The following is a 57,671-nucleotide window of genomic DNA, read 5'->3' on the forward strand; positions in this document are numbered from 1 at the left end:
AAAAATAAAAAAAAGGTGTTGACATATGAAGGAAAAAGTAGTAATATTATTTTTGTCGCTGGACGAGACAGCAGATATGCGGGTGTAGTTCAATGGTAGAACTCCAGCCTTCCAAGCTGATCACGTGGGTTCGATTCCCATCACCCGCTTGGATAAGAAAGGATGTATTCATAGGAATATATCCTTTTTTTGTTTCGTGGGAAATTGTGTTCCTATAAAAAATAAAATGAGAAGAGGAGGTACTAATGGAAGAAGAAAAACGTCAGTTTGCGGTACTGATCGATGCGGATAATATCAGTCCCAAATATGCACCTATTATATTTGATGAGCTGGATGCCTATGGATTTGCATCGTGCAGGAGAATTTATGGGAACTGGTCAAAATCAAATGGATGGAAAGAAGAGCTTCTCCTGGAATATTCGATTATTCCGGTACAGCAGTTTTCTTATACATCCGGAAAAAATGCCACAGATATGGCAATGGTCATTGACGCCATGGATCTTTTGTATGGAAATAAGGTAGATGGATTCTGCCTGGTTACAAGTGACAGTGATTTTACCCGGCTGGCGATGAGACTCAGAGAAGAACAAAAATATGTGATTGGTATGGGAGAGTCCAAGACGCCGGTAGCCTTGACAAGAGCTTGTAATAAATTTATCCATCTTAACCTGATTTATGAACAGGATAAGACAGAAGAGGAAGATAAAGAAGAAGTATTAGAAACAGAAGAAATTGATAATGTAACATCGATTGAAGAAATCTCTCAGACAATCTCATCATTGATCAACGAGAACGGAAATGAGCCAGTAGATCTGGCGATGATCGGGAATCGTCTGAATGAGAAGTTTTCAGACTTTGATGTAAGAAATTACGGTTATACAAAGCTGAGTGTCTTTATTGATGAGGAGATGGACAATTTCATCTTATACCAGGAGGATACCAATTGTTATGTAGCATTTAAGGAACTGCCGTCCAGGGAAGTTATAGAAAAAGAAGTCGTAGATTTTGTAAAAAAGAACGGAGGTTCGCTGGATAATCTTTCGGCGATCACACTGGAACTGCAGAACCGCCATGGAGGATTTCATCCGAAAGATTATGGATACAGCAGAATGTCCAGATTTTTAAGGAATATAGGATGTCTTTCCGTAAATGGCAATACCGTAAAATTAAAAGGAAAAAAGAACGGTAAAAAATAGAAAAAGTGAGGCAGATTTCTTTGCCTCACTTTTTTATATATTATACGTGTTCAATATTGGTATATTCAGAAATTTCATGGTTAGTGGTTTTCAAGTCGTTTATGTTTAAATCATGGATATTGCTGTGTCCGGTAATTCTTCCGAACATTTCCAGCTCTGCTTTGCAGGCATTCAGATAATTGGCGAGACGTTTTGCGGCCTGATCTTCCTGCAGACGTTTTCGAAGTTTTGGATCCTGGGTAGCAGCTCCCACCGGGCAGGATCCCGTATTACAGATCCGGTACTGCTGACAGGCGGCAGCGACCAAAGCTGCAGATGCGACAGCTACGGCATCTGCGCCCATAGCCAGGGCCTTGGCAAAATCTCCTGGAAGGCGGAGACCGCCTGTGATTACCAGATCCATCTGGCTGTTATGCTCATCCAGATATTTTCTGGCTCTGTAAAGAGCAAATATAGTTGGAATGGAGGTATTATCTTTCAGACTGCGGGGACTGGCTCCGGTAGCGCCTCCTCGTCCATCGATGGTGACAAAATCGGCATCAGCATATGTAATCCATTCCAGATCTTGTTCGATATGTCCTGCGGCAATCTTTACTCCGATCGGACGACCATCGGAAGCTTCTTTCAGCCAGTCAACCATTCGTTTTAAATCCTGTCTTGTTTCAATATTTGGAAATTTAGACGGACTTATAATGTCCTGCCCCATAGGTTTTTTTCGAATCCTGGAGATTTCTTCCGTTACTTTATCTCCGGGAAGATGTCCGCCCATTCCCGGTTTGGTACCCTGTCCTATTTTTATTTCGATGGCGTCAGAATTTTTCAGATTTTCTTCTGTAACACTGTAAAGATTTGGCACATATTCAAAAATATATTTATAGGCAGCCTGTCGTTCGGATGGAAGGATACCGCCTTCTCCGCTGCACATTGCGGTCTTTGTCATGGCACTTCCCCTGGCAAGCGCGGTTTTCATTTCTTTGGATAAAGCACCAAAAGACATATGGGAAACGTAGATCGGATGGTAGATAGTCATTGGCTTTTTCGCTTTTTTTCCAATGACAGTTGTTGTATCGACAGGATCGCCTTCGTTAAGAGGAGCAGGGTTCAGCTGCGCCCCCATGATCAGAATATCATCCCAGGATATGACAGGTTTTAATGTGCCCATGGCATCTATGATTGACTTTCCGGTCAGTGCCATGTGATGGATGACGTCCATCTGAGGAAATTCAGCGCTTTCGGATTTTGCGAATTCCTCCGGATAGGCCAGAGGATTGGAAGAGGAAGGAGGTGCTGGGGAATCAGTTTCCTCTATTTCCTGAAATACGCTTTTTTTTGCGCCGCATGTAGGGCAGACATAAGAATCATCCAAAGATGAAAAAGGAAGATCTTCGGTAGATTCATTATAGATATATCCGCAGACGCTGCATTTAAATTTTGCCATAATTGATACCTCCGTTTCGTTATTTTCAGTTTTTTTCATTATACCACATATCACAAAGTTTCTAAAGAAAGATATTGACAACTATCCTTGTCATATCATATAATAATGACAAGAAAAGTTGTCAATTTGACAAGAATCATTATCAAACTGAGAGGTGATGAAATGCCGTTGTATAATCGTTTGAAAGAATACAGGGCAAAGATTGGAGTGAATCAGCAGCAGATGGGAAAGATGGCGGGGGTGTCACGCCAGACAATCAGTCAGATTGAGAGAGGCGATTATTCACCTTCTGTAACATTGGCTCTGAAAATTGCAAAAGTATTTGATGCCAGAGTAGAGGATATTTTTTGGTATGAGGAGGAAGATGAAAATGAATGAAAGAAAAGGTGAAATTCGAAGAGAAAACCGGAAAGCTTTGAAGAAGTTTACTCTGGTCATCGTAGCAGCAGGTATCGTTGGAGGATTTGCAGGATTTTTTGGAACCGCATTGAGTGAACAGATTAAGGCCAGTTCAGAAATCTGGACAGAAATCACAGGAAATATTCTATTTTATTTGTTTCCAATTGTGTTCTTGGTTCTGCACATTGCTTCTTTTGGGATTTACAGCAAGTATAAAAAGATCAAAGATATGTGGGATGGAGAAGATGAGGACAGTGCCAATCAGATCGAAGAGAAGATCAGTTATGCAATATGGGCAGAGTATATTGCTACGGCTTTGGGATTCCTGTATTTTGCTCTGATGCTTGGAGGAGAAGTATTTGACTCTTTTGGATTATGGAAAGGAATTTCAGTTTTTCTTATTTTTGTGATCAACGTGGTGCTGGTTACTATTATGCAGCAAAAATGTGTGGATCTGGAAAAGGAAATGAATCCAGAGAAAGAAGGAAGTGTATATGATACAAAATTCAGCGAAAAGTGGCTGGAGAGCTGTGATGAAGCAGAAAAGATGATGATATACCGCTCTGCGTGGGCTTCCTACAGAGTGATGGGAACTGCCTATGTGGTGGCATGGATCGTTACGTTTCTGGCAAATGAATTTTTTGATACCGGTTTATTTGCCTGCTGTATCGTTGTTTTATTATGGATCATTCAGACCAGTGTATACTGTTACAAATCAATCCAGATTTCGAAATAGATAAATCCTCTTTTGCAGATGCGTTAATTTTTGATATAATATGCCCAGGAACAGAGACTGAGTTTTTGTTCCTGGGCATTTCGTATGAGAAAGGAAAGTTATTTTATGATATTTGAAACGCATGCCCATTACGATGATGGGAAATTTGATCAGGATAGAGAAGAACTTCTTGGGGCTATGAAGGAACATGGAATCGGGACTATTGTGAATGTGGGATCCGATATGGAAAGTTCCAGATGGACAGCAGAAGCAGTCGGCCGGTATCCGATGATGTATGGAGCGGTTGGAGTGCATCCAAGTGAAACAGAAGGGATGACAACAGAAGATATAAAAGAACTGAAAGAACTGAGTCAGGGTGATAAGATTGTGGCAGTCGGAGAAATCGGGCTGGATTATTACTGGAAAGAACCAGACCGCAGGATTCAGAAAAAATGGTTCGAGGCACAGATGGAACTTGCAAAAGATGTGAAACTTCCGATGATCATACACAGCAGAGAAGCGGCAAAAGATACCTATGATATGATGAAAGCATCCCATGCAGAAGAGACCGGAGGTGTGATACACTGTTATTCCTATTCCAGGGAGATGGCAAAGAATTTTCTGGATATGGGATTTTATATTGGCGTTGGAGGCGTTGTTACATTTAAGAACGGCAGGACGCTGAAAGAAACAGTGGCTTATGTGCCTCTGGACCGGATTGTACTTGAAACAGATTGTCCATATCTGGCGCCGGAACCTAACAGAGGAAAGAGAAATTCTTCTTTCAATCTTATTTATGTTGCCCGGGCGATTGCAGAGATCAAAGGCATTTCTGTGGAGGAAGTCACTGCGGCAACGGAAGAAAACGCGAAAAAGATGTATCGGATGGAAGGAAAATAGATGGAAAAATTAAGCAACCCACAAAAGACAATTGAGGTTATACAGAAGTATCAGTTTGATTTTCAGAAAAAATTCGGACAGAATTTCCTGATTGACGGGAGAGTCCTGGAAAAGATTATGGATGCTGCGGACATAACAAAAGAAGATTTTGTCCTGGAGATCGGACCGGGGATTGGAACCATGACGCAGTATCTGGCAGAAAGAGCAAGAGAAGTACTGGCGGTGGAAATTGACAAAAATCTGATTCCAATCCTGGCAGAAACTTTGTCAGAATATGAAAATGTAGATATATTGAATGCGGATATTCTGAAGACTGACTTAAACAAAATTGCCGAAGAAAAGAATGGAGGACATCCGATCAAAGTAGTGGCTAATCTGCCGTACTACATTACAACCCCTATTATTATGGGATTGTTTGAAAGTCATGTTCCAGTGGAAAATGTGACCGTTATGGTGCAGAAAGAGGTGGCCGACCGTATGCAGGCAGGTCCGGGAACCAAAGATTACGGTGCTCTTTCTCTGGCAGTGCAGTATTATGCCGAGCCTTATATTGCAGCGAATGTTCCTCCGAACTGTTTTATGCCTCGTCCAAAAGTCGGATCTGCGGTGATCCGTCTGACAAAACATAAAACACCTCCGGTGCAGGTAAAAAATGAAAAATTATTATTTCAGCTGATCCGTGCGTCATTTAATCAGCGGCGGAAAACACTGCAGAATGGAATCAAAAATTTCAGCGGTCTTAACTTCTCCAAAGAGGAGGTTGCGGAAGCACTGGAACAGATGGGAGTGTCCCCAACCATCCGCGGAGAAGCATTGACTTTGGAACAGTTTGCGCAGCTGAGCAACTTGTTAGACGGGTAGAATAAAATAACCAAAATTTCCGGTTTTGTGAGGCTGCCGGGGAACTGTGATAAATTCCTGAAAACCAAACAATTTGGAAATAAATGATTTTTCATTATCAAATATTCCGGGAACTCCCAGATATCGATGCTTTTTTTCTTTATTCCAGGCCAGAAGCAGATGTCCGTAGTTTCCGTAGTTCAGCAGAAGAAATCCATTGGTCTGCAGGTGATCCGGGAGATCAGGGATCAATGGAAGATCTTCCAGCTGGATCTTAATGCAAGGAGACATGCCGTAAGAAGGAGGAAGGGGCAGTGAGGGATACTCCTTCCAGTCAAAGGAAGACTCAACATTTTCCTGATCCTGTTCTTTGGCGTCCTGTTCCAGCTGAAGGGCTTCAATATATTCCGCAAGACTGGACTGAGGCGCTTCTGACTGCTTTGATTCTTCTCGTTGCTCAGGCTCCGGGGATCTTTCAGAAGGTTCCTCGGATTCTTCGGAAAGTTCTTCTTCTGGGATCAGTACTTTTTTCTGTGTATCATCCGGAGATTTGTTTTCTTCTGACGATTCGGATGGAAATGATGCAGAAGGCTGATCCGTTTGTTCCTGCCCGGAAGCCTGATCGAGAGGAAGAAAGCTGCGGATGGTGATCGGATGTTCGTTCCACTCAGAACCAAAAAAATGATCGTTGGAATGATAGATCAGAAATCCTTCGATCTGATTCAGATCCATGGTCAGAGGATATGTGTTTTTAAATTCAACGATCGTATCGGTTCTTTTGACCGTATCAATCAGAGTTCCTTCCATGGTGCCATGATGGAACCGATAAAAATAAATTTTGTATTCTAAAGGCTGATCATTTGTTTTTACATGGAAATACAGACGAAGCTGGTTCTGACGCTTTTCAATTTTTGCAAAACCAACATTGGGTCCTTTGATACCGCGGCTGTATTCGTAAAGATATGATACAATTCTTTGATAGTCAGACAATGCAGTACTCTCTTTTTGATTTATCTTATGAGGGGAAAAAAGAAAATATGACGGGAGAAAAAAGATGGGAAGGAGAATCTATTGACACAACAGGAAAAATATATGAAAGAAGCTGTCAGACAGGCCAAAAAGGCAGCTGCCATTGGAGATGTTCCAATTGGATGTGTTATTGTATTTGAAGATAAGATTATTGCCAGAGCCTATAATCAGAGAAACAAGCGAAAGACGACGCTGGCGCATGCTGAACTGCTGGCAATTCAGAAAGCCAGCAGAAAACTGGGCGACTGGAGGCTGGAAGGGTGCACGATGTATATCACACTGGAACCGTGTCAGATGTGCGCGGGAGCTATTGTGCAGGCCAGGATTCCCAAAGTAGTGATTGGAGCAATGAACCCAAAAGCAGGATGTGCGGGATCCGTTTTGAATATTCTCCAGACAGAAGGATTTAATCATCAGACAGAGATTGAGACGGGAATTCTTGGAGAAGAATGCAGTGAAATGATGTCAGAATTTTTCAGAGAACTTCGAAAGAAGAAAAAGAAGGCAAAGGCAGCCGAAAAGGAGGAAAGAAATAAAATCTCCGGTTGACCTGAAGAAAACTATTTAGTATAATAAACGGTGCATCCGATGGATGCGCAGATAATCAAGTCATAAAGCTTCCGTGCAGCCGGGGAGGTAGCGGCACCCTTTTTCTGCAATCCGCTATAGCAGAGGTCATGGTTTGTTTCGGGTTTTCTTCTGTAGAGCTGCCCTTTATAAGTGGCGTTGATATCTGGGTCTCACGCAATAGGAATCTGTGAACCGTGTCAGGTCGGGAACGAAGCAGCACTAAGCAGAACCTTCTATGTGCCGTGAGGGTGCCTGGGTTGAGTTAACTGTAGAGGTAACGTCTGTGGAAGGAGACACAACGCAGACCGCACGGATTTTTTTATTTTATGGATGGAATTGAACGACGCAGATAAGCGTGATAAAATAATATTAATGCGAAATCAACGACAAGGAGGAACAATGGATGAAAGAATTAGAGTTACCTGATGTAAAAGATGTGTTGGTTGAGTATCGGCAGATGCAGCTGCTTTATCGTTCTGCGTTGAAAGAAATTGGTACAAAACTTGAGATTCTGAATGATGAATTCAAGTTTGTCCATAAGTATAATCCGATTGAACATATCGAATCCAGACTGAAAAGTGAAGAAAGCATCATGCGCAAACTGCTCCGGAAAGGAGTGGATGTGACAGTAGAGAACATTCAGAAGTACATTGATGATATTGCAGGAGTTCGTGTCATCTGTTCATTTACTCCGGACATTTACCGTATTGTTGATATGATATCTTCTCAGGATGATATTGAAGTACTGAAAGCAAAAGATTATATGATCAATCCAAAACCAAACGGATACCGCAGTTACCACCTGATCGTCAAAGTTCCGATCTTTTTATCTGACAAGGTAATTCCGACCAAAGTGGAAATTCAGATCAGAACAGTAGCGATGGATTTCTGGGCTTCTCTGGAGCATAAAATTTATTATAAGTATGAGGGAAATGCGCCGGAGTATATTCGTACAGAATTAAAAGAATGCGCAGATATGATCGCGTTTCTTGACAGCAAGATGCTGGCAATCAATGAAGAAGTCAGAAGCATCAGACAGGAAGACAGCAGACAGTAGAAACATTTTTCTGTGCTCCATCATATTATATTATCAATAGAGTGAAGGAGTATAGGAATGGCTGTGAGAGAAGGTTTAGGGGATCTGCCGGTTTTTGATCACAGTATTCTGCCGGGACGTCAGAATGTCATGCAGGAAGAAATAGAAGAAGATGATTACCAGTATATCACCAAGATGTATCCTGCAGTCGCCAGAGAAATCCTGGAACTGATCGAGGATTCCTGTGACCGGCTGGAATATGAAGGCAGTATGATGTTTGATCAGTATATGGACCGGACCAGTGTTCTGGGCATGGCAGATAAGATATACGATAAGATGAAATATCGGGAAAAAGAAGAAGGTATGAAAAAGGACAGTATGCTGTACCAGATGATTTTAGTGCTGCTTGGCGGCGAGATGTGTCATCGGCGGTGCAGATACAGAAGAAAGAAACGAATGTTTTCTTAACAGGAAACAGTCCGGCCGGGGATGTATTCCCCGGTTTTTTTTGAATACAACCTTAAAGATTCCTTAAAATGGTTGTATAAGCAGATAAAAACGGATAAAATGAACCATATAAGGATAAAAAGGAGAATAGAATGGATCGAGAAAGAGCAATACAAATTTCGGTATTTGGAGTTATTTTTATTGTTTCTCTTGTTCTGTGGAATTATTTTTTAGTTGGAAAGAATAATCAGGGAGTCAGAGAGACGGCTCAGGCGACGCTGCCTATGCTTACAATAGAGACAGATGGAGAAAAGATCAATCAGCTGCATGGATACAGCAGCGATATAGATGCGTCTATGCTTCGGGACAGCCTGACACCGATTGACAATGATTCTTTTAAAGTTTATACAACATCAAAAGGAAGCGAGGCGGTTTCCTACAAATTATACAACACGGATAATAAAACGGTGCTCGACAGCGGTGAGGCGGCATTTAAAAAGCAGAAAAAGAAATATGCTGCGGAAATCAATATCACAGAGCGTCTGGAATCAGGAAAGACATATCTTCTGGAGCTGTCTGTAACAGACGGCGGGGACACGATCCGGTATTTTACCAGAGTTGTTTATGGGACAGGTTTTCATTTAAAGGAGTGTCTGGATTTTGCAAATCAATTCCATGACGCGACTCTGAATGAAGGAAACTCTGAGTTCATCAGCCAGTATATGGAGACAAAAGAGGGAACGACAAGCAACAATCTGGCCTATGTTGACTTATCTTCTACAGAAGAAGCTGTAAGTTATGCCGGTCTGAAGCCCCAGGTAGAGGCAGTATATCCGGCTGCAATCAAAGAGATTTCTCAGAATGTAACATCTCTGGAAATCCGGTTTATTTTATCAGCGGAAAATTCTGATGGAGTCAAACAGTACTATCAGGTAAACGAATATTTCAGGATTCGTTATTCCGAAGACCGGATGTATCTCTTAAATTATGAGAGATCAATGGAAGCATATATGAGATATGATACGATCGACCGCAGCAATAACAGGATTCTGATCGGAATCGACAGCAGCGATAAGCAGCTGATCAGCAAAGACGGAGGCAAGAAAGCAGCATTTGTTGCGGCCAATGAACTGTGGTATTATGATTATCAGAATTCACAGATATATAAAGTCTTCTCCTATATCGGAGAGGATTACAGTGACAGCCGCAATAATTACCCAAAACACGGAATTCAGGTCATGGACATGGATGATGATGGAAATATATCTTTTATTGTATATGGATATATGAACCGGGGAGAGCATGAAGGAGAAAATGGAATTTCTGTATATCGTTTTTCAGCAGATGACCGGGCAATTGAGGAACTTGCATTTATTCCGACGGAGATACAATATGACTTTATGGTAGAAGATATCCAGAAAGGAGCTTTTCTGAGTGATGATGATCAGTTTTATTTCTATCTGGACGGATCCATCTACCATGTCGACATTGATGGAAAGAAAAGTGAGATTGTTGCAAAGAATGTTACAGATGATATGGCAATCGTAACGGAAAGCGGCATGCTGGCCATCAATGAAAGTGAGAAAAAAGTAAAGGTTATTGATTTGTCTTCTGGAAAGGAACAGACAATTTCGGCGGAGGATGGACAGATCATTAAGCCGATTGGATTTATCGAAAAAGATTTCGTCTATGGAATCGGTCAGAAGAAGAATATTGTACAGCAGAAGGATGGAACTTCCATGTATCCGCTGGATACCGTATATATCAGAAGCGGAAACAAAAATGTGAAGCAGTATGGCGAGAGTGGAAGTTATATTACAGAGGCTGCCATAGAAGGTACAACGGTGACCATGACGAAGTCAAAGAAAAATGGGAATTCTTATAAAAAGATAGAAGATACTTATATAAGATACAAAGAAAATACAGATGGAAAAGCAGTATATGAATATGGATACAGCAGTACCAAGCTGAACCAGCTGTATCTTGCATTCCCGGATAATGTATATATTCAGACCAGACCTCAGTATATGTCTGCCAGTGTAAGCGAACAGAAGAAGGGACTGGATATGGACTTTGCTGATGACGCATATAAGTATAAAGAGGCTTACGTTTATACCGGAGGAAAGTTATCCGGAGTTTACGCAAATCTTAAAGATGCAATCAGACAGGCAGAAGAAGGCGGAGGAGTTGTTGTCAATTATAATCAGATGTACCTTTGGGAAAAAGGCATGACCAACAGTTATGGAAGAGTGACTAATATTTCAACTACAAAGGCTAAGGCGAAAAACGAGACCGATATTGCCTGCATTAAGATGATGGCAGACAGTGAAGGAAAAGATCTTTCATATAAGGAAATAAGGAAAATGGACGGAGATACATTTGACAAATTGTTTAAGGCTTTTGACAAGCAGGCAGTGAACTATTCAGACTGCAGTCTGGATGATGTCCTGTATTCCATCAGTAAAAACAGATCGATTATGGCAAAAAGAACAGATGGAACTTATGTCCTTATCATGAGTTATAATCAGCAGAAGATCCGATATATTGATCCGACGACGGGAGAGTCTGTTCAGGCAGACCGAAACGCAATGAAATCAGAATTTCAAAAGGCAGGAAACATTTTTTACAGTTATGCCAAATAGAAGAGGGATGTCTGATAAATTCGTACTATGTCGAATCAAAAACTGTAGTAGTTTTATATTTTATGTTACAATATAACCATATGAATTCTGGATTAGTCTCCAGCAATAACAAATGAAAGGTGAAAGAATATGGCTGAAGAAACTAAGGAAACAAAGAAGATCGTCCCCTGGAAGAGGAATAAGAAAAAGAAGGAAAAGAAAAAGAACAAAAAGAAGAGAAGAAAGATCCTTGCGGTCATCTCTGTTATTTTTCTGCTTCTTGTAGTGATCTGCTGGTTTGCTTTTGGAAGAAAAGTCATGCAGCTTCGAAGCGAGGCGAAAGAGATCGTGGAAGAGTCAACCGTGGATACCTTTAAGTCATCTCAGACCAGTGTGGTATATGACACCAATGGAGATGAGCTGACGAAGTTTAAGGGAGAAAAAGATGCTTATTATCTGGACTATAAAGATCTTCCGGTATATGCGGTGGCAGCTATGATCTCAGTAGAGGATCAGAATTTCTATAAGCATAATGGAGTAGACTACAAGGGAGTTCTCCGTGCAGCGGTATCATTTGTCACAAAGGGAGGTGAGATCACTCAGGGAGGAAGCACCATAACCCAGCAGCTGGCAAGAACTGTATTCCTTAACAGGGAAGTGTCCTGGCAGAGGAAAGTAAAAGAAATGTTTGTTGCGGTAGAACTGGAGAAGAAATACAGCAAAGAACAGATTCTTGAGTTTTATCTCAATAATGTATATTTTGCCAATGGATACTATGGAATCCAGGCAGCGAGCCAGGGATACTTTAACAAGGATGCCAATGATCTGAGCTTGTCACAGATTGCATTCCTCTGTGCAATTCCAAATGCGCCGACGATGTATGATCCGCTTCAGAATAAGGATAAGACGATGACAAGGCGCAACAAGATCCTGAAAGATATGTATGAGCAGGACAAGATTACAAAGGATCAGTATGAGAAGGCAATGGATGAGGAAATCACAGTCCAGAAAGCACAGCAGACGGAAAAGAAGAATTATGTAGAGACTTATGTAATCCACTGTGCTACGAGAGAGCTCATGAAACAGCAGGGATTTGAATTTAAGAATTCCTTTGATTCTGAGAGCGAGAGAGAAGAATATGAGAATGAGTATGATAAGACATACGCAGAATGTAAAAAGACGCTTTACAGTGCAGGATATCATATTTATACATCCATTGATCCGGACGTGCAGGATCAGCTCCAGAACAGCATAGATAATTCATTGAGTGGATATACAGAAAAGGACAAAAATGGAATTTATCAGGCACAGGCATCAGGAACCTGTATTGATAATAAGACAGGAAAAGTTGTGGCAATCGTAGGCGGAAGAGATCAGGAGGATATCGGATATACTCTGAACCGTGCTTATCAGAGTCCGAGACAGCCGGGAAGCAGTATTAAACCGCTTCTGGTATTTACTCCGGCGCTGGAAAGAGGATGGACAGCAAGTTCTGTCGTAAATGATAATCCGATGAGCAGCAGTGATAAACATCATGTAAACAACTCCGGAGGATCTTATTCCGGACAGATTACACTGCGTCGTGCGGTAGAAAAATCCAGCAACGTTGTAACCATGCGTATTTATGAGCAGATTGGTCCGGATGCAGCATTAAGTTATCTGGAGAAGATGAATTTCAAATATCTGCAGGATGAGGATTACAAATATTATACAACCTGTCTTGGCGGATTCACCAGAGGTACAACATCAGAAGAGATGGCAGCTGGATATGCAACGCTTGAAAATGATGGAGTTTACCGTGAACCGACATGTATTACGAAGATTACCACATCAGATGGAAAAGAAGTGATGTCTTCTGATACAGAAAAGAAGACAGTTTATACAGAGTCCGCAGCAAAGAGCATGACAGACATGCTGCAGAGTGTAATTTCCGGAGGAACAGGTGTCGGAGCAAAAGTTCCGGGTATTGATACCGCCGGAAAGACAGGAACAACATCCAGTAACCGTGACGGATGGTTCTGTGGATATACACCATATTACACAACTGCTATCTGGGTTGGTAGAGATGATAATAAAGAAATGGCATCTTTGAGCGGTGCATCTTATCCTAAGTCTATCTGGAGTAACTTTATGAATGCAATTCATAAAGGAATTTCAGGAGATGAAGAGCTGTCAGGAAGTGGAAAAGCAGACAGTGGAACGGCTGCGACAACAGCTGCCACAGGAGGAAGCTCTTCTTCTGCTTCATCAAGTTCCGCATCAACAACAGCACAGAGTACACAGTCTACAACAGCGGCAACGACAGCAGCTCCGACAACAACAACTGCAGCACCGGCAACGACAGCGGCGCCGGCAACGACAGCAGCTCCAAGCAATTCAGGAGGAGCTCAGTCTCAGAACGGTGACGAATAAGAAGAAACTGAAAAAAACAAATAAAAAAGATACCGGATTTGTAAAAATCCGGTATCTTTTTGTTCGTGAAAAAGTTTTTATTTTTCAAGTTTTTCAAGGTATTCTTTGATTCGATCTGTTGGATTCAGAAGATCGCTGATGGAAGCGTCGTGATTTAATGTGTCAATTAACAGCGCAACATATTTTCCAACATCAGCAGATACATACCAGTCTCTGTCAAGAAGTTCCGGAGTCTGATAAGTAAGGTTTGTAGTGATAACCTTCTCAATAACACCCTCTTCTACTGCTTTATCAAAAACTTCCAGACCATTTGTGAATAATCCGAATGTAGAGATACAGAATACTCTGCGGGCATGACGATTCTTCAGCTGTTTTGCAACATCAATCATACTCTCTCCGGAAGAAATCATGTCATCAATAATGAGAACATCTTTTCCATCAAGAGAGTCTCCAAGAAATTCATGAGCTACAATAGGATTTCGTCCGTCAATGACTTTGGAATAATCACGGCGTTTATAGAACATTCCTACATCTACGCCGATGACGTTTGCCATATAGATTGCACGCTGCATAGCGCCTTCATCCGGGCTGATCACCATCAGTTTTTCTTTATCAAATTCGATAGAATCGCACTGTTCCACTAAAGCCTTTACAAACTGATAGGTTGGCTGTACGTTGTCAAATCCGCTGACAGGGACAGCATTTTGAACTCTTGGATCGTGGGCATCAAATGTAATAATATTATCAACACCAAGGCTCTGAAGTTCCTGAAGCATAACGGCGCAGTCTAAAGATTCTCTTGTGCTGCGTTTGTGCTGACGGCTTTCATATAGGAATGGCATGATAACATTGATGCTCTTGGCCTTTGCGGCAGAAGCGCTGATGATTCTCTTCAGATCAGAATAATGATCATCCGGTGACATATGGTTTTTGATGCCGCATAAGGAATAAGTCAGGCTGTAATTTAATACATCGACAAGAATATAGAGATCCATGTCACGCACAGATTCCATGATAACACCTTTTGCTTCACCGGAACCGAATCTAGGACAGGAAGCATTTAAAAGATAGGTATCTCTTAAATATCCGTCACAGGCAATGGAATTCTGAAACTGCTGATTGGTTTCAGTTCTCCATTTGATGATATAATCATCAATTTCCTTTCCGAGAGTTTTACAGCTTTCAAGGGCAATGATTCCTAGTTTACCGCCTGGAATCTTAGTAAAATTGCGGTCAGATCGTCTCATGATACATCTCCTTCGTATAATAGTTTATAAGTTGTTTATATCATCCAACTAAAATTAAGTCAAGTTGGATTTCTTAAAACGGATGTCATCTCCGTATATTTTATGCCAGGAATAATGTTCAATAATTCGGGAAAAGATTCGTTCAGAATAGATGTCCCGAAATTCTTTGACAGACAGATTCGTTGAAATGATTGTGGATTTCTCCCGGATCAAACGTTCATTGAGGCAGTGAAATAACTGGGAAACGACAAATTTGTTTACCATCTCCGTTCCAAGGTCGTCAATGATCAGAAGATCACACTGGAAAATCATATTCAGCGAGCGTTCTGTATCCTCTTCCTTTTCTCTCTGAAAGGTGTGCTTTGCAAGGTAATCAAACAGCTGAAATGCTGTTGTATAAACGCATGTATAACCTTTATCCATGATTTCTTTGGCAATGCAGTGGCTCAGAAACGTTTTTCCTACGCCTGTGGATCCTTGAAACAGAATGTTTTCATGATTTGGAAAACGTTCAAGAAAGCCGCGGCAGTGCTGCAGGATCTTCCGAATATTTGCTCTTGGGCTGGGAAGTCCGTCAGGCATCATCTGGTCAGAATAATAATCTTCACGAAATGTCTGAAAATTTTCCCTCTCCAGGAGCCGTTCCATATTCGAATTGGAATACAGCAGATTAATGACAGCCTGCTGAAAACACCGGCATCTTTTTTGTCCGATGTATCCGGTATCTTTGCATTGGGTACAATGATAGATTGGTTCCAGATAATCAGAAGGATATCCGTGTTCTGTCAGAAGATGTTTCTTCTCCTGGGCAATCCGGTGATTTTCCTCTTTGCATTTTGAAGCAAGAGAGGGATCGTCACCGGCAATCAGTCTTTTGCCCAGTGCGACAGAATTAGCCGCGATCTGTCGGTCCAGATCGCGGATTTTAGGAATCTTCTGATATATTTCTTTTTTTCGCTGTTCATGCAGATGATAATTGGAAAGTCTTCGATCTTCATACATCTGCATAATTTTTTGATATTCAAAATTAGATAAGGACATAGATTAATTCTCCCTGATTTCATCGGAAAATTGTTTTTTAAGAAGCTGTTCTTCCAAAGCGTCAAAATCATAATCACGCTGCTTAAAGTTATGTACAGGCTGAGAAGCGTTGGCGTTCATAAAAGTCTTTGGTGATTTCTGACGCTGATAAAAACTTTTGGCCTGTTCCACGGTTCTGATATGATTATCTTTCCACTGTTTCAGGATTGTATCCGCATAAGGAAAGCTTGGCTTGTTGATCGCATTGATGGTGCGGTTGCAGGCCTCAATGATCAGAGAAAGATCAAACGCGTCTTTCTCAAGCCATTGCTTCATGTACTGTTCCTGAATTGGCGCAGGATTCTGGTTCAGTCCAAACGCACGCATAATGGAATAATATTCTTTTTTAAAGTTTTTGCTGTGCGCTTTGGCCTCATCGACAGTTGTAATGTTTTCCTCATACCAGTTGATCGCAACTGTCTGCATATATCGGAAACTCTTCTTGCCATTGGAAACACAGTGCTCTACCAGATATTCGATCAGTTCACAGGACATGGAGAGATCTTCATATAGATACAGAAGAATGTTCATGTCTGAGCAGGTAAGCGGTTTTCCGATAAACATCTCACATACATAGAGAAGATAGGAGAAACGTTCATCTTCACTCTTCTTCTGGAGTTCAGAAGGAGAAAGTGTCTTCATGGCAGGAATCGCTTCAGCTCCTGAAATGGAAGATTCTTCTGCGGAAGATGCAGGGGAAGAATCTTCGGTTTCTAAAACGGGCTTTGCGTGTCCCGGAACCGGAAGCAGTTCGATGGACTGAATCTCACCGTGATTCTGTGAAATCTTTAAAAGAGATTCTTTCTCCCAGTATTTCAGTGCGCGGGCAACATCCCTCTCCGTAAGTTCCAGCACATCCGCAAGACATGGAATACTGAAATTGGCTCCCTCAGATACCATACGGAGAAGATAAATATAAACTTTTATGTATTCTCCGTTCGCTCTTATCATATAATGATCTACAAATGCATTCGGAAGCAGTGTTCCGCCGGTCGGATATGTGGTTACGACTTTAATATAATTCATGGCATGTTCCCCTTTCTTCTAATCTAATTCTGACTATAACCCAGATAAATCAAAATGTAAATAGGCGGAGAATCCACACGAAAATTGTGGAAAAGCCTGTGGATAATGTGGATAATGTGGATAATAAATCCAAAATAACGAGAATAAGCCATTTACATAGATTTTACAATTGTGGAAAAGAGAAAAAGAAATCCACAGGTTTTCGAATACAAAAATGTGCATAAACCTGTGGATAATGTGGATAACTATTTTTTCAGGAGAGAATTTCCGATAGAATCGACATTTCCGGCTCCCATAGTTATCAACAGATCATTTTCTTTACAATTTTTTAAAATAAATTTTTCAATATCCTCAAAACTGCTGATATAGTGGACATCTACATCATAAGCAGACATTTTATCCACAATATCTCTTGCATGTACCAGCCCCGTATCTTTTTCACGGGCTGCGTAGATGTCAGTGATAATCACATGATCGCTCAGACTCAGAGCCTTGGCAAAATCATCCAGGAATGCCTTGGTTCTGGTATAAGTGTGAGGCTGGAAAATACACCACAGCTCTTCATGCGGATAATTTTTGCAGGCTTCCAGGGTTGCGCGGATTTCTGTCGGATGGTGGGCATAGTCATCGATGATCGTAAATCCATGGACCTTTCCTTTGTATTCGAAGCGGCGTTTGGCTCCGGAGAAAGAAAGAAGTCCTTTTTTTACTGCCTCCATCGGAAGATTTAAACGGTCCGCGACAGCGATTGCCGCAAGTGCGTTATTAACATTATGATCCCCTGTTACATTGAGCTGAATGCGGTCCTGATATACGCCGTTTTTATAGTAATCAAAGGAATCATGTCCAAATGCGTCATGTGTGATGTTGTCAGCAGCGAAGTTAAAACGGCTGCGGTCAACGCCAAATGTTACATAGTCGGCTTCCAGTCCATCCGTAATATAAGAAATATTATCGATCTCACCATTGATCACAAGATATCCGTAATCTGGCAGCTTGTGAGCAAAGGCGCGGAAAGATTTCCTGATATCATCAATATCTTTGAAGAAATCCATGTGATCTTCTTCAATATTCAAAATAATGCTGATCTTTGGGAAGAACTCAAGGAAACTGTTGGTATATTCGCAGGCTTCTGTGATAAAAGTATCAGAGTGCCCTACACGGATATTTCCGCCGATAGATTCCAGAATACCTCCGACACTGATCGTAGGGTCGGTGTCTGCTTCTAGGAGAATCTGAGACAGCATGGAAGTTGTCGTTGTTTTTCCATGGGTTCCGGATACAGCGATCGCGTTCTTATAGTTATGCATCAGCTGACCGAGAAGAGCAGCCCGGCTCATGACAGGAATGCCTTTCTTGACCGCTTCTTTGTATTCTTCGTTAGTGTCAAAACTGATTGCGGCGGTATAAACAACGAGATCAATATCAGAAGTAATGTTGTCAGCGGTCTGCTGATAAAAAATCTTAGCGCCCTTTTCCTCCAGATGGTCTGTGATCGGGGAACGATGGATATCGGAACCGGACACGGTAAAGCCTTCCTTTATGAGGATTTCAGCAAGTCCGCTCATACTGATGCCTCCGATGCCCATAAAATGAATGTGGATTGGATGATGAAAATCTATCTGATACATAATGGTTATGTCCTTTCTATAATAATTTGTAGGAGTTTTCCGACGCTTTTTCCGGCAGAAAACTATGTTTTTCCTTATTATAAGGCACGGACATGTTTCTTGCAAGGCACAGAATGAAATGAAAAATGACAGAAAAAACAAATATTCAAAAATATGGTAAAATGTAATAATATTTATTAACAAATAGGAAAAAATTTGTTCACATTTAACGATAAAAATGATATAATATTTATTATCAATAAGCGGACTAGATAAAGAAGAAGTCGGGAATCGATAGTCCGGAAAATTTCAGCTATATTTTATAAAACTAGGAGGAAGACAACATGCAAATTACAGATGTACGTATTCGAAAAGTAGCCAAAGAGGGTAAGATGAAGGCAGTAGTGTCTATTACGATTGATAATGAATTTGTGGTTCATGATATCAAAGTGATCGAAGGAGAGAAGGGATTATTCATTGCGATGCCGAGCCGCAAAGCAGCTGACGGAGAATACCGTGACATTGCGCATCCGATCAATTCTGATACAAGAAATATGATACAGACTCTGATTTTAGAGCAGTATGAAGCGATGAAACTTGGTGATATTGACGCTACAGCGCCTGAAGTATGAATGTGATATAGCGGCTTCTTCTTTTAACAGAATGGTATAAGAATCGGGAGTTATTCCTGATTCTTTTTATTTTGGCGGGCGTATGTTATGATAAAGACAAATATAAATAAGAAATGACAGGAATATAAAAATTGAGGAGGTCTTGAGATGGAATTTCATGTGGGAGATGTCATAAAGATGAAAAAGCCGCATCCATGTGGAAGCAGCGAATGGGAAATTCTGAGAGTCGGCATGGATTTTCGACTGAAATGTATGGGATGCGACAGACAGGTAATGGTGTCACGAAAACTGGTAGAAAAGAATTTTCGGGGATTTGTAAAAAATGCTTGCGAATGAATTAAAATTATGATACAATACCAACTCGTGGTATATGAAAATATCCTTGCTCTTTTCAGGGAGAAGAGAGCCATCAGACCAAAAGGAGGTGCAAGTAATGAAGAAATATGAATTAGCATTAGTGTTAAGTGCAAAGATCGAAGACGAAGAGCGTGCAGCGATGCTTGAAAAAGTTCAGGCAATGATTACTACAGCAGGTGCTGAGATCACAAATGTCGATGAATGGGGTAAGAAACAGTTAGCTTACGAAATTCAGAAGATGAAAGAAGCATACTACTATTTCATTCAATTCGAAGGAGAAGCTACAGTTCCTGCAGAGCTGGAAGAAAAACTTCGTATTGAGGAATCTGTATTACGTTTCTTATGCGTTAAACAGGATGCATAATTGACAGGAGGGATCCGAATATGAATAAGGTAGTATTAATGGGAAGACTGACAAGGGATCCTGATGTGAGATATACTCAGGGAGACAGACCGTTGGCAGTTGCCAGATATACTTTAGCAGTAAATCGTAGATTTAAGAGAGACAACGAACCAGACGCAGATTTTATTAACTGTGTGGCATTCGGACGCGCAGGAGAATTTGCAGAAAGATACTTAAAAAAGGGTACTAAAATCGTTGTTTCAGGAAGAATACAGACAGGCAGCTACACAAATAAAGAAGGAATGCGTGTCTATACAACGGATGTTGTGATTGAAGAGCAGGATTTCGCAGAAAGCAAGGCCGCTGCAGCGCAGAATATGGCAGCAGATATGCCGATGCCGAGTGAGCCGAAACCAAGCGCAGCAGCCAGTGATGGATTCATGAATATTCCTGATGGATTGGAAGAAGAGCTGCCGTTCAGTTAAATAGGAGGTAGAAATCATGGCTTATACAAAAGGCGATTCTCCAGCAAGAAGAAGAGGCGGACGCAGAAGAAGAAAAGTATGCACATTCTGCACAGAAGCTGATGCTGTAATCGATTATAAAGATGTTGCAACATTAAAGAAATATGTTTCTGAGAGAGGAAAAATCCTTCCAAGACGTATCACAGGAACATGTGCAAAACATCAGAGAGCTGTTACAGGCGCTATTAAGAGAGCTAGACATTTAGCCCTTATGCCATACACAGCTGAATAATTCAGATAAAAGATGCCGGTAAACACTGTGGAATACAGTGTCTGCCGGCTGTTTTTGTATGGTAAAACCACAGGTATGGACGGAAAATATCAGCAGAGGATCCAGAGTGAATCAAAATAAGAAATATTTCTTGATAGAGGGATAGAACAAACAAATTTGTGTACAAATTGGACAAGGAGAGGTATAATAAAAGGTAATTGAGAATTCACTTGAAAATACTCGTTTAGGAGCAGGATATGGATAATAAAAGTAAAACAAAGATTGATCAGTATCTGCAGTGGCCGATGAAATTGATGCTTTTTCTTGTGCCTGCAGATATTCTTATTTTCTTTTTCAGCGTGGAGTGCGGAATCATTCTGGCTGTCTTTATAGTATTGGGAATTCTCCTTCAGGCAGCAGGATACCGTTACAGCAGGAATGAGATTATGAAAGAATGCATAGGCTTTGTTTTTGAGCAGGGGCAGATTCAGAATTATTTGATTCATGAACTTCCGGTACCCTATGTGCTGACAGATGGCAACGGCGTTATTCTATGGTCTAATGCAGCATTTCATAAGATCGCAGGGGACAGCAAAGGTAAGCATCTTACACAGATTTTTACGGATTTGAACAAGCATTTGCTGCCGTCTGATGTGAATCATACAATTTCCCACATTAATTTTGTAAAAAAAGAAGGAGAAAAGGAAAAGAAATTTTTCTATAAAGTAGAACTTAACAGGATCATTGTAGAAAACTTTACCAGTGATGATGAGAGCAGTTATTCAAAGCAGATGTTAAAGGATAATTCTCTGATCGCGGCGTATTTCTTTGACCAGACTCTTTTGAAGAAATACATGGAACAAAATGAAAACCAGAGGATGGTCATTGGTCTGATCTATATTGACAATTATGATGAGATACTGGATGATATTGACGAAGTAAAACGGTCTATGCTGATTGCGGTGGCAGACCGCAAGATCAGTAAGTTTATTCAAAATGTATCCGGAATCATCAAACGAACAGAGAGAGACAAATATTTTGTTGTGTTTGAACAGAAATATCTGGATAAGATTAAGGCAAACAAATTTGCCATTTTAGATGAGATTAAGACCATTAACCTTGGAAATTCCATGCATATGACGCTGAGTATCAGCTTTGGAATCAATGGCGACACTTACCAGGAAAGTTATGAATACGCATGTGCGGGAATGGATCTGGCCCTTGGACGGGGCGGCGATCAGGCAGTTATTAAAGACAGGGATGAAATCTCCTATTTCGGCGGAAACTGCGAAATGGTGGAAAAGAATACCCGCGTGAAAGCCCGTGTGAAAGCACATGCCCTGAAGGAACTGATGGAATCCAAGGAAAACGTAGTGATCATGGCACATAAGATTCCGGATCCGGATGCCATGGGAGCGGCTGTGGGATTATACCGGCTGGGTCTGTCTCTCGGCAGAAAAGCACATATTGTCATGAATGAGATTACCATTTCGGTGCGTCCAATCGTTGATTCCCTGAGCAAAAGCGGGGAATACGATGAAGATATGTTCATCAATAATGAGAGAGCAATGGAAATCACGGATGACAATACGCTGCTGATCGTTGTAGATGTAAACCATGCTAATTATACAGAATGTGAGGAGCTGCTGTGCCGGACGAAGACAGTAGTTATTCTGGATCATCACAGGAAGAGCAAAGATATGATCAAAAATCCGGTTCTGTCCTATGTAGAACCATACGCTTCTTCAACCTGTGAGCTTGTTGCTGAAATCCTCCAGTATGTGGATTCGAAGCCAAAATTAAAACCAATGGAGGCAAATGCCATGTATTTTGGAATGCTGGTGGATACAAACAATTTCGTAAATAAAACAGGGGTTCGTACATTTGAAACAGCAGCTTATCTGAAACGCAACGGCGCAGATCTTACGATGGTAAGGAAAATGTCAAGAGAGAGCATGGATACTTACAGAATCCGCTCAAAAGCAATCAGTCAGGCGGATATTTTGTATGATCATTTTGCAATTACGACATTGGTTGGAATCGGAGTGGACAGTCCGACGGTCATTGGCGCGCAGGTAGCCAATGAGCTTCTGGATATTGATGGAATCGAAGCTTCCTTCGTACTGACCAGTGTTGAAGAGAGAGTCTATGTAAGTGCAAGATCCATTGATGAGATTAATGTGCAGAGAATCATGGAAGAGTTTGGAGGCGGCGGCCATCTGACAGTGGCAGGCGCCCAGCTGGTAGATGTATCTCTGGAGGCGGCGAAAGAGATTATTATTGAAACTCTCAGGAATATGAAAGAAAAAGGAGATATTTAGTATGAAAGTTATTTTATTGGAAGATGTGAAATCTGTTGGAAAAAAAGATGAAGTTGTAGAAGTAAATAATGGATATGCAAGAAATGTACTGTTTCGTAAAAATCAGGCAGTTGAGGCGACAAAAAAATCACTGAACGACTTGAAATTAAGAAAGGCTCATGATGAGAAGCTTGCGGCAGAAGCGCTGGCGGACGCAAAGGCTCTTGCAAAGGAGATTGAAGGAAAGCAGCTGGTAGTGAAAATGAGAGTAGGAAATGGAGGAAGAACTTTTGGTTCCATTTCAACAAAAGAAATCGCGGTTGAGGCAAAGAAGCAGCTGGGCTATGATCTGGATAAAAAGAAGATGCACTGTGAGCCGATTAAAAGTCTTGGATACCATGATGTAGCGATCAAGCTCCATCCGCAGGTAACAGCGACACTCCGTGTAAAAGTAGAAGAAAAATAAGAGGGATCATAAATGGATGAGGCACTGATAAAGAAGATACAGCCCCACAGCGCCGAAGCAGAAGAATCCGTGATCGGCGCGATGATCATGGACCGTGACGCGATTGCAGATGTGATCGATATGATCGATCAGGAAGATTTTTACCAGAAACAGAATGGCATACTGTTTGAGACTATGAAAGAGCTGTACCGGGAAGGAAAACCGGTTGATCTGATCACACTTCAGGACAAGCTGAAAGGAAAAGATGTTCCGGAGTCTATGAAGAGTCTGGAATTTGTCCGGGATCTCCTGGAATCAGTTCCCACGTCTGCCAATGCAAAGCAGTATGCAAGGATTGTCAAGGAAAAAGCGACTCTGAGAAAACTGATCAAAGTCAGTGAAGAAATAACCGCAGAATGTTATCTTGGCAAGGATGAGGTTTCAGAAATCCTGGATCATACAGAAAAAAATATCTTTGGTCTTCTGCAGGAAGCCAGCGGCAGAGAGGACTTTGTCCCGATTGATAAAGTCGTGCTGAATACTCTGGATGCCATTGAGCAGGCTGCCAGTTCAGAAGGAAGAATCACAGGAATTGCAACCGGATTTACGGATCTGGATTATAAACTGTCGGGTCTCCATCCGTCAGAACTGATTATTGTTGCGGCCCGTCCGGCAATGGGAAAGACTGCATTTGTATTGAATATTGCCCAGAGAGCGGCAGTAAGAGATCATGTTCCGACAGCTATTTTCAGTCTGGAGATGTCAAAGGAACAGCTGGTGACCCGTATGATGGCGATGGAAGCCATGGTAGATTCACAATCTATCCGAACCGGAGATCTTCAGGAAACGGACTGGGAAAAAATCATGGAAAGCGCCGGAACTATAGGAAGAGCCCCGCTGATCATTGACGATACGCCGGGTATTACCATCGCTGAACTCCGGTCAAAGTGCAGGAGATATAAGCAGATGCACGGACTGGATCTGATCATTATAGATTATCTTCAGCTGATGTCAGGAGGGCGCCGGACAGAGTCACGTCAGCAGGAAATCTCTGAGATTTCCCGTTCGCTGAAAGCGCTGGCAAGAGAGATGGATGCCCCGGTTATTGCGTTGTCTCAGCTGAGCCGAAGGGTAGAGGAGAGAAAGCCTGCGAAACCAATGCTTTCGGATCTGAGAGAATCAGGTTCTATCGAGCAGGATGCCGATGTGGTCATGTTCATTTACAGGGATGAGTATTATAATGAAGATTCTGAGAAAAAAGGAATCGCGGAAATTATCGTTGATAAGCAGAGAAATGGTTCTACAGGAAGCGTAGAACTGGTCTGGCTTGGACAGTATACAAAATTCGGAAACAAAGAAAGGGCGCCGCAGTAAGTGACGGCGCCTTTTATCACTTCTAAACTACAATTCAATAAAGGAGGCATGTCGATGTTGTCATTTCTATATCCGCCAGTCTGCCCTCTGTGTCAGAAAGAAATTTTGGAAAAAGGGCAGAATCTATGTAAAAAATGCAGGGAAAAGGATATCTTTCTCCACGAACCCCTTTGCTTCTGCTGTGGAAAACCACTGGATCATAAGGAAGAAGAATATTGTCAGGACTGCAGGAAACATCCTAAGAAATTCATTCGAAATATAGGACTTTGTGTATATGAAGAGCCGGTTAAAAGCTCTCTGTCTGCGGTAAAATATAAGAATAAACGGGAATACGCCGGATTTTATATTGAGGAGATGAAACGGCGCAGGGGACGGCAGCTGAAAAGCATCTATCCGGATATCGTAGTCCCGGTTCCTATGCATGCGCGAAAACGCAGGAAAAGAGGGTTTAACCAGGCAGAGATCTTTGCTGCTGGAATTGCTGAGATTACGGGGTGTCCAATGGAACCCCGGCTTGTAAAGAGAGTTCATGATACAAAACCTCAAAAAAATCTGAATCCGGAACAGAGAAAGAAAAATCTGAGTCATGCATTCCAGGGAGAAAAAGAAATCTATCACAGGCTGGGGCGTCCCGGCAGGATTCTGATTGTGGATGATATTTATACAACCGGAGCAACTATGCAGGGAGTTGCGCAGGCGCTGCTCCGGATGGGAGCTAAGGAAATCTATGCCTGCTGTATTGCAGTCGGCAGAGGGTTTTCATAGCGCGGTACAGGTTCTTTTGCTATAATAAGAGCGGATTAAACTGGAAAGGATAAAAGATGGAACAAGAACGTTATGATTTAACAGGATCTCTGCTTCGCTGGTATGATTACAACAAGAGAATTCTTCCGTGGAGAGAGAATAAAGACCCTTACAGGATCTGGGTTTCGGAAATTATGCTGCAGCAGACAAGGGTGGAAGCGGTTAAGCCGTATTTTGACCGTTTTATGGAAGCGTTTCCGGAAGTCCAGGATCTGGCAGAGGCAGATGATGAAAGACTTATGAAGATGTGGGAAGGTCTTGGTTATTATAACAGAGCGAGAAACCTCAAGGCAGCAGCCCGGAAAATCGTGAATGAATATGATGGGAAAATCCCAGGTGATTATGACGCACTATTATCGTTAAATGGAATTGGAACTTATACTGCAGGCGCGATCGGATCGATTGCTTTTGACCTTCAGGTGCCGGCAGTGGATGGGAATGTTATGAGGGTGCTTTCCAGGCTCTGGGGAGATGATTCTGATATTCTCAAAGAAAAGACAAAAAGAGAGATGGGAAAACGCATTCAGGCATATATTCCGAAAGACCGGCCGGGAGATTTTAATCAGGCTTTGATCGAGCTGGGAGCGATTGTGTGCATTCCTAACGGAAAACCTCTCTGTGACCGATGTCCGTGGGATACGGTATGCAGAGCATACAGAGAAGACCGGATCGATCAGCTTCCTGTGAAGAAACCAAAGAAGGCACGGAGAAAAGAATATAAAACAGTTTTTCTCCTGGAAACGGAAAACAGGGTCGCTCTGCATAAAAGAGAGGAAAAAGGTCTGCTGGCCGGATTGTGGGAATTTCCAAATGTTTCAGGCCGCTTGGATATGGAAGAAATAAAAAGCCAGCTGCGGCAGTGGGGAATAGAGTCGGACGATCTGGAACCGGCGGGAAAGGGAAAACACATTTTCAGCCATGTAGAATGGCATATGAAGGGAGTTAAAATCAGGCTGAAGGAAGCCGTTTTGTCAGAGCAGTTTCAGTGGATTGACAAAAAAGATCTGGAAAATACCTACGCATTGCCTTCAGCATTTGAAATCTTTCGAAAAGTATTGTAAAATATTGAAATATACTATACATTGATGAAGAAAATGTATGGAAAAAGAAAAAAAGGAGAGAAACATATGAAAAGAGTATTGGCAGTGGTACTTTGCCTGACAGCGTGTTTGGGATTATTTGCAGGCTGCGGTTCCAAGAAAGACAGCGGTGATTCCAAGACGATTGTGATCGGAGCAAGTCCTTCGCCTCACGCGGATATTCTCAAAGCAGCAGAGGGAGAACTGGAGAAAGAGGGATATAAGCTGGAGATTAAGGAGTATTCTGATTACGTACAGCCAAACACAGCGCTGGATGCAGGGGATCTGGATGCAAACTACTTCCAGCATGAGACATATCTTAAGAACTTTAATGAAGAAAAAGGTACAAACCTTGTATCTGCGGCAATGATTCATTATGAGCCATTTGGAATTTTCCCGGGAAAGACAAAATCCCTGAAGAATCTGAAAAATGGAGCCACAGTGGCAGTGCCGAACGATACGACCAATGAAGCGAGAGCCCTTTTGCTTCTTCAGTCTGAAGGACTGATCACGCTGAAAGAAGATGCGGGGCTGACTGCTACAAAGAAGGATATCGTGAAGAATCCGAAAAATCTGGAGATTGAAGAAATTGAAGCCGCTCAGCTTCCTCGTTCAATTAAAGATGTGGATCTTGCGGTCATCAATGGAAATTACGCAATCGAAGCAGGGCTGAAAGTAAATGAAGACGCCCTTGCTGTGGAAGATGAGGATTCTGTTGGTGCCAAGACCTATGGAAATGTAATCGCGGTCCGCAAAGGAGATGAGAAAAAAGAATCAATTAAGGCTTTGATCAAAGCTTTGGAAAGCGACACAGTAAGAGATTATATCAACGACAAATACGACGGAGCAGTCGTACCATTATTTTAAAAAGGAGAAAAAGTCATGAAAAAGTTTTTAACAGTTGCCCTGGCAGGCGTTTTAGCAGCATCTATGTTATTTACCGGATGCGGTAAAAAGGAAACAGCAGACGGAGGAGAGATCCCGGATACGATCGTAGTAGGAACCAATGCTGAGTTCCCTCCGTTTGAGTATGTAAATGATGACGGAGATGTTGATGGATTCGATATGGCCGTTATGAAAGAAGTTGGAAAGAAGATCGGATCTGATGTAGAAATCAAAAATATGGAATTCAAATCTCTGATCGGTTCCATGGAATCAGGCAATCTTGATGTTATTGCAGCAGGAATGACAGTAACAAAAGAAAGAGAAAGACAGGTGGATTTCACAGATTCCTACTACACAGCAAAACAGTATGTAATCCAGAAAGAGGGCGGAAGCATCAAATCAGCAGATGATCTGGAAGGATTAACGATCGCTGTTCAGGAAGGAACAACAGGAGATCTTCTTGCGACAGATGAAATCAAAGATTCCAACGTAAAGAGATTTAAAAAAGGTGTGGATGCCGTAATGGATCTGAAAAAAGGCGGATCTGACGTAGTGATCATCGATGCAAACCCTGCACAGGAATTTGTAAAGGCAAACAAAGGTCTTGAATTGGTAAAAGACTTATTTGATGATGAATCATATGCATTTGCAGTACAGAAAGGCAACACAAAATTAAAAGACGCAATCAATGACGCGTTAAAAGAAATGAAAGATGATGGAACTTTTGACAAGTTAGTAAAAGAGTACATTGGACAGTAATTATTAAGAAAGGCTTTTTAAAATGGAGCAGTTACAATCAGATATTTATCAGGTATTTATAGAAGCAGATCGTTATAAAATGTTTTTGGACGGTCTGAAGGTTACCATCGGCGTATCCATTGCCGCCGTTTTGCTGGGAATTCTTCTGGGCATGGTTTTGGCATTGATGAAGATGACGGAGGTAAGAAAAGGGAAAAAGACAATATTTTCAGTGGTTGCCAATATTTATATTGACATTATCCGCGGAACACCTACCGTTGTACAGTTATTGATTATTTATTTTCTGGTTTTCCAGACACAGATGGGAATGGTTGCGGGAATCGTAACATTCGGTATCAACAGTTCTGCATATGTGGCAGAAATCATACGTGCGGGAATCATGGCAGTGGATAAAGGACAGATGGAAGCAGGGCGTTCTCTTGGTCTTTCTTATACGGAGACAATGAGATATATCATTCTTCCGCAGGCGGTAAAAAATATCCTGCCTGCTCTGGGAAATGAATTTATCGTATTGATCAAAGAAACGGCGATCCTCGGATACGTTGCGATCCAGGATCTGACAAAGGCATCTGATTTTATTGTTTCCAGAACTTATATCATGTTTGTGCCTTTGATCGGATGTGCGTTGATTTACTATGTGTTGGTAAAGATACTGACCATTGGGCTGAATGCATTTGAAAGGAGACTCAGACAAAGTGATATACGTTAAAGATTTACATAAATATTTTGGAAAGCTGGAAGTATTAAAAGGAATTGACTGCCACATTGGCAAGGGAGAATGTGTCTGCGTTATCGGTGCGTCCGGGTCAGGAAAGAGTACATTTCTCAGATGTCTGAATCTTCTGGAAACACCGACCAAAGGAGAAATCATCATTGGAGGAACCAATCTGATGGACAAGAATCTGGATGTGGACGACCTGAGAAAGAGAGTTGGAATGGTATTCCAGCATTTTAATCTGTTTCCGCATCTGACGATTCTGGAAAATGTGACGCTGGCTCCGATTCGTCATAAAATGTACAGCGAAAAAGAAGCCAGGGAAAAAGCCATGGAACTTTTGAATCGGGTTGGTGTCGGTGATAAGGCGGATAATTATCCGGCACAGCTGTCCGGAGGACAAAAACAGCGTGTGGCGATTGCCAGATCTCTGGCACTTTCACCGGAAGTTATGCTGTTTGATGAGCCAACATCCGCACTGGATCCGGAGATGGTTGGAGAAGTACTGGAAGTTATGAAACAGCTGGCACAGGAAGGTATGACGATGGTAGTTGTCACCCATGAGATGGGATTTGCCAAAGAAGTGGCAGACCGTGTCTTGTTCATGGATGGAGGAGTTATTTTGGAAGAAGGAACTCCGGAACAGATCTTTGATCATCCGAAAGAAGACAGGACGAAAGAGTTTTTAAGCAAGGTATTATAAAAGAAGATTAAAAAGCAGCTGCGGCGGCAGCTGCTTTTTTGATGGGAAAATTCAGTGAAAATAAAAAAGAAAGAGAGATATAATATTTGATCTGTCTGCCGGACAAGGGGCGTATTAAAGCGGCATCCTCCCTTTTTGTGTACTTTTATGCATCAATGAAAAATCTGAATGATGATTTTCTTTCCGTAAAAGATCTGGTCTTTGTAAGTCCCTTCAATGGTCACGAAGGAATCTTTTTTCAAATCCCGGATGCTTCCTTTCTGATCCTTATAGCTGCTTCCATTTCCATATACATTCCGGATTGTGACAGGAATGTTATCTTTATATTTCATCGGAATATAAAGTTTTGTACTGGTAGAAACAGAACCGCCGTCTTTTAATTCATAGGAATCGATTTTATTGATCGTACACTGGCCGTCTCCGGTTTTGCTGACATATCCGGTCAGCATATGAGGGTCATCGGAGCCAAAGCTGATATTGCCTTCGGATTGGTCTTCGTCCAGATCTGACAGGACGATCACATCGGCTGTGCCGCTGGAAGTTTTAGAATACCAGATCGTGGCCATAGAATGCTTTTTTATGGAAGACAGCTGGGAGGCGCTGCAGAGTTTATAGGTTTTTGTCACATGGTTTGGGTTTAATCTGCCATAAGACAGCTCCAGGAAGTAGATGACGGTATCTTTTCCAATGGCAAAATCTGTCTGCTGCGCATAAGTGTCATCGACAGAATTCTGTACGGTGATTTTTTTATGATTTCCAGAGATAAAATATCCGTTGTAATCTGGCTGACGATCCGGCACTTTTTCACCGCCAACAGTTTCTTCCTGATAACTGGCAAGTCCCAGCCGGTTTCCGAATTCGAAATATCCTACGGCAGATGCTCCCAGGAAGGCAAACAGAGCCAGAAGAATGCTGACTTTGTATATGCCGGAAGGTCTTTGGGAAAAGATCCTGGAGATAATCCGGAAACAGACGACACCGAGAAAAGCTCCAATGATATTTAAGATGACATCGTCTATATCGGCGCTTCCAAGGTAAAAACGGTACTGAAGGATCTCAAATACAAGGCTTATGGCAGCGGCAGACAGCAGGATCACCGGAACGGCATGTTTCTTCTTCCAAAGAAGATACAGAAGATAGCCGTACGGCAGAAAAATAAGAGCGTTGCCGGCGATATTGGACACTGCCCATAGAAAGTTTCCGGATGACATCATGGAAGCAAACGTCCGAAACGTTTGAAAAGGTACAAGGTTCAGAGAACGAAAGCCCTGGTATCCGGCGGAAAAATGTTCCGGCAGAGAGGCAAGGGAAACATTTCTTAATAAAACAATTTTGATCAGGATTGCCATATAAAAAAGGAACATAAGAAAGAAAAATAATCGAAAACGTTCCTGGCTCATTTTTTTCTTCATAATAAACTCCTTTGCGTTTGATAGGGAGATCAGGCAAAAGAAGCAGATTAGAAGCCCTGGATCAAAAGACTTTGAACAAAGGTATTGCCTCTGGTATAGGTGTTTAAAATAATATTGGGATATCTTTTTAAAATGCGGTCTGCAATGAGCAGGCCGTTTCCCCTTCCAAGTCCTTTATCGGAAAGTCCGGCAATGACTTCTTTCTGAGGCCGGATGGAATTTTCAATGCGTATTTCACAGGCATTTTCCTGTCCGGTCATAAGGAGCTGGATTTCTTTTTCTGCCGTATGGACTGCTTCTTCCTTGGCGTTGTCCAGAAAGATTCCAAGAATCCGGATGAAATCGAGAAAATCAATTTCATCAGAAAACAGATGCCAGGGAATCGCATGCCGGCAGATAAAGCGGATCTGACACTGACTATGTGAGGCCGATGTGAATTTATAATATAAAAATGCCTTGAGTTGTTCATCTTCGATCGGCTGCAGAGAAGCATACAGATCATTTTTCTTTAACTCTTCCTGAAAATAAGGATTTACGGCAGTGTGAAAATACTCTTTCAATTTAGAATCTCCACTTTCTTCAATCATATGACTCAGAGTGAAGAGGATATTTTTCATATCATGTTTCAGACCTCTGACTTCTGAGAGATTTTTTTCCAGATCACTGTTGTACAAAGTTAAATTTTCTTCATGTCTCCGCCTGGCGTTGATAGAAAAACGATATTTTGAAAATTTAAGCAGGATTACAAGAATCAAAAGCTGGATAAAAATAATGCCTGTCGAAAACAGTGTCGTAAGGATAGAAATTCTTTCATAAAGCAGCTGATACAAATATTCTGTATTAGTCTGGCCGGCGGCAGCGGGAATCTGTAAAAGCAGATATTCAAAAATAAATCCGATGATAAAAATAATCAGAGAACTGATCAGAAAATTTCTGGCAATCTGGGGATAGGAAAATTCCAGCTGTGATATCTTAAAAAGAATATTCTGGAAAAAATGCCGGACCAGTACGATCAGCAGAAAATCAATTAAAAGGACACCTGCGGATAACAGCAGAAAAAAGATGATCTTGATCAGCGATGCATTGGGAAGATCATTAGTCGTCTGATAATACAGCTGCTGGAATCCCTGGTAGATATAATTTAAAAAGATCTGATTGATCAAAAACAGGATAAATGCCAGCCAGGTGTATAAAACTTTGCCGCTCTGCAGTTCGCGTCTTAAAGCGCTGACTCCGAAAAAGACAAAAAATATGAAAAAAATGGAGGCATTGATGATAACGAATGACTGGGTAATTGCGGTAAATGTTCCTGAAAACAGCAGAAGGTAATCAGGAAATTTCAAATCCAGGAGATTCAGGATACGAATCGCAGATACCCCGGTGAATGCAATCACAAAATTTTCCATAAATGTAGTGCCTGTCATCTTAAGAAAAGGAGACAGCAGACTGACGCCGGTGCACAAAATAGAAAATACAAAATAAATCCAAGAATATTTACTGGTTGTTGTTTCCATAGATAATCCCCTTTATTTCATTTCTCAGCCGGAAGGAGCAGGGTGCAGAAGCACCGTTAATCAGGCGGATCATGCCGTCTTCCATGCCGATCATATAACGTTTCTGAACGATCACAGACCGGTGGCTCCGCACAAAGCCATCTCCAAGCCGTTTCATGGCATGCTCCATGGATTCCCTTACAGTGATGGAAGATCCATTGATCGTATGATAACAGATGCAGTGGGATCTGGTTTTCAGTGCTTCCACATACAAAATATCCTGAATAGGAAGACTGATTTCTTCATCGAACCCGGGGCGGAGAGAAATAGATTTCTGATCTTTTTCTTCCGGATGAACGGACAGCTGTTTGTTGGCCAGATAAAGATACTGGTAGCAGTTACGGTTCATCTTATGGATGTCTGTGGTCTTTTCAATAAATCCGAACGGCTCGGTGCCTGATTTCAGGACGTCTAAAGCCAGTTCATAGTGGTTGGTGACAAATACGATTTTTGATCCTGGAGAGACAGCACGGATCTGCCTGGCAAGGTCGATTCCATTAAATTCATTATTTCCAAAATCAAGATCCAGAAAAAATAAGTATTCTCCCGGGTGGTTTTTCAGATAAGAAATCATATCTTTTCCGCTGGAAGAAATACATACGATTCTTCCGTCCAGCTTCTGACTGGACAGGATGGCTTCAAGCTGTTCCTGGATGATCTTTAAAATAAACGGATCATCATCACATAGAATAATCTTTAACATAACATTCCTTTCTTTTGCCTGATCTCCCTGTGTTTGTGCTACAAACGTATCTTACAAAAGAATCCGGCAGAATCTATAAATTTACCCGGAATAAAAAATGAACGCCGCAAAAAGAAACAGCAAAATGACGTTCAGGCCAAAAGACCGGGATTGAGGGCGGATATATTGACAAACATATTTCCTCTTTTGATTATAAGGAACATCAGAAACAGAAACAAGAGATGAAGGAGGAAAGCATGAAGAAGAGAAAAAAAATGATCTGGCTGGCAGGAATGCTGCTCATCTGCGGGATGGTCCTGTCCCTGATATTTCAAAATCGAATATTATATGGAATACAGAGTCCGTATGCCGCACTGATGGAAAGAGACGGAGACAGGATTCTGGCACAAAAGAAAGGTGAGAAAAAGATGTATCCGGCGTCTTTGACTAAGATCATGACATGCCTTGTGGCCCTGGAGCATATTTCAGATCTTGATCGAAAAGTAACCATGGATGGGAATATGATTGATCAGGCAAAAGCCCAGGGAGCGTCCCGGGCAGGATTTGAAGCAGGAGAAACTGTTACGATAAGAGATCTGCTGTACGGTGCAATGCTTCCGTCGGGAGCAGAATGCTGTCTGCGTCTTTCCAGATATGTGACAGGATCAGAAGAAAAAATGGCAGAACTGATGAATCAGAAAGCAGAAAATCTGGGGATGGAACATACGCATTTCGTAAACGTGACAGGTCTTCATGACGAAAATCATTATTCAACGGCAGAGGATCTGGCGGTTCTGCTGGATGCGGCTCTGGACAGGAAGGATTTTCGTAAGATTTTTACAACGATGAGCTATCGAACCTCTCCGTCAAATGTTCATCCAAACGGAATGGTCCTGAACAGTACGCTCTATGAATACAGGGAAGAACTGCAGGTGAAACAGGGAGAATTTCTTGGAGGAAAAACAGGACATACCAGCCAGGCAGGATTGTGCCTGGCAAGTCTTGTAAACGTCAAGGGAAAAGAATATATACTGGTGACTGCAGGGGCGGAAGATCATGGCGGCTCCATTCCGGGACATGTAGCAGATGCGAAGAAAATTTACAGCAAATTATGATTTTTTTGTGATTTTTGCTAAAAATTCTGCTAAGAATTTTATAAAAAGCTGGTAAATTTGAAAAGATAGAGCTAAAATAATGGGTGTAGAATCCAGGGTCGGAAAGGAGGCTTTTTTATGGATGGAATTGCAGAAAAACTGGCAGAAATCGAAAAGACCGCAAGGGCCATTGTAGAAAATGCTGAGAATCAAAAGCATCTGCAGGAAAAAGAGATGCAGGAGAAGAGAGACCTGTTTGATCAGAAACTGGAAAAGGAAACGAAAGATCGGATCAGTGCCATACGATCGGAATTGGAAGAGAATATGGATGAGATGATGGAACAGCAGGGAGAGCAGAATAACAGTGAGATTCAGTTCCTGAAACAAGATTTTGAAAAAAACCATACTGCGTATGCAAAGGAAATTTTCGATAGGATCATTAAGGTTTAGCAGGACTTATTAGGAGGCGGAAAATGATCAAAGATGTGATGGAGTACAGCGGGATCGTAACAAAGATCCGCGCAATGCGTGCGAAATTGCTGAAATCAGAAGATTACCGCAAGATTGCCGCTATGCAGACGGTGACAGAGGTCATATATTATCTGAAAGAGACAAAGTCTTATGGAAAGCTGATCGATCAGATGGATGAGTCTCTGTATCATCGTGGAAATATTGAAAAAATTCTGGTTCAGTCATTGTATGATGATTATACCAGACTGTACCGTTTCGCAAATATGGACCAGAAGAAATTCCTTAAGGTTTTTAAGAAGCGGTATGAAGTAGATTTAATTAAATATTGTTTAAGAATTGTGTTTAACCACTATAATGCCCCGTTTGATCTGGATTATAAGAAAACATTTTTTGACCGGTATTCAGAAATAAAGATCGATCAGTTGATCATGTCAGAGAATATCGATGATCTGGTGGATCATCTGAAGAATACCGAGTATTATGCGCCATTGGCGAAAATCCGGGAATCTGGGGCATCAACATTATTTGATTATGATCTGGCGCTGGAATTGTACTATTTTTCCATGTTGTGGAAGATCAGAAAGGGAAAATGGAAAAAAGAAGAGAAAGAGACGATCAAAAAAGATCTGGGAAGTCAGATCGATCTTACGAATCTTCAGTGGATTTACCGGGCGAAGAAATATTATCATATGCTGCCGCCGGATATCTATACCCTGCTGATACCGATACAATACCGGCTTACAAAAGATGAATTTAAAAATCTGGTGGAAGCGCCTTCCATTGAAGAGTTTTTCCGCCATCTGAATGAATCGTTTTATGGACGGAGATATCAGTTTGACGAACAGCACAATGTGGAGAAAATTGAAAAACAGTTTGTGAAGCATATCGTCATGAAAGCATATCAGAATCATCCGTATTCTCTTGCAAGCCTTTTGGGATATCTGTTCCTGAAGGAAGAAGAAATTTACCGGATTACGACAGCGCTTGAGTGTATCCGGTACGGATTGTCAGAAAAAGAGACTCTGAGATATATTCTGCAGGATCCCAGAGATCAAGGAGGTAGTGCCTAATGATAGTTAAGATGAAGTTCCTGAGCATTTCCGGTCCCAGAACGGATATTGACCGGGTGACCAGCAGGTATTTATCGAAATATGAGATGCAGCTGGAAAATGCGATAACGGAATTAAAAACCACGGATAATTTACTGCCGTTTATGGATCTGAATCCATATAAAGAACCGCTGGCGAAAGCGGAACAGTATGCGGCTATGCTGCCGGATCAGACAGTGCCGATGGATACATCGCTTTCTGCAGATGAGATGATCGATCTGATTCGAAATCTGAACCACGATTATCTTGATATGAAAGCAAAAGAAGAAAAGATCAAAAAAGCAAAAGAAGAAATTATGGAAAAACTTCATCAGATGGAACCGTTCCAGTCGCTGGAGCTGAATGTGAAAGAAGTGATGCGGTACCGTTATATGATCGTAAGATTTGGAAGGGTCAGCCTGGATTATTTCCACAAGCTGGAAAAATATCTGTTTGATGATTTGAATGCGGTATTTCTGGAAGGATCAAGAGATGAAAACTATGTATATGGCTGCTATTTTGCGGCTCATAAAGAGTCTGGAAAAGTTGATTCCGTGTTCAAGTCTCTGCATTTTGAAAGAATCAGGCTTCCTGAAGATTATGACGGAGTTCCGGCAGCGGTCTGCAGGGAAATGAGACATCAGATTGAACTTCTGGATCAGCAGACGGAGGACATCAGAAAAAAGGTGGGAGGTTTTCTGGAAGGCCAGGCGGCAAAGATTCTTGGCGCAAAGTATAAACTGGAGGAACTGTCAAACAATTTTGATGTCAGAAAGATGGCTGCCCGCGTGGAAAATGAAGAACAGGAAGACTATTATATTTTATGCGGCTGGATGAGCGAGAAAGATGTTGCGGCTTTCATAGAAGAAACAAAAGACGATGACAGAATCACGATCGTAGAAGAAGAAGGACGGGAGAAATTCTTTGGAGATCCTCCGACCAAACTGAAAAATCCAAGATTTTTTCAGCCATTTGAGATGTTTGTCCGGATGTACGGGCTGCCGGCCCATGACGAAATGGATCCGACCATTTTTGTGGCGCTGACCTATACCTTTATTTTCGGGGCAATGTTTGGAGATGCGGGCCAGGGACTGTGCCTGTTTGTATTAGGCGGTCTGATCTATCTGAAAAAGAAGATCAGCCTTGCGGGAATTATCTCCATTGCGGGAATTTTTTCTACATTTTTCGGCTTCATGTTTGGAAGCTTTTTCGGATTCGAAGGAACGATCATAAAGCCTATTTGGCTGTCACCAATGCATGCCATGATGAAACTTCCGTTTCTGGGACAGTTAAATACGGTATTTATTGTAGCTGTGGCGTTCGGAATGGGACTGATTCTTCTGGCGATGGTGTTCCAGATCATAAACGCATGGAAACGAGGAGATAAAGGAAACATGCTGTTTAGTCCCAATGGTGTTGCGGGACTTGTGTTCTATGGATTCCTTGTGATTACCATTGTTTTATATATGACGGGACATAAGACGCCTGGAAATATTATGATGGTGATATTCCTTGGAGTTCCGATCCTGCTGTTTGTTTTCAAAGAGCCGCTTGGACAGCTGATTCAGGGAAAGAAAGCCAGTCTGGATGAAGGAGTCGGAATGTTCCTGATTCAGGGATTTTTCGAATTGTTCGAGACAATGCTGAGTTTCTTTTCCAATACGATTTCATTTGTCCGTGTAGGAGCATTTGCAGTCAGTCATGCGGCCATGATGGAGGTCGTTTTAATGCTCGGAGGAATTACAGATGGAGCGGGAAATCCAAACTGGATCATCATTGTATTCGGAAATATTCTTGTATGCGCTCTGGAAGGCCTGGTCGTAGGAATCCAGGTGCTTCGACTGGAATATTATGAAATGTTCAGCCGGTTCTATCAGGGATCCGGACGGGAATTTCATCCATATAACAACCATGCTAAAAAAAGTATAAATTAGGAGGACACCGATATGACATCAGCAATTAAATTAGTAATTATTGCAGCATTTATTTTAAGCATCCTGCTCCCTTTTGGATATTTTATGAAGGGAGAGAGAAACAAGAAAAGGTATAAGAGAAGCATCGCGGCCAACATCGTTATGTTTTTTGGAGTTGTGGTCATTGCGGCAGTTATGCTTTTCGTAAGTGAGCCGGTCCAGGCTGCACAGTCAGCCGCGGATGCGGGCATGGCAACCGGACTGGGATACATTGCGGCAGCTCTTGCAACCGGATTATCCTGTGTCGGAGGCGGTATTGCGGTAGCCAGCGCAGCCAGCGCGGCTCTTGGAGCAATCAGCGAAGACCCGACAGCTCTTGGTAAATCTTTGATTTTCGTTGGTCTGGCAGAAGGTGTCTGCCTGTATGGACTGATCATTTCATTTATGATTATCGGTAGATTAGGTTAGACTGAGGAAGTGAGAATATGAAGATGTATTTAATCAGCGATAATGTGGATACACTGACGGGAATGCGCCTTGCGGGCGTGGACGGCGTTGTCGTGCATGAGAGGGAAGAACTGTATCAGGCACTTCAGACGGCAATGAGTGATCCATCCATAGGAATCGTGCTTCTGACAGAAAAGTTTGGGAAAGAATTTCCGGATCTGATCGATGAGATCAAGCTGGAAAGGCAGATGCCGTTGCTGATTGAGATTCCTGACAGGCATGGAACAGGCCGTAAGAAGGATTTTATTACTTCCTATGTCAATGAAGCAATCGGACTGAAATTATAATGAAATTGGTAGAAGGAAGGTGACGGAGTTGACCATAGATGAGAAGATTTCTCATATCCAGGGAGCGGCGATGGAAGAAGCCAGAAGCCAGGGAAATGAGATCATAAAACAGCATAGAAAAGCCCTGGAGTCCATGTATCAGACTCACTGTCAGGAGGCAAGAATTCAGGCAGATACGAGGATCAAAGCGGAAACCGCATCGGCGAGGCAGCAGCTGAATACCGCAGTTTCCAAGGGGCAGCTCAGGATGCGCAGGGAATTGAGCGGCGTTCAGATGGAACTGAAGAACAGCCTGTTTAAAGAAGTTCTTGAACTGCTGAATGATTATATGAAAACAGAAGATTACAGGAAACAGCTGATTTCTTATATCGCCGATGCTGCCAGATTTGCCGGTGGGCAGCCATTGACGATATATATCAGCAAATCAGATGAAGACAAAAAAGAATATTTGGAGAAGAGCACAGGAATGACTATGACAATCAGCGAGGAAGATTTTATTGGAGGACTCCGGTCTGTGATTCCGGGAAAAAATATCCTGATCGATCATTCGTTTAAAGGTGCTCTGGAAAAAGAATATCAGGAATATACCTTTAAGGGAGGTGGAGCAGGTGAGTAGGACTGGAATTATTTATGGAATCAACGGACCTGTCATCTATTTAAAGGGAAATACAGGATTTAAAATGTCTGAGATGGTCTATGTGGGAGAGGAAAAACTGGTTGGAGAAGTTATTTCCCTGGACAAAGACCGGACAACCATACAGGTATATGAGGAAACATCAGGACTGCGTCCGGGAGAGGTAGTGGAAGCCAGCGGCGAAGCGGTTTCTGTTACTCTGGCGCCGGGTATCCTGGATAATATTTTTGATGGAATTGAACGACCGCTGGAACGGATCGCTGAAAACGCAGGAGCTTTTATTACCAAAGGAATCAGTGTGGATTCTCTGGATATGCAGAAACTCTGGGAAACACATATCACGGTATCAGAAGGGGATGTTCTCCACGGAGGGGATATTATTGCAGAAGTACCGGAGACGAGAGCCATTGTCCATAAATGCATGGTTCCGCCGGATATAAGCGGAACGGTAGTTTCTGTTGTGGAAGACGGCAGATATACGATTCATGATACATTGGTGACCCTGGAGTTAAACGATGGAACGACCAGGGATATTACTATGATCCAGCGATGGCCGATCAGGGTTCCGAGACCGGTTCATGACAGGATTCCGGCAAGTGTGCCGCTGATCACCGGACAGAGAATTCTGGATACGATGTTCCCAATCGCAAAAGGCGGAACTGCCGCGATCCCAGGAGGATTTGGAACAGGAAAAACGATGACACAGCATCAGATTGCCAAGTGGTCAGATGCGGATATCATTATTTATATCGGATGCGGAGAACGTGGAAATGAGATGACACAGGTTTTGGAAGAATTCCAGGAACTGGTGGATCCAAGAAGCGGGAATCCGCTGATGAACAGGACTGTGCTGATTGCCAATACCTCCAATATGCCGGTGGCAGCCAGGGAGGCGTCTATTTATACAGGTCTGACTCTGGCAGAGTATTACCGGGATATGGGATATGACGTAGCCATCATGGCAGATTCTACATCCAGATGGGCAGAGGCCCTCAGGGAACTGTCCGGCCGTCTGGAAGAAATGCCGGCAGAAGAAGGCTTTCCGGCTTATCTGGCATCCAGACTGTCCGCCTTTTATGAGAGAGCAGGCATGATGCATAATCTGAATGGAACGGATGGATCTGTAACGATCATTGGAGCCGTATCTCCTCAGGGCGGAGATTTCTCAGAGCCGGTAACCCAGAACACGAAGAGATTCGTAAGATGTTTCTGGGGGCTGGATAAATCACTGGCTTATGAAAGACATTTTCCGGCAATTCACTGGCTGACCAGCTACAGCGAATATCTGATTGATCTGGCCGGCTGGTACAATGAGCATGTTTCTCCTAAATTTGTAGATTACAGAAACCGGATGATGGCGATCCTGAATCAGGAAAACAGTCTGATGGAGATTGTAAAGCTGATCGGAGGAGATGTTCTGCCGGATGATCAGAAACTGACCCTGGAGATTGCAAAGGTCATTCGCCTGGGATTCCTGCAGCAGAATGCGTTCCATAAAGATGATACATGCGTATCCCTGGAAAAACAGTTTAAGATGATGGAAATTATTTTATATTTGTATAAAAAATGCAGAGAGCTGGTAGCGAGAGGCATGCCAATGAGTGTGCTGAAGGCTGAGCATATTTTTGAGCGGATCATTTCCATCAAATATGACGTGCCGAATGATAATCTTCAGATGCTGGATTTTTATCATCAGGAGATTGATGATTTCTATCAGGCGGTATTGGAAAAGAACGCATAGGAGGCAGAAAGATATGGCAATAGAATATTTAGGACTCAGCAGCATCAACGGACCTCTTGTAGTTCTCGAAGGTGTGCAGGATGCGTTTTATGATGAGATTGTTGAGTTTACAGTAGACAGGAAAACCAAAAAAATCGGAAGAATCATTGAGCTGTTTGAGGATAAGGCAATTATTCAGGTATTCGAAGGCACAGAGAATATGTCTTTGAACAATACAAGAACCAGACTGACCGGACGGCCAATGGAAGTCACACTGGCTCCGGATATGCTGGGAAGGACATTTAATGGAATTGGACAGCCGATCGATGGTCTTGGCCCATTGGTTTCTGACATCCGGAGAGATGTAAATGGTCTGCCGATGAATCCGGTAAAACGTAAATATCCGAGAAACTATATCCGAACAGGTATTTCCGCAATTGACGGTCTGACAACGCTGATCCGCGGACAGAAGCTGCCGATCTTTTCCGGTGACGGACTTCCTCACGACCAGCTGGCGGCACAGATCGTAAAACAGGCCTCTCTGGGAGATGGATCCGATGAACCTTTTGCCATCGTTTTTGGAGCCATGGGAGTTAAGCATGATGTGGCAAATTTCTTTCAGAAGACGTTTGAAGAAAGCGGAGTTGCGGATCATGTCTGCATGTTTCTGAATCTTGCCAATGATCCGGTGGTGGAACGTCTGATCACGCCGAAAGTTGCCCTGACCACGGCAGAATATCTGGCATTTGAGTGCAACATGCATATTTTGGTTATTTTGACAGACATGACATCTTTTGCAGAAGCGATGAGGGAGGTATCATCTTCCAAGGGAGAGATTCCTTCAAGAAAAGGATATCCTGGTTATTTGTACAGTGAACTGGCGGCTTTATATGAACGTGCAGGAATCATTGAAGGGGCAGAAGGTTCTGTGACACAGCTGCCGATCCTTACGATGCCTAATGATGATATTACCCATCCGATTCCAGACCTGACCGGATATATTACAGAAGGTCAGATTGTCCTGGACCGGGACCTGCATGGCCAGTCAATTTATCCTCCGATCAGTGTGCTTCCGTCTCTTTCCCGTTTGATGAAAGACGGAATCGGAGAAGGATATACGAGGGAGGATCATCAGGATCTGGCCAATCAGCTGTTTTCTGCCTATGCTAAGGTAGGAGAAGCAAGAAATCTGGCTTCTGTCATCGGAGAGGATGAATTGTCTCCGATTGATAAGAAATATCTGGAATTTGGAAAGGAATTTGAAAAGAGATATATCGGACAGGGACATGAAGAAAACAGAACTATGATGGAGACCCTGGATCTTGGCTGGGAACTGCTTCGGATTCTTCCGAAGGAAGAACTGGATCGTATTGATACGAAACTGATCGAGAAGTATCTGCCAAAAGAGCAGGAATAGAAAAGGGGGAATTGTATGGATCCAAGAGAATTTCCCACGAAAGGAAACTTAATTCTTGCAAAGAACTCTCTGGCGCTGGCGAAACAGGGCTATGATCTGATGGATAAGAAAAGAAATATCCTGATTCGTGAACTGATGGATCTGATCGATGAAGCGAAGGATATTCAGGAGCAGATCGATACGACGTTTACGAGAGCTTATGCCTGTCTTCAGCATGCGAATATTGAACATGGAATCAGCAAAGTAGAGGAGCTTGCGTTTACGGTTCCGATTGAAGATTCCATACGGATTCAGACAAGAAGCATTATGGGAACAGAAATTCCTTATGTGAAATATGACGCACAGGAAAACAGCCTGACTTATTCTCTGAGTGATACCTATGAATCCATTGATATTGCCAGAGAGGCATTCCGCCAGGTAAAAGATCTGACGATCAAACTTTCCATGGTGGAAAATTCCGCTTATCGTCTGGCGACAAGCATCAAGAAGACGCAGAAGAGAGCAAATGCATTGAAGAATATTACGATACCGACTTACAGTGCCCTGGTTTATAAGATTTCCAACGAACTGGAAGAGAAAGAAAGAGAAGAATTTACAAGGCTGAAAGTCATCAAACGTATGAAGCAGAAATGACCGGAAGAAATCAGAATTTATAAAAAAGGACGAATCCAGATGATTCGTCCTTTTTAATGTCCGTTTTAGGAAATGATCTATACGATTCCCTGAGCGTTCATTGCATCTACGACTTTTTCGAAACCTGCAATGTTAGCTCCTGCAACATAGTTTCCTTCCATTCCGTAACGTTTTGCGGCGTCATCTAAGTTATGGAAGATGTTAACCATGATGTTCTTTAATTTGCTGTCAACTTCTTCAAATGTCCAGCTTAATCTTTCGCTGTTCTGAGACATTTCAAGAGCAGATGTTGCAACACCGCCAGCGTTAGCAGCTTTACCAGGAGCAAACAGAACGCCGTTTTCCTGTAAGTATTCTGTAGCTTCCATTGTAGTAGGCATGTTGGCTCCTTCTGCAACTGCGAAGCATCCGTTTGCTACCAGTGTCTTAGCGTCATCTAAGTCAAGTTCGTTCTGAGTAGCGCAAGGAAGAGCAACATCACAAGGAATAGTCCATACGCCTTTTCCTTCATGGTATTCTGCGCTTGGACGAGCTGCAGCGTATTCTGTCAGACGGGCACGTTTTACTTCTTTTACTTCTTTCAGAAGAGCAACGTCGATACCGTCTTTGTCATAAATCCATCCTGTAGAGTCAGAGCATGTAACAACTTTTGCTCCTAACTGCTGAGCTTTTTCTGTAGCGTAGATTGCTACGTTTCCAGCTCCGGATACGACAACAGTAGCTCCTTCTAAGCTCTTGCCGTTGCATTTTAACATCTCATCTGTTAAGTAGAGAAGTCCGTATCCTGTTGCTTCTGTACGAACAAGAGATCCGCCGTAAGATAATCCTTTACCTGTCAGAACTCCTTCATAGAGTCCGCGGATTCTCTTATACTGTCCGAACATGTAACCGATCTCTCTTGCGCCTGTTCCGATATCACCGGCAGGAACATCAGTATCAGCTCCGATATATTTGCAGAGTTCTGTCATGAAGCTCTGGCAGAATGCCATGATCTCACGGTCAGATTTTCCTTTTGGATCGAAGTCAGATCCACCTTTTCCTCCGCCGATTGGAAGTCCTGTCAGGGAGTTTTTAAAGATCTGTTCAAATCCGAGGAACTTGATGATTCCAAGGTTTACAGATGGGTGAAGTCTTAATCCGCCTTTGTAAGGTCCGATTGCGCTGTTGAACTGAACGCGGTATCCTGTGTTGACATGTACCTGGCCATTGTCGTCAACCCAAGGAACACGGAATTTGAACTGACGTTCCGGATTTACCAGACGCTCCAGAAGAGCATCTTTCTTATACTGTTCTTCGTTGGCTTCCACAACGACTCTTAATGATTCCAATACTTCTCTGACTGCCTGATGGAATTCAGGTTCTGCAGGGTTTTTTGCAATCACTTCTTCGATGACTTGATCTACGTATGACATTTTATTTCCTCCTTATGTCCATCGATGTGTATAATATAAGTGTAGTCTAAGCCGACACTTTAAAGCTATCTTATGAAGAGATATGTTTGAAAGTATGGCTTAAAATACGTTTAAGAAAAGACGAAAAAAGGCGCTGAGGCGCCTTTGGGACGTCTTTGTCTTAGTCATATTATATAAGATATGTTATAATATGACAATAGTTTTTTGTTCAATACTTTAGCGTATTACCATAGAAAATTAAAAGGAGAACGAAGTATGATATCAGTCGCAATGGCTTTTTATAATGGGAAAACATATATAGAGGCACAGATAGAATCTATATTAAAAAATCTTGAAGAGGAAGATGAACTGATCATCTCAATAGATGATGCCAGCGATGGATCGGATCAAATCCTGAAAGAATACAGGCAGATGGATCCGAGGATCCGTTTGATCAGGGGACCAGGGAAAGGTGTGGTTCCTAATTTTCAGAATGCGCTGAAACACTGCAGAGGAGAGATTATCTTTATAGCGGATCAGGATGATGTATGGAAAGAAGAAAAAGCAGCAGAAGTATTGAAGGCGTTTCAGGACCCGGAAGTAATGTGTGTGGTTCACAATGCGGAAATTGTGGATGGCAGTCTTAAGCCGTCCGGAGAGACTACATTTCAATGGAGAGAAAGCGGAACAGGATTCTGGAAAAATATGAAAAAGAATTCCTATATCGGATGCTGTATGGCCATCCGGAGGACGATACTGAAAAAGGTGCTTCCAATACCGCGCAGAGTCTGGATTCATGATCAGTGGATCGGTCTTCTGGCGGAGCGGCTGGGCAAAGTGGTCTTTTTGAAAAAAACGCTGCTTTTGTACAGGAGGCATGGAGAGAATGTGACGGAACTGACCCATGGGACCATTGGTTCCATGATCAAAAAAAGATGGTTTATGTATCGGGAAATAAAGAAAAGAATAAGACAGTGGAAGGCAGAATCTTAATAAAATATCAAGATATTTTTTTGGGTTTTGTGTTAATATAAGTCATAATTCGATCATTTTGTGATACCGCCTTGTGTTATGATGTGTGAGGCGCTGACAGTAAAAAGGAGCTGAATATATGACAGAAAAAATAAAGAATATCTTGAAAAATCATAAATATCTGATCGGAGCGTTTCTGATTCCGTTTCTGATCATGGAAATCATCGCAGTGCTTCAGGAAGTACAGCCTTTTGGCACTCAGTCGTTTTTGATCGTAGATGCGCTTCATCAGTATCTGCCGTTCTTTGCGGATTATCAGGAAAAACTTCAGTCGGCTGACAGCCTGTTTTATTCTTTTCATGGCGGACTGGGTTATAATTTCTGGGGACTGTGGGCCTACTATCTGTCCAGTCCGCTGAATCTTATTATCATATTTTTCCCCAAGGATATGCTGAACATGGTACTGAGCCATTTGTTGATCATTAAAATTGCTCTGTGCTGTTTTACCGCAGCGTTTTATTTTTACAAACGAAGAGGAAAAGAAGAATTTTCAATCATTGTATTTGGAATGGCATACGGATTCAGCAGCTATATTGTAGGATACAGCTGGAATATCATGTGGCTGGAAGTGATGATTCTTCTTCCGGTTATTTTATATGGTTTTGACAAGATGATGCAGGGAAAAGGATGGAGAACTTACTGCGCAGCATTGTTTTTATCTTTGTGGTGCAATTTCTATATGTCTTTTATGACATGCCTGTTTTTGGTGCTGTGGTTTTTGTTTTACGAACATTCGGGAATGAAAGCGTTTTTCAAAAATGGAATCCGGTTTGCCCTGTGTTCATTATTGTCAGCCGCTATGGCAGCCATTGTTTTGGTTCCGGCTTACATCGGGATCATGAAGACTTCTTCTGCTCAGCTGGAATTTCCGGAAGATTTGTGGTATGGAACATTTGGCAATATATTTTCGCGGCATTTTCTTGGAACAACACCTCTGACCATGTCGGTAGATGATTCGGATATTAATCTGTACTGTGGAATCCTGACACTTTTGATGGCTCTGTTTTATCTGCTGTCCGGTCAGATCAGAAAATCCATCCGAATCAGGAAGCTGATCCTCCTGGCCTTTTTGTTTTTGAGTTTTAATATGCCTGTTTTGGGATATATATGGCATGGATTCCACAATCAGTATGGAATTCCAAACCGGTTTGCGTTTCTTTATATTTTTCTGCTTATTTCCATGGCGTATGACGGCTACCGGGTTTTTATGGAAAATGGACGCGGACAGGTGTGGAAGATTTATCTGAGTTTTGCAGGATTGTGTATTCTTTCGGGGATAGCGGCCTATACAGCGGAAAAAGAGATTGAGCAGAAAGCCATTCTCTGGACTGCCGGAATAGGTATAGTCTATCTTTTGATTTTTGGGTTATACCAGACGAAGATCCTGAGGAAAAAAATCGCGGCAGGAATTTTGTGCACAGTATTTGCAGGAGAAATTACGGCAATGACTGTAACCGGTTTTATAGAGAACGGAACCATTGACGTCAGTGATTATTATCAGGACACACAAGATATACAAACGATCAAGGAAACATATGATAAAGAGGACGAGAACCGAATTGATCTGGCCAGCGGAAGGATGCTGGATGAAAGCATATGGCATACATTAAACTGTATGACACTGTTTGGATCGACAGCTCAGGGCAGTGTGGTGGATATTATGGATCAGCTGGGATTTTATACCGGAGTGAATGAATACCTGTATGAAGGAGCTACGCCGTTTACCAATAATCTGTTTTCTATGAGATATCAGATTTACCGGCCATATGATTCCAGGCCGACGGCATTCCAGCCGGTGGATACGGTGGGAAACCTGACGGTTTATGAAAACCCATATGATACCTCCATTGGTTATGGAATGTCTGCGGATGTGACCAAAAACTGGGATTATGGCAGTCTGAATCCTTTCTATGTGCAGAACAGTCTGGTGGAACAGGCATATGGAATTGATGATCTGTTTGATCTTCTGCAGACGCCTCAGCCGGAACTGAACAACTGCAGGATCGTTTCAGACAATGGTCAGGGTGAGTATGTGATCGAAAATGAGACTGCCATGACAGATAATGTAACTTTCACCATCGTGGCAGAAAAAGATGAAGAGATGTATCTTCATTTTGACTGCGGCCAGGCAGAAAATACGGTTATCGAAAGAAATGGAGAACAGATTATGTCCGGCCGTTTAAATGGTCAGATTCTGTATCTTGGACATATGGAAGAAGGAGAAGAAGCCAAAGTCCGGATTCAGCTGGAAGAGGGGACAGACTCCACAGGAATCCTGCGGCTTACGCTGGCGTCTCTGGACGAATCAGTGATGTCTGATGTATACGGCGAGATGGAATCGCAGTCTTTCAAAATGACAAAGCACGAAAGTTCACGTGTTGAGGGAAATATTACAATGAAGGAAGATGGGATTGTATTTTTCTCAATGCCGTATGATGAAGGATGGAAGGTTATGGTTGATGGAAAAGAAACCAAGGCCCAGGCAGTCGGAGATGCGTTTTTGGGGGTCCCTGTTTCAGAAGGGGAACATGAGATTGTGCTGACTTACCGGTCTCCTGGTTTTGCGGCAGGAGCGGTTCTTACCGGTGCTGGTTTTGTGATCTTTGTGCTGATTACGATCCTGGAGAATCGTAAGAAAAAAATAATGAAATTGAGAAAGTTTTATCATGGAAAATATGATACACTGGAGGAGAGGAAAGGAGGAACAGGTTATGAAGAAAATATTTGCTAAGTTAATAGCACTGGGTTTATGTGCCATGATGGCAGTTCCCTGCGTGAATGCAAAGGCAGACAGTACACAGAAATATCTGGCGCTGGGAGCCAGCTTAAGTGCCTCTGAGCAGAAAAAAGTCCTGGATCTGCTGGGGGTGGATGACATGAGTGACTATCAGGTGATCAAAGTAACAAATAAGGAAGAACATGAGTATCTGGACGGGTATCTGTCTAACAGCGTGATTGGAAGCAGGGCTTTGTCTTCTGTCACCGTGGAACAGACGGGCAGTGGAAGCGGGGTGAATGTTTCAACTGAAAATATCACATACTGTACTTCCGGAATGTATCGGAATGCGCTGGTAACGGCAGGAATTGAAAATGCGGAAGTTAAGGTGGCAGGACCATTTAAGATTTCCGGAACTGCGGCACTGGTTGGAGTTATGAAAGCATATGAGGAAATGACAGGAAAAGAGATTCCGGAAAAAAGCAAAGACGCAGCTACAGATGAGCTGATCACAACCGGAGAGCTGGCAGAGAATATTGGATCTGAAGATGCGGAGAAGATCATTGCGGACGTAAAGCAGAAAGTAGCGGAAGATAATCTTACATCTGCCGGGGAGATTGGAGATGCCATCGATGAATCTGCCAAAGAACTGAATATCAACCTGTCCGATGAAGACAGAAAGATGATACAGGATCTGATGGATAAGATTTCCGGGCTGGATCTGAATGTAAGTCAGTTAAGGGAACAGGCAAAAGATATTTACGATCAGTTAGGCGGAGCAGAAGGAATTCTGGATAAGATCGTGAACTGGTTTAAAGGTGTTGTCAACTGGTTTAAAAATCTGTTTTCATAATCTATGATAAAACGCATATCCCTCTTTATGTAACCATAGGATTACATAAGGAGGGATTTTTTTATGGAACAGAATCAAATGCTTTTATATGTAATGGCCATCGGATGCACGCTGTGTGTTATGTTTGGGATTTATAAAAATCCAGCCTATCTGCTTATTTTACTGATCCGGGGATTCTTTTGCTCTGTACTGGTATACGGTATTCATATTGTCTGTTCACGAAATGGAATCAGCGCGCCGGTGGATCTGAATTTTTTATCTATTGGAACGGGAGCTTTGCTTGGCCTTCCGGGCATTATCGTGTTATATGCGGCAGGGATATGGATTATATAATACTGCACAATGTATTTTTTTAATAAATATAGGAAAACTATAGACAATAAAATGGAAATATTGTAAAATAATGGAACAAGAAAGGAGGGAATATGATTTTATGGATGCTAATTTATCTGACCCTGGCCGTGATATATGACTGGCGGGATTTTCGAATCCCTAACTGGCTCAATGCCGCAGGAGCTGTGATCACAGTGATAATCTGTGCATTGCAGGGAATGGAATGGTCTGTTATGGCAGTGGGAGTCCTGATTCCGTTTATGTGCTGTATCGGACTGTTTTATCTGCGGGCTCTGGGAGGCGGCGACATCAAAGTTCTGATGGTATGTGGTATACCTCTGGGAGCTGCAGTAATTCGTTTTTTGATTTTATCTTTTTTGTGGAACGGTGTAATTGCCGTCTGCGTCTTATGGAAGCATCGAAGCTTTCGTCTGAGATTTTCTTATCTGCGTCATTATCTTTCCGGATGTCTGAGAGACGGACAAATTACATCTTATGAGAATCCGGATGATGAATCCAAGTATCTGCATTTTACATATGGAATCTTTTTGGCATATCTGACACAGATCGTGGGAGGTTTGTTATGAAAGAAATATGTGTGGGAGTCTGCTGCGAAGACACAAGATATGGGAGAAAACTGATGGAATATCTGAACCATCAAAAAGAGTTTCCCATGACTGCCTGGTTTTTCGCAGACGAAGAGGCTCTTTGGAAGAAAGAAGAAGAAGGGGTATTTCAAAGTCTTGTACTGTCTGAAGGAATTGAGGATCACGGCAGAGAACCGGTCTGCAGGCTGGGGGAAGAGTGCGCCAGCGCAGCGGTAATCGCGTCGGAGATTTATGAAGGACTGAGAGTGAGAAAAAAAGAAGAATGTCTTGTATACGGCGTATATTCTCCTTTCGGAGGACAGTCTTCTACAAAATTTGCCCTGGAACTTGCCGGAAGAAGACCCATGGTCTATCTGGGAATGCAGCCCTATCTTCCATTTCCGTCCAATGAAGAAAATACAGATGAACTGCTGTTTCGGATCCGTCAGAGAAGGGACGACTGTATGGAATACTTTGAAAGTCATCAGGAAGAACTGGGAGAAGCGAAAGGATTTGCAGGAGCCGGATGTTTTCTTGATTACAGGGAACTGACCATTGATGACTGTCTGTGGTTTTTAGAACAGGTTCGGAAAGAGGAAACGGCACTTGTTATTGATATTGGAACGGCGTGTGTTCCCAGCCTTGAATTTTTCCGGATTCTGGACAAGATCTATCTTCCTGTGACGGAACAGGAAATGAAAACAGATCTGTATGCCGGATTTTTGAAGCAGATGCGAAGATATGGAATCTGGGGGTGCAGCGGCATGGAAGAGGTCGTGATATGTAGAAATGAAACAATAAAGGAAGTGGTTTCCCGATTATGAAAGAAGAGATTAAGAATCGGGTAATAGAGCGGCTGGATTTTACGAGAGACATTACGGACCGCAGATTAAAAGAGATTATCCAGGAGGTGATTCTGGAGATTTCCAGAGAAAAACCGATGCTTCTGGAAGAGAAGATCAAATTATCCAGGGAAGTATTTTATGCCCTGCGGAAACTGGATTTTCTTCAGGATCTGCTGGAAGATGAAGCAGTGACGGAGATTATGATCAACGGTTATGAGCATATATTTATTGAGAGAGGAGGCAGGCTGTACCGCTATCCGGAGAAGTTTTCCAGTGAGGAAAAACTTTACCAGGTTGTTCAGCAGATTGCTTCCAGTGCAAACCGCATGGTTAATGAGATGCATCCCATCGTAGATGCCAGGCTGGAGGATGGTTCCAGAGTGAATATCATACTTCCGCCAGTGTCTCTGGATGGGGCTGTTATGACGATCCGTAAATTTGCAAAAGAACCCATGACACTGGAATGGCTGTGCGAGAGAAATGCCTTTTCCAAAGAAGTGGGAGAATTTTTAAAAATGCTGGTCAGGGCCAGATACAATATTTTTATTTCAGGAGGAACAGGGAGCGGGAAAACAACGCTGCTGAACGGCCTGTCTAACTGCATTCCGAAGGATGAAAGAATCATAACCATCGAGGACTCCGCGGAACTTCAGCTGAATGGGATTGAGAATCTGGTGCGCCTGGAGATGCGCAATGCCAATGCGGCAGGAGAACACCAGATTGACATGAAAGATCTGATTAAGGCAGCGCTGAGATCCAGACCGGACAGGATCATCGTAGGAGAAGTGAGGGGAGAAGAAGCGCTGTCCATGCTGAATGCGATGAACACAGGGCATGACGGAAGCATTTCCACCGGACATGCCAACAGTACAGGAGATATGCTCCGAAGAATTGAAACCATGGTATTAATGGGAGTGGACATGCCCATTGCGGCAATCCGCGGGCAGATGGCATCGGCCATTGATATGATTCTTCATCTGGGGCGGCTTCCGGATGGATCCAGAAAACTGATGGAGATAGCAGAAGTAAGCGGCATCCGCGGGCAGGAAATACAGATTCATCCGATTTTTGAAAGAAAAGAAAACGGAAGGCTGGAAAAGACAGGGGAGATACTGCATATAGGGAAATTAAAGGAGTATGGACAGTATGAAAAATATGAGGAACTTATGGGAAAAGTGTTCCATGGAACTGAGGGAGTGGAGACATGAAAAAAAGGAACTGGGAAAGGGAACGGTTCTTGGAATTCTGATCTGCTGGCTGTTTTATGACCGTATCTGGATCGTAATGTTCATATGGCCGCTTCTGGTGCCATGGATGCGTCAGCAGAGAGAAAAACGAAAGTGGGAAGAAAGAGAAACTCTGAGAAAAGATGTCAGAGAGATGATGCAGTTTGTAAGCAATGGATTATCAGTGGGATATTCTCTGGAGAATGCTTTAAAGGCAGCTTATCAGGATATGAAAGAGGCAGGAGGCAGTGAACCGGGCAGGCTGATCAGAGAACTGGAAATTTTAACAGAAACCATCAAGGTGAATTCTCAGGCAGACCGGCTTCTGCTCCAGATGGCAGACCGGATTGATCTGGAGGAACTGCGTCAGTTTGCGGAGATCGTCTCTATTGTAAAGCGCAGCGGCGGCAATCTGATCGAGATAGTCAGCCGGACGGCAGAACATCTGGGGCAGTCGCTGCAGATTAAGGAAGAAATCCGGACAGTAACTGCAGCAAAGCGTATGGAGAAAAAAGTGATGTCTGTCATGCCCTACTTTATTCTCGTTTATGTACGAATCACAAATCCGGGGTATTTCCAGGTGCTCTATGATACAGTTCCCGGAATACTGCTTTCAACCGTTTGTCTGGCTGCGCTGATTGCGGCCGGACGGTGGGCAGAAAGGGTGGTTATGATTGAAATATAATTGGATCGAACATCTGGCAGAACGTCTGCCGGAGCACATAAAAGAAGAACGCAGGGAGGCTGTCAGCGGATACTTTGCAGGCAGCAGGCGCCAGCTGGAAGAGAAGGTAAAGGAAAGTCTCTGCCGGCAGCTGAAAATGGTTCTGATTTTTACGGTTATTTTCCTTTTCCTTCTTCTGATCATGGGACTGTACGTTCTGATGCAGGACAGAGATATCGTTATAACAAGAAATCCAAGGGGAGACGATGTAAAAGAAGAGATGCTGGAAATTGAAGCGGATGGAAAGAGAGATTCTTATGATCTTACAGTCAGGCCCAGAGGATACAGAGAGGAAGAGATCGGTGAGGCTTTCCAAAGAGCAGAAACATATTTAAATGACAATATAAAAGGGGAGAATGAATCCATTCACGATGTGGAAAAATCGTTGTTTCTTCCGGAAAAGATACCAGGAGAAAATATCCAGATCCGATGGGAAAGTGAGGATCCTGCAGTTGTAGATGAGGAAGGAAATGTGTTTTCGAAAAATGTAAAAAAGCCGGTGATCGTTTCCCTGAAAGCAGAAGCCAGCTGTCAGAGTAAAACAGAAATTTTTACATTTCCGGTGTGCGTGGTCCCTGGAAAAGCGGGACAGAAAAAAACGCAGAGGCAGACCGTGATCGAAGCGCTAAAAAAGCTGGAAGAAGAGAATCTTTTCAGAGAGACATTTTCGATTCCGAGAGAACTGGCAGAGGGAAAGATATTTAGGGAAAACAGTAGAAAAAATATTGGTGCGTGGATTTTTTTCGGAGTGTGTACCATAGTATTTTTCTGGAATAAAGAAAAAGAATCCTGCAGAAAAAAGCAGAAGATGGCAGAAGAGGATTCGAAAAAGGAATATTCGGCAATCATACAGCGGCTGGTGCTGTTTCTTGAAACCGGGATGAGCATTCCGGCTGCAATGGAGGAGATATACCGGGAATATAAAAGCAGGAAAAAAGAAATGTTTGTATATGAGGTGATTGGAAAGTCGTGCCGCCAGCTGCAGCTTGGAGCAGCTCAGGAAGAAGTGTTTCAAAACATAGGAAGTCAGGTGCGCCTGGAGCCATACCGCAAACTTTCTGCGATTTTAATTCAGAATATTACGAGAGGATCGGATGAATTGTTTGTGCAGCTGAAGTCAGAGGAAGAACAGGCATTTTTTGAGAGGAAAGAGCAGGCAAAACGGAAGGGAGAGGAGGCGAGTACAAAACTGCTGGCACCAATGATCATTATGCTGGTTGTGATTCTGGCGCTGCTTATGTTTCCGGCGCTGGCAACATTTACATAAAGGAGGAGCAGGAGATGAAAAGATTTTTAACGGATGAATCCGGCATGGGAGTTGTAGAGGTGATTCTTATCATAGTTGTTCTGATCGGTCTCGTTATTATTTTCCAGACGCAGATCAAGACAGTCGTTAACAATATTTTTAAGACGATCACATCGAAAACAGGACAGGTGAAATGATAAAGGATGAGAGAGGCAGCATTACGATATTTCTGGCTGCAGTATTCCTTGTATTTCTTCTTCTGATCAGTATGTGCACGGAAGGAATTTATCTGTATATCGGACGCGGGAAAGCCATGGGAGCCTGTATGGCCGGGCTTTCCCATGTCAGAGGAAATTATCAGAAGGAACTGGAAGAGAAATATCATATTTTTGCCATGGATCCCAGATACGAAACAAAAGCGGAAGAAGATATCAGCGGGAAAATAAAAAACAGCCTGGAAGAAAGTCAGGATTCTTTTCATTATGCAGTTGGAAATACGATACTGTCGAAAAAAGTATATCTGGCAGATCAGGGCGGAGAAGCATTAAAGTATCAGATCAGGGAACTGATGAAATATGAAATGCCGGCAGACCTTTTATCTTCCTGGAAAGACCGGTGGAGCCGTACCAGAGAAGCGGGAAAAGAAATAGGAAGTATTCGGGATCAGATGGATCAGGATGAAAAAGAAGCACAGGAGAAAGAAGAAGCAGAGGAAAAGGAAAAAAAGGAGGAGAAAGATGAAACAGCGCAGGCACAAAGAGAAGAAGATCCCAGAAAAGGATTTATGGAACTGCTCAGGGAAGGCTCTGTCCCGCTGGTTATGGGAAAGCAGAAGGTATCTTCCGGAAAGGTACCGATACAATATGGGGAAAAGGATACCTCAAAGGAAACGGCATGGAATTTTATGAAAAAAGGAAAGATGGAACAGCAGCTGGAGGAAACAGAAAAAATGACTTCAGGGACAGGCATCACGGATGAACTCCCGGCTGTTTTGTACAGTCTCCGTTATTTCAGGAATCTGACATCGAAAGAGGAAAAGAAAGGAATTCAGTATGAAGTGGAATATCTGATTTCGGGAAAAGATTCAGAAAAAGAAAATCTGGGATCAGTTTTCTGGAAAATGATCGGACTAAGATTTCCGGTAAATGCGGTCTGTGTTTATCAGGATCCGGCTAAGAAGGAAGAGGCGGGACTGATTGCGGCATCAGTTCTTGGCATTACGGGAATCCCGCCGCTGGTGGCGGTGGCAAAACATCTGCTTTTGCTGGCGCTCGCTTATGGAGAATCTGTGATAGACGTAAGGAATCTGGCGGAAGGGGAGAAAGTACCTCTGGTAAAGAATGCTTCCAGCTGGCAGCTGTCTTTTGCGGGACTGGCAGGACTGAACTGCAAAAGAAAACCGGCAGAGCAGGGGCTGTCCTATGAAGACTACCTTGGGCTGCTGCTTGCCGCACAAAAGGATAAACAGCAGAAATATTTTCGGATGATGGATCTGATCGAAGATAATATACGCAGAGAAGAAAGTGGATTTAAGATAGACCGGTGTCTGGTATCCTGTCAGGTTACAACCAATCTTAGAATAAAGCATTTGAGATTTGGCGGGATGACACTTCCGTTTGGAAGCTTTTTCAGCTGGAAATTCCAGCGTACAGTATCGTATTAATGGACATGAGAAAGGAGGTGGAGAAAGATGTTCTCTTGTCAAAAATATTTCTCAGAGAAGGCAGCCCAAAATGATAAAAAAGAAGCCAGAAACCTCAAGAGGACATCTTTCTCTGCCTCTAAAGATGGTGCAGCAACGGTAGAAGCAAGTCTGATTCTTCCATTGTTTCTGATTGTTTTGCTGCTGCTGGCATCAGCGGGAGAATTTCTAATGATTCATGGTCAGATTGCCCATGGTTTAAAAGAAGCAGCCTGTCAGGCAGCGACAGCAGAATACGCAGCCGGCAGAGCAGGAAAGGGAGGAAAAATTTTATCAGGAATCAGCGCAGGAGCCGTGTTTTTATCTTCGGTAGACCGGCAGTTTCTGGACAGAAGCGGACTCCTTGGCGGAAGCAAAAAAGCAGCGGCATCAATCCGGCTTACAAAAAATGCGAAGGAAGAATACGAAGCGCAGCTGACTTATACCATACGGAAAGAGTATCCTTTTCTGCCGGAAATTACAGGTGTTTATACGCAGAAAATACGACAGAAAGCTATGACAGGTTATGTTCCGGATGGTGATGAAAGATCGGAAGGCATGGTATATATCACCCCGCATGAAAGTGTGTACCACACAGATTTGAACTGTACACATCTGGCACTGGATATTTCAGTGGATGATGAAGTTGAAAAATATCTGGAGGGAAAGACAGCATATAAGGAATGTGAAAAGTGTACAAAGTACCATGATGGAGAGATTGTCTGTCTTTATGTGGCGAAAGAAGGGGAGGCGTATCATACGGATCTTTCCTGCAGCGGATTAAAAAGAACGGTACAGCAGGTGGATAAAAGCACATTGAAAGGAGTAAAACCATGTCAGCGATGCAAAAAACAGGAGGATACATAACAGTAGAAATGAGTCTGATCCTTCCGATGGTTCTTTTTGCCCTCCTTCTGCTGATGGGTTATGTATGCTATTTTATGAACTGCGGAGTGGTTCAGGGGACGATGGAAGAAATATCAGCGAAAGGGACGGATACATTTCAAGGAGGAGATTATGATACCGGCGAGATATCCTATGCCAGGCTGAATCAGAGAAATTTGTATACGGAAATGTTTCCGGGGAAAGAAACCGCTGCCGGGGAAGTAAAAAAAGAACTGAAACAAGAATTGTCTGCCCATCTGTTTCTTGGGCGGATATCAGATATCAGCGTCAGCAGCGGAATGACTCAGATCAAGGTTCAGGTTGAGACATCGTTTTCGGTGCCGGGAGCTTCGTTTTTGGAAATGTTCGGTATCAGAGTATTTCAGCATAAGGGAACATACGAGGCATCATATCTGGAAGAAATGGAGAAAGTAAGGGGATGGAGTGTCATTGAAGGAACAATGGATTAGAGAAGGATTTTCCAATTATTATACGGTAAAAAAACAGGCGGATATTACTTACGAGAAAAAGATTCTTCTGCAGCATTCGCTGGAATGTCTCCTGCCGTGTGAGTTTCGTATGGAAGATGAGGAGGAGTACTACTATTTTGAAACAGGAATGTATCTTCCGTTTATGAAAAAGATCAATCAGATAGATCCGGCAGCTTTCTTCTATGAATTTTTCTGTTCGCTGGAGGAAATAGAATCCTATCTTCTGAATCTGGATCATCTTAAGATTGAAGAGGGGCTGATCTTCCTGAGAGATGAATGCCATCCGGTATTTTGCTATCTCCCGGAACAGGAAAAAAATATCTACGACCAGATCCAGGAGTTTCTGGAAGAATGCATGGAGAAGATCTCATATAATGACCGGAAAAAAACAAGGATTTACTATGAACTTCACAGCTATCTTGCGAAAGAAAAGCCAAACATCCGTCAGATTAAAGAATTTTTAAAGCCGAAACCGGAAGAGAAGAAGATAACGGAACAGCAGCCTGCTGCTGAGGAAAGATACAAAGAGAAATCAGAACCTGTGGATGGAAAG

General features: G+C 42.5%; 58 protein-coding genes, 1 tRNA gene and 1 other RNA gene (1 of these 60 running past the window's edge). 50 read left to right on the forward strand and 10 right to left on the reverse strand.

Annotated features, from left to right (window positions below; all coding sequences use genetic code 11):
• Window positions 1–78 precede the first annotated feature (78 nt).
• Together JMF81_RS03765 and JMF81_RS03770 are read left to right on the forward strand one after the other, a co-directional pair.
• Window positions 79–149, forward strand: a tRNA-Gly gene (locus tag JMF81_RS03765).
• 96 nt (window positions 150–245) lie between these two features.
• On the forward strand, window positions 246–1,196 hold the full coding sequence (locus JMF81_RS03770; protein WP_201310135.1) for an NYN domain-containing protein: 951 nt from the start codon (window positions 246–248) through the stop codon (window positions 1,194–1,196).
• A 40-nt stretch (window positions 1,197–1,236) separates the two neighbouring features.
• Here the strand turns inward: JMF81_RS03770 and JMF81_RS03775 are convergent, their stop codons facing one another.
• On the reverse strand, window positions 1,237–2,634 hold the full coding sequence (locus JMF81_RS03775) for a glutamate synthase-related protein (protein ID WP_201310136.1): 1,398 nt from the start codon (window positions 2,632–2,634) through the stop codon (window positions 1,237–1,239).
• Between the two features lie 162 nt (window positions 2,635–2,796).
• Here JMF81_RS03775 and JMF81_RS03780 point away from each other — a divergent pair, with 162 nt between their 5' ends.
• The 4 genes from JMF81_RS03780 (at window position 2,797) to rsmA (ending at window position 5,509) form a co-directional block, all read left to right on the forward strand.
• Complete coding sequence (locus JMF81_RS03780) at window positions 2,797–3,012, forward strand: helix-turn-helix domain-containing protein (protein ID WP_201310252.1); 216 nt, start codon at window positions 2,797–2,799, stop codon at window positions 3,010–3,012.
• Entirely contained in the window at window positions 3,005–3,769 is a 765-nt protein-coding gene (locus JMF81_RS03785; protein WP_201310137.1) for a DUF3169 family protein, read from the forward strand. Before JMF81_RS03780 ends, JMF81_RS03785 begins: the two co-directional genes overlap by 8 nt.
• Before the next feature lie 105 nt (window positions 3,770–3,874).
• Entirely contained in the window at window positions 3,875–4,648 is a 774-nt protein-coding gene (locus JMF81_RS03790) for a TatD family hydrolase (protein ID WP_201310138.1), read from the forward strand.
• Window positions 4,649–5,509, forward strand: coding sequence for a 16S rRNA (adenine(1518)-N(6)/adenine(1519)-N(6))-dimethyltransferase RsmA (gene rsmA, locus JMF81_RS03795; protein ID WP_201310139.1), 861 nt, complete (start codon window positions 4,649–4,651; stop codon window positions 5,507–5,509). It begins immediately after the preceding gene.
• Here rsmA and JMF81_RS03800 read toward each other — a convergent pair.
• A complete protein-coding gene (locus JMF81_RS03800; RefSeq protein WP_243282530.1) occupies window positions 5,498–6,478 on the reverse strand; it encodes a DUF6128 domain-containing protein in 981 nt (326 codons plus the stop codon). The genes rsmA and JMF81_RS03800 overlap by 12 nt on opposite strands.
• An 81-nt stretch (window positions 6,479–6,559) precedes the next feature.
• Between JMF81_RS03800 and tadA the strand changes: the two genes are divergently transcribed.
• From tadA to JMF81_RS03830, 6 genes are all read left to right on the forward strand, one after another.
• Window positions 6,560–7,066 (forward strand): tRNA adenosine(34) deaminase TadA, encoded by a 507-nt coding sequence (tadA, locus tag JMF81_RS03805; RefSeq protein ID WP_201310140.1) that lies wholly within the window; start codon window positions 6,560–6,562, stop codon window positions 7,064–7,066.
• A 71-nt stretch (window positions 7,067–7,137) separates the two neighbouring features.
• An RNA gene (gene ffs, locus JMF81_RS03810) (signal recognition particle sRNA large type) lies at window positions 7,138–7,400 on the forward strand.
• Window positions 7,401–7,490: 90 nt separating this feature from the next.
• Window positions 7,491–8,144: a GTP pyrophosphokinase gene (locus tag JMF81_RS03815; RefSeq protein WP_201310141.1), complete on the forward strand. Its 654-nt coding sequence runs from the start codon at window positions 7,491–7,493 to the stop codon at window positions 8,142–8,144.
• 57 nt (window positions 8,145–8,201) lie between these two features.
• Window positions 8,202–8,591, forward strand: coding sequence for a hypothetical protein (locus tag JMF81_RS03820; RefSeq protein ID WP_201310142.1), 390 nt, complete (start codon window positions 8,202–8,204; stop codon window positions 8,589–8,591).
• Window positions 8,592–8,722: 131 nt separating this feature from the next.
• Entirely contained in the window at window positions 8,723–11,212 is a 2,490-nt protein-coding gene (locus JMF81_RS03825; protein WP_201310143.1) for a cysteine peptidase family C39 domain-containing protein, read from the forward strand.
• 129 nt (window positions 11,213–11,341) lie between these two features.
• A complete protein-coding gene (locus JMF81_RS03830; RefSeq protein WP_201310144.1) occupies window positions 11,342–13,603 on the forward strand; it encodes a transglycosylase domain-containing protein in 2,262 nt (753 codons plus the stop codon).
• A 77-nt stretch (window positions 13,604–13,680) separates the two neighbouring features.
• On the opposite strand, the gene JMF81_RS03835 is transcribed toward JMF81_RS03830, so the two are convergent.
• The 4 genes from JMF81_RS03835 to murC form a co-directional block, all read right to left on the reverse strand.
• A complete protein-coding gene (locus JMF81_RS03835) occupies window positions 13,681–14,850 on the reverse strand; it encodes a ribose-phosphate pyrophosphokinase (protein WP_201310145.1) in 1,170 nt (389 codons plus the stop codon).
• Window positions 14,851–14,904: 54 nt separating this feature from the next.
• Complete coding sequence (locus tag JMF81_RS03840; RefSeq protein WP_201310146.1) at window positions 14,905–15,891, reverse strand: ATP-binding protein; 987 nt, start codon at window positions 15,889–15,891, stop codon at window positions 14,905–14,907.
• 3 nt (window positions 15,892–15,894) lie between these two features.
• Complete coding sequence (locus tag JMF81_RS03845; RefSeq protein WP_201310147.1) at window positions 15,895–16,956, reverse strand: DnaD domain protein; 1,062 nt, start codon at window positions 16,954–16,956, stop codon at window positions 15,895–15,897.
• A gap of 245 nt (window positions 16,957–17,201) precedes the next feature.
• Window positions 17,202–18,587 (reverse strand): UDP-N-acetylmuramate--L-alanine ligase, encoded by a 1,386-nt coding sequence (murC, locus tag JMF81_RS03850; protein ID WP_201310148.1) that lies wholly within the window; start codon window positions 18,585–18,587, stop codon window positions 17,202–17,204.
• Between the two features lie 323 nt (window positions 18,588–18,910).
• Between murC and spoVG the strand changes: the two genes are divergently transcribed.
• The 14 genes from spoVG (at window position 18,911) to JMF81_RS03920 (ending at window position 29,697) form a co-directional block, all read left to right on the forward strand.
• Window positions 18,911–19,198, forward strand: coding sequence for a septation regulator SpoVG (gene spoVG / locus JMF81_RS03855; protein ID WP_201310149.1), 288 nt, complete (start codon window positions 18,911–18,913; stop codon window positions 19,196–19,198).
• Window positions 19,199–19,345: 147 nt separating this feature from the next.
• Window positions 19,346–19,534 carry a DUF951 domain-containing protein gene (locus JMF81_RS03860; RefSeq protein ID WP_201310150.1) on the forward strand — a complete coding sequence of 63 codons (189 nt, stop codon included), beginning with the start codon at window positions 19,346–19,348 and terminating at the stop codon, window positions 19,532–19,534.
• A gap of 97 nt (window positions 19,535–19,631) precedes the next feature.
• Window positions 19,632–19,919: a 30S ribosomal protein S6 gene (rpsF, locus tag JMF81_RS03865; RefSeq protein WP_201310151.1), complete on the forward strand. Its 288-nt coding sequence runs from the start codon at window positions 19,632–19,634 to the stop codon at window positions 19,917–19,919.
• Window positions 19,920–19,939: 20 nt separating this feature from the next.
• Window positions 19,940–20,383 carry a single-stranded DNA-binding protein gene (locus JMF81_RS03870; protein ID WP_201310152.1) on the forward strand — a complete coding sequence of 148 codons (444 nt, stop codon included), beginning with the start codon at window positions 19,940–19,942 and terminating at the stop codon, window positions 20,381–20,383.
• A 16-nt stretch (window positions 20,384–20,399) separates the two neighbouring features.
• On the forward strand, window positions 20,400–20,654 hold the full coding sequence (gene rpsR, locus JMF81_RS03875; protein WP_201310153.1) for a 30S ribosomal protein S18: 255 nt from the start codon (window positions 20,400–20,402) through the stop codon (window positions 20,652–20,654).
• A gap of 236 nt (window positions 20,655–20,890) precedes the next feature.
• On the forward strand, window positions 20,891–22,954 hold the full coding sequence (locus JMF81_RS03880; protein ID WP_201310154.1) for a DHH family phosphoesterase: 2,064 nt from the start codon (window positions 20,891–20,893) through the stop codon (window positions 22,952–22,954).
• A gap of 1 nt (window position 22,955) precedes the next feature.
• Window positions 22,956–23,399: a 50S ribosomal protein L9 gene (rplI, locus tag JMF81_RS03885; RefSeq protein WP_201310155.1), complete on the forward strand. Its 444-nt coding sequence runs from the start codon at window positions 22,956–22,958 to the stop codon at window positions 23,397–23,399.
• 12 nt (window positions 23,400–23,411) lie between these two features.
• A complete protein-coding gene (gene dnaB / locus JMF81_RS03890) occupies window positions 23,412–24,752 on the forward strand; it encodes a replicative DNA helicase (protein ID WP_201310156.1) in 1,341 nt (446 codons plus the stop codon).
• Window positions 24,753–24,806: 54 nt separating this feature from the next.
• On the forward strand, window positions 24,807–25,517 hold the full coding sequence (locus JMF81_RS03895) for a ComF family protein (protein ID WP_201310157.1): 711 nt from the start codon (window positions 24,807–24,809) through the stop codon (window positions 25,515–25,517).
• Between the two features lie 56 nt (window positions 25,518–25,573).
• Window positions 25,574–26,617 carry an A/G-specific adenine glycosylase gene (gene mutY, locus JMF81_RS03900; RefSeq protein WP_201310158.1) on the forward strand — a complete coding sequence of 348 codons (1,044 nt, stop codon included), beginning with the start codon at window positions 25,574–25,576 and terminating at the stop codon, window positions 26,615–26,617.
• A 66-nt stretch (window positions 26,618–26,683) separates the two neighbouring features.
• On the forward strand, window positions 26,684–27,502 hold the full coding sequence (locus JMF81_RS03905; protein ID WP_201310159.1) for a MetQ/NlpA family ABC transporter substrate-binding protein: 819 nt from the start codon (window positions 26,684–26,686) through the stop codon (window positions 27,500–27,502).
• A 15-nt stretch (window positions 27,503–27,517) separates the two neighbouring features.
• Complete coding sequence (locus JMF81_RS03910; RefSeq protein WP_201310160.1) at window positions 27,518–28,279, forward strand: basic amino acid ABC transporter substrate-binding protein; 762 nt, start codon at window positions 27,518–27,520, stop codon at window positions 28,277–28,279.
• Between the two features lie 22 nt (window positions 28,280–28,301).
• Window positions 28,302–28,988 carry an amino acid ABC transporter permease gene (locus JMF81_RS03915; protein ID WP_201310161.1) on the forward strand — a complete coding sequence of 229 codons (687 nt, stop codon included), beginning with the start codon at window positions 28,302–28,304 and terminating at the stop codon, window positions 28,986–28,988.
• Window positions 28,948–29,697, forward strand: coding sequence for an amino acid ABC transporter ATP-binding protein (locus JMF81_RS03920; protein ID WP_334297464.1), 750 nt, complete (start codon window positions 28,948–28,950; stop codon window positions 29,695–29,697). The genes JMF81_RS03915 and JMF81_RS03920 overlap by 41 nt, the downstream gene beginning before the upstream one ends.
• 152 nt (window positions 29,698–29,849) lie before the next feature.
• Here the strand turns inward: JMF81_RS03920 and JMF81_RS03925 are convergent, their stop codons facing one another.
• The 3 genes from JMF81_RS03925 to JMF81_RS03935 are packed head-to-tail and all read right to left on the reverse strand — an operon-like array spanning window position 29,850 to window position 33,365.
• On the reverse strand, window positions 29,850–31,109 hold the full coding sequence (locus JMF81_RS03925) for a VanZ family protein (protein WP_201310163.1): 1,260 nt from the start codon (window positions 31,107–31,109) through the stop codon (window positions 29,850–29,852).
• Window positions 31,110–31,156: 47 nt separating this feature from the next.
• Window positions 31,157–32,623, reverse strand: coding sequence for a GHKL domain-containing protein (locus tag JMF81_RS03930; protein WP_201310164.1), 1,467 nt, complete (start codon window positions 32,621–32,623; stop codon window positions 31,157–31,159).
• Window positions 32,604–33,365, reverse strand: a complete 762-nt coding sequence (locus tag JMF81_RS03935; protein ID WP_201310165.1) for a LytR/AlgR family response regulator transcription factor — start codon at window positions 33,363–33,365, stop codon at window positions 32,604–32,606. The genes JMF81_RS03930 and JMF81_RS03935 overlap by 20 nt, the downstream gene beginning before the upstream one ends.
• 236 nt (window positions 33,366–33,601) lie before the next feature.
• Between JMF81_RS03935 and JMF81_RS03940 the strand changes: the two genes are divergently transcribed.
• The 10 genes from JMF81_RS03940 to JMF81_RS03985 all read left to right on the forward strand — a co-directional run bounded on the left by JMF81_RS03940 (window position 33,602) and on the right by JMF81_RS03985 (window position 43,108).
• Complete coding sequence (locus tag JMF81_RS03940) at window positions 33,602–34,459, forward strand: D-alanyl-D-alanine carboxypeptidase family protein (protein WP_201310166.1); 858 nt, start codon at window positions 33,602–33,604, stop codon at window positions 34,457–34,459.
• A gap of 117 nt (window positions 34,460–34,576) precedes the next feature.
• Window positions 34,577–34,888 (forward strand): hypothetical protein, encoded by a 312-nt coding sequence (locus JMF81_RS03945; protein ID WP_201310167.1) that lies wholly within the window; start codon window positions 34,577–34,579, stop codon window positions 34,886–34,888.
• Between the two features lie 26 nt (window positions 34,889–34,914).
• Window positions 34,915–35,979, forward strand: coding sequence for a V-type ATPase subunit (locus tag JMF81_RS03950; RefSeq protein WP_201310254.1), 1,065 nt, complete (start codon window positions 34,915–34,917; stop codon window positions 35,977–35,979).
• Window positions 35,979–37,931, forward strand: coding sequence for a V-type ATP synthase subunit I (locus JMF81_RS03955; RefSeq protein ID WP_201310168.1), 1,953 nt, complete (start codon window positions 35,979–35,981; stop codon window positions 37,929–37,931). Before JMF81_RS03950 ends, JMF81_RS03955 begins: the two co-directional genes overlap by 1 nt.
• A 12-nt stretch (window positions 37,932–37,943) precedes the next feature.
• The gene (locus JMF81_RS03960; RefSeq protein WP_201310169.1) at window positions 37,944–38,378 is read left to right on the forward strand and encodes an ATP synthase subunit C; all 435 of its coding nucleotides are present in this window, start codon (window positions 37,944–37,946) and stop codon (window positions 38,376–38,378) included.
• A 17-nt stretch (window positions 38,379–38,395) separates the two neighbouring features.
• A complete protein-coding gene (locus JMF81_RS03965) occupies window positions 38,396–38,704 on the forward strand; it encodes a V-type ATP synthase subunit F (protein ID WP_201310170.1) in 309 nt (102 codons plus the stop codon).
• 19 nt (window positions 38,705–38,723) lie between these two features.
• Window positions 38,724–39,320, forward strand: coding sequence for a V-type ATP synthase subunit E (locus tag JMF81_RS03970; RefSeq protein ID WP_243282531.1), 597 nt, complete (start codon window positions 38,724–38,726; stop codon window positions 39,318–39,320).
• On the forward strand, window positions 39,313–41,079 hold the full coding sequence (locus JMF81_RS03975; RefSeq protein ID WP_201310171.1) for a V-type ATP synthase subunit A: 1,767 nt from the start codon (window positions 39,313–39,315) through the stop codon (window positions 41,077–41,079). The genes JMF81_RS03970 and JMF81_RS03975 overlap by 8 nt, the downstream gene beginning before the upstream one ends.
• 13 nt (window positions 41,080–41,092) lie before the next feature.
• Entirely contained in the window at window positions 41,093–42,475 is a 1,383-nt protein-coding gene (locus tag JMF81_RS03980) for a V-type ATP synthase subunit B (RefSeq protein WP_201310172.1), read from the forward strand.
• Window positions 42,476–42,490: 15 nt separating this feature from the next.
• Window positions 42,491–43,108 (forward strand): V-type ATP synthase subunit D, encoded by a 618-nt coding sequence (locus JMF81_RS03985; RefSeq protein WP_201310173.1) that lies wholly within the window; start codon window positions 42,491–42,493, stop codon window positions 43,106–43,108.
• Window positions 43,109–43,185: 77 nt separating this feature from the next.
• Here the strand turns inward: JMF81_RS03985 and gdhA are convergent, their stop codons facing one another.
• Window positions 43,186–44,520, reverse strand: coding sequence for an NADP-specific glutamate dehydrogenase (gene gdhA, locus JMF81_RS03990; protein ID WP_201310174.1), 1,335 nt, complete (start codon window positions 44,518–44,520; stop codon window positions 43,186–43,188).
• Window positions 44,521–44,775: 255 nt separating this feature from the next.
• Here gdhA and JMF81_RS03995 point away from each other — a divergent pair, with 255 nt between their 5' ends.
• The 14 genes from JMF81_RS03995 to JMF81_RS04060 all read left to right on the forward strand — a co-directional run.
• A complete protein-coding gene (locus JMF81_RS03995; RefSeq protein WP_201310175.1) occupies window positions 44,776–45,492 on the forward strand; it encodes a glycosyltransferase family 2 protein in 717 nt (238 codons plus the stop codon).
• A gap of 118 nt (window positions 45,493–45,610) precedes the next feature.
• Window positions 45,611–48,262 (forward strand): YfhO family protein, encoded by a 2,652-nt coding sequence (locus JMF81_RS04000; RefSeq protein WP_201310176.1) that lies wholly within the window; start codon window positions 45,611–45,613, stop codon window positions 48,260–48,262.
• The gene (locus tag JMF81_RS04005; RefSeq protein WP_201310177.1) at window positions 48,243–49,100 is read left to right on the forward strand and encodes a DUF1002 domain-containing protein; all 858 of its coding nucleotides are present in this window, start codon (window positions 48,243–48,245) and stop codon (window positions 49,098–49,100) included. The genes JMF81_RS04000 and JMF81_RS04005 overlap by 20 nt, the downstream gene beginning before the upstream one ends.
• Before the next feature lie 63 nt (window positions 49,101–49,163).
• The gene (locus JMF81_RS04010) at window positions 49,164–49,433 is read left to right on the forward strand and encodes a hypothetical protein (RefSeq protein ID WP_201310178.1); all 270 of its coding nucleotides are present in this window, start codon (window positions 49,164–49,166) and stop codon (window positions 49,431–49,433) included.
• Window positions 49,434–49,525: 92 nt separating this feature from the next.
• The gene (locus JMF81_RS04015) at window positions 49,526–50,020 is read left to right on the forward strand and encodes an A24 family peptidase (protein WP_201310179.1); all 495 of its coding nucleotides are present in this window, start codon (window positions 49,526–49,528) and stop codon (window positions 50,018–50,020) included.
• Window positions 50,017–50,844 carry a hypothetical protein gene (locus JMF81_RS04020; protein ID WP_201310180.1) on the forward strand — a complete coding sequence of 276 codons (828 nt, stop codon included), beginning with the start codon at window positions 50,017–50,019 and terminating at the stop codon, window positions 50,842–50,844. The genes JMF81_RS04015 and JMF81_RS04020 overlap by 4 nt, the downstream gene beginning before the upstream one ends.
• Complete coding sequence (locus JMF81_RS04025; protein ID WP_201310181.1) at window positions 50,841–52,073, forward strand: CpaF family protein; 1,233 nt, start codon at window positions 50,841–50,843, stop codon at window positions 52,071–52,073. The genes JMF81_RS04020 and JMF81_RS04025 overlap by 4 nt, the downstream gene beginning before the upstream one ends.
• Window positions 52,012–52,776, forward strand: a complete 765-nt coding sequence (locus JMF81_RS04030; RefSeq protein ID WP_201310182.1) for a type II secretion system F family protein — start codon at window positions 52,012–52,014, stop codon at window positions 52,774–52,776. Before JMF81_RS04025 ends, JMF81_RS04030 begins: the two co-directional genes overlap by 62 nt.
• Window positions 52,766–54,082, forward strand: coding sequence for a type II secretion system F family protein (locus tag JMF81_RS04035; RefSeq protein ID WP_201310183.1), 1,317 nt, complete (start codon window positions 52,766–52,768; stop codon window positions 54,080–54,082). Before JMF81_RS04030 ends, JMF81_RS04035 begins: the two co-directional genes overlap by 11 nt.
• A gap of 14 nt (window positions 54,083–54,096) precedes the next feature.
• On the forward strand, window positions 54,097–54,258 hold the full coding sequence (locus JMF81_RS04040) for a Flp1 family type IVb pilin (RefSeq protein ID WP_201310184.1): 162 nt from the start codon (window positions 54,097–54,099) through the stop codon (window positions 54,256–54,258).
• Window positions 54,255–55,724, forward strand: coding sequence for a DUF5702 domain-containing protein (locus JMF81_RS04045; protein ID WP_201310185.1), 1,470 nt, complete (start codon window positions 54,255–54,257; stop codon window positions 55,722–55,724). Before JMF81_RS04040 ends, JMF81_RS04045 begins: the two co-directional genes overlap by 4 nt.
• A gap of 27 nt (window positions 55,725–55,751) precedes the next feature.
• Window positions 55,752–56,609, forward strand: coding sequence for a pilus assembly protein (locus JMF81_RS04050; protein WP_201310186.1), 858 nt, complete (start codon window positions 55,752–55,754; stop codon window positions 56,607–56,609).
• The gene (locus tag JMF81_RS04055) at window positions 56,576–57,097 is read left to right on the forward strand and encodes a hypothetical protein (RefSeq protein WP_201310187.1); all 522 of its coding nucleotides are present in this window, start codon (window positions 56,576–56,578) and stop codon (window positions 57,095–57,097) included. The genes JMF81_RS04050 and JMF81_RS04055 overlap by 34 nt, the downstream gene beginning before the upstream one ends.
• Window positions 57,078–57,671, forward strand: partial view of a DUF6382 domain-containing protein gene (locus tag JMF81_RS04060; RefSeq protein WP_201310188.1) — the 5' portion only. Its footprint extends 576 nt past the window's final position; the window shows 594 of its 1,170 coding nt (coding positions 1–594); the start codon lies at window positions 57,078–57,080; its stop codon lies beyond the right edge, outside the window. Before JMF81_RS04055 ends, JMF81_RS04060 begins: the two co-directional genes overlap by 20 nt.

It is taken from the genome of Anaerostipes butyraticus, from assembly GCF_016586355.1.
In the GTDB taxonomy this organism is placed as follows: Bacteria; Bacillota; Clostridia; order Lachnospirales; family Lachnospiraceae; genus Anaerostipes; species Anaerostipes butyraticus.

Bases quoted from the DNA above. Each gene is read 5' to 3' on its own strand.
- JMF81_RS03770 (WP_201310135.1), top strand. From the start codon at position 246: ATGGAAGAAGAAAAACGTCAGTTTGCGGTACTGATCGATGCGGATAAT.
- JMF81_RS03775 (WP_201310136.1), bottom strand. From the start codon at position 2,634: ATGGCAAAATTTAAATGCAGCGTCTGCGGATATATCTATAATGAATCT.
- JMF81_RS03780 (WP_201310252.1), top strand. From the start codon at position 2,797: ATGCCGTTGTATAATCGTTTGAAAGAATACAGGGCAAAGATTGGAGTG.
- JMF81_RS03785 (WP_201310137.1), top strand. From the start codon at position 3,005: ATGAATGAAAGAAAAGGTGAAATTCGAAGAGAAAACCGGAAAGCTTTG.
- JMF81_RS03790 (WP_201310138.1), top strand. From the start codon at position 3,875: ATGATATTTGAAACGCATGCCCATTACGATGATGGGAAATTTGATCAG.
- rsmA (WP_201310139.1), top strand. From the start codon at position 4,649: ATGGAAAAATTAAGCAACCCACAAAAGACAATTGAGGTTATACAGAAG.
- JMF81_RS03815 (WP_201310141.1), top strand. From the start codon at position 7,491: ATGAAAGAATTAGAGTTACCTGATGTAAAAGATGTGTTGGTTGAGTAT.
- JMF81_RS03820 (WP_201310142.1), top strand. From the start codon at position 8,202: ATGGCTGTGAGAGAAGGTTTAGGGGATCTGCCGGTTTTTGATCACAGT.
- JMF81_RS03825 (WP_201310143.1), top strand. From the start codon at position 8,723: ATGGATCGAGAAAGAGCAATACAAATTTCGGTATTTGGAGTTATTTTT.
- JMF81_RS03830 (WP_201310144.1), top strand. From the start codon at position 11,342: ATGGCTGAAGAAACTAAGGAAACAAAGAAGATCGTCCCCTGGAAGAGG.
- JMF81_RS03835 (WP_201310145.1), bottom strand. From the start codon at position 14,850: ATGAGACGATCTGACCGCAATTTTACTAAGATTCCAGGCGGTAAACTA.
- JMF81_RS03840 (WP_201310146.1), bottom strand. From the start codon at position 15,891: ATGTCCTTATCTAATTTTGAATATCAAAAAATTATGCAGATGTATGAA.
- JMF81_RS03845 (WP_201310147.1), bottom strand. From the start codon at position 16,956: ATGAATTATATTAAAGTCGTAACCACATATCCGACCGGCGGAACACTG.
- murC (WP_201310148.1), bottom strand. From the start codon at position 18,587: ATGTATCAGATAGATTTTCATCATCCAATCCACATTCATTTTATGGGC.
- spoVG (WP_201310149.1), top strand. From the start codon at position 18,911: ATGCAAATTACAGATGTACGTATTCGAAAAGTAGCCAAAGAGGGTAAG.
- JMF81_RS03860 (WP_201310150.1), top strand. From the start codon at position 19,346: ATGGAATTTCATGTGGGAGATGTCATAAAGATGAAAAAGCCGCATCCA.
- rpsF (WP_201310151.1), top strand. From the start codon at position 19,632: ATGAAGAAATATGAATTAGCATTAGTGTTAAGTGCAAAGATCGAAGAC.
- JMF81_RS03870 (WP_201310152.1), top strand. From the start codon at position 19,940: ATGAATAAGGTAGTATTAATGGGAAGACTGACAAGGGATCCTGATGTG.
- rpsR (WP_201310153.1), top strand. From the start codon at position 20,400: ATGGCTTATACAAAAGGCGATTCTCCAGCAAGAAGAAGAGGCGGACGC.
- JMF81_RS03880 (WP_201310154.1), top strand. From the start codon at position 20,891: ATGGATAATAAAAGTAAAACAAAGATTGATCAGTATCTGCAGTGGCCG.
- rplI (WP_201310155.1), top strand. From the start codon at position 22,956: ATGAAAGTTATTTTATTGGAAGATGTGAAATCTGTTGGAAAAAAAGAT.
- dnaB (WP_201310156.1), top strand. From the start codon at position 23,412: ATGGATGAGGCACTGATAAAGAAGATACAGCCCCACAGCGCCGAAGCA.
- JMF81_RS03895 (WP_201310157.1), top strand. From the start codon at position 24,807: ATGTTGTCATTTCTATATCCGCCAGTCTGCCCTCTGTGTCAGAAAGAA.
- mutY (WP_201310158.1), top strand. From the start codon at position 25,574: ATGGAACAAGAACGTTATGATTTAACAGGATCTCTGCTTCGCTGGTAT.
- JMF81_RS03905 (WP_201310159.1), top strand. From the start codon at position 26,684: ATGAAAAGAGTATTGGCAGTGGTACTTTGCCTGACAGCGTGTTTGGGA.
- JMF81_RS03910 (WP_201310160.1), top strand. From the start codon at position 27,518: ATGAAAAAGTTTTTAACAGTTGCCCTGGCAGGCGTTTTAGCAGCATCT.
- JMF81_RS03915 (WP_201310161.1), top strand. From the start codon at position 28,302: ATGGAGCAGTTACAATCAGATATTTATCAGGTATTTATAGAAGCAGAT.
- JMF81_RS03920 (WP_334297464.1), top strand. From the start codon at position 28,948: ATGCATTTGAAAGGAGACTCAGACAAAGTGATATACGTTAAAGATTTA.
- JMF81_RS03925 (WP_201310163.1), bottom strand. From the start codon at position 31,109: ATGAAGAAAAAAATGAGCCAGGAACGTTTTCGATTATTTTTCTTTCTT.
- JMF81_RS03930 (WP_201310164.1), bottom strand. From the start codon at position 32,623: ATGGAAACAACAACCAGTAAATATTCTTGGATTTATTTTGTATTTTCT.
- JMF81_RS03935 (WP_201310165.1), bottom strand. From the start codon at position 33,365: ATGTTAAAGATTATTCTATGTGATGATGATCCGTTTATTTTAAAGATC.
- JMF81_RS03940 (WP_201310166.1), top strand. From the start codon at position 33,602: ATGAAGAAGAGAAAAAAAATGATCTGGCTGGCAGGAATGCTGCTCATC.
- JMF81_RS03945 (WP_201310167.1), top strand. From the start codon at position 34,577: ATGGATGGAATTGCAGAAAAACTGGCAGAAATCGAAAAGACCGCAAGG.
- JMF81_RS03955 (WP_201310168.1), top strand. From the start codon at position 35,979: ATGATAGTTAAGATGAAGTTCCTGAGCATTTCCGGTCCCAGAACGGAT.
- JMF81_RS03960 (WP_201310169.1), top strand. From the start codon at position 37,944: ATGACATCAGCAATTAAATTAGTAATTATTGCAGCATTTATTTTAAGC.
- JMF81_RS03965 (WP_201310170.1), top strand. From the start codon at position 38,396: ATGAAGATGTATTTAATCAGCGATAATGTGGATACACTGACGGGAATG.
- JMF81_RS03980 (WP_201310172.1), top strand. From the start codon at position 41,093: ATGGCAATAGAATATTTAGGACTCAGCAGCATCAACGGACCTCTTGTA.
- JMF81_RS03985 (WP_201310173.1), top strand. From the start codon at position 42,491: ATGGATCCAAGAGAATTTCCCACGAAAGGAAACTTAATTCTTGCAAAG.
- gdhA (WP_201310174.1), bottom strand. From the start codon at position 44,520: ATGTCATACGTAGATCAAGTCATCGAAGAAGTGATTGCAAAAAACCCT.
- JMF81_RS03995 (WP_201310175.1), top strand. From the start codon at position 44,776: ATGATATCAGTCGCAATGGCTTTTTATAATGGGAAAACATATATAGAG.
- JMF81_RS04000 (WP_201310176.1), top strand. From the start codon at position 45,611: ATGACAGAAAAAATAAAGAATATCTTGAAAAATCATAAATATCTGATC.
- JMF81_RS04005 (WP_201310177.1), top strand. From the start codon at position 48,243: ATGAAGAAAATATTTGCTAAGTTAATAGCACTGGGTTTATGTGCCATG.
- JMF81_RS04010 (WP_201310178.1), top strand. From the start codon at position 49,164: ATGGAACAGAATCAAATGCTTTTATATGTAATGGCCATCGGATGCACG.
- JMF81_RS04015 (WP_201310179.1), top strand. From the start codon at position 49,526: ATGATTTTATGGATGCTAATTTATCTGACCCTGGCCGTGATATATGAC.
- JMF81_RS04020 (WP_201310180.1), top strand. From the start codon at position 50,017: ATGAAAGAAATATGTGTGGGAGTCTGCTGCGAAGACACAAGATATGGG.
- JMF81_RS04025 (WP_201310181.1), top strand. From the start codon at position 50,841: ATGAAAGAAGAGATTAAGAATCGGGTAATAGAGCGGCTGGATTTTACG.
- JMF81_RS04030 (WP_201310182.1), top strand. From the start codon at position 52,012: ATGAAAAATATGAGGAACTTATGGGAAAAGTGTTCCATGGAACTGAGG.
- JMF81_RS04040 (WP_201310184.1), top strand. From the start codon at position 54,097: ATGAAAAGATTTTTAACGGATGAATCCGGCATGGGAGTTGTAGAGGTG.
- JMF81_RS04045 (WP_201310185.1), top strand. From the start codon at position 54,255: ATGATAAAGGATGAGAGAGGCAGCATTACGATATTTCTGGCTGCAGTA.
- JMF81_RS04050 (WP_201310186.1), top strand. From the start codon at position 55,752: ATGTTCTCTTGTCAAAAATATTTCTCAGAGAAGGCAGCCCAAAATGAT.
- JMF81_RS04055 (WP_201310187.1), top strand. From the start codon at position 56,576: ATGTCAGCGATGCAAAAAACAGGAGGATACATAACAGTAGAAATGAGT.